The organism is Ruminococcus sp. AF20-12LB, from assembly GCF_003478985.1.
Classification (GTDB): domain Bacteria; phylum Bacillota; class Clostridia; order Lachnospirales; family Lachnospiraceae; genus Blautia_A.
Genome location: NZ_QUGH01000004.1, coordinates 56,490 through 114,160 on the forward strand (window position 1 = coordinate 56,490; position 57,671 = coordinate 114,160).

General features: G+C 43.8%; 44 protein-coding genes, 2 tRNA genes, 1 pseudogene and 1 riboswitch (2 of these 48 cut by a window edge). Of the genes and pseudogenes, 36 read left to right on the forward strand and 11 right to left on the reverse strand.

Features of this window, described 5'->3' with window-relative positions; translation table 11 throughout:
- Positions 1-579, reverse strand: the 5' portion of a protein-coding gene (locus tag DWX61_RS06380) for a branched-chain amino acid aminotransferase (protein WP_021651824.1). Its footprint begins 447 nt before the window's first position; 579 of the gene's 1,026 nt are visible here — the first part of the coding sequence; its start codon is at positions 577-579; its stop codon lies beyond the left edge, outside the window.
- A gap of 149 nt (positions 580-728) precedes the next feature.
- Between DWX61_RS06380 and DWX61_RS06385 the strand changes: the two genes are divergently transcribed.
- From DWX61_RS06385 to DWX61_RS06410, 6 genes are all read left to right on the forward strand, one after another.
- Entirely contained in the window at positions 729-1,964 is a 1,236-nt protein-coding gene (locus DWX61_RS06385) for a 5-bromo-4-chloroindolyl phosphate hydrolysis family protein (protein ID WP_118624362.1), read from the forward strand.
- A gap of 71 nt (positions 1,965-2,035) precedes the next feature.
- A complete protein-coding gene (locus tag DWX61_RS06390; protein WP_118624364.1) occupies positions 2,036-3,184 on the forward strand; it encodes a toxic anion resistance protein in 1,149 nt (382 codons plus the stop codon).
- Positions 3,185-3,268: 84 nt separating this feature from the next.
- Positions 3,269-4,333, forward strand: a complete 1,065-nt coding sequence (gene ispG, locus DWX61_RS06395; protein ID WP_118624366.1) for a flavodoxin-dependent (E)-4-hydroxy-3-methylbut-2-enyl-diphosphate synthase — start codon at positions 3,269-3,271, stop codon at positions 4,331-4,333.
- A complete protein-coding gene (locus DWX61_RS06400; RefSeq protein ID WP_118514703.1) occupies positions 4,333-8,826 on the forward strand; it encodes a PolC-type DNA polymerase III in 4,494 nt (1,497 codons plus the stop codon). The genes ispG and DWX61_RS06400 overlap by 1 nt, the downstream gene beginning before the upstream one ends.
- A gap of 98 nt (positions 8,827-8,924) precedes the next feature.
- Entirely contained in the window at positions 8,925-10,883 is a 1,959-nt protein-coding gene (locus DWX61_RS06405; RefSeq protein ID WP_118514701.1) for a fructose-1,6-bisphosphatase, read from the forward strand.
- 60 nt (positions 10,884-10,943) lie between these two features.
- Positions 10,944-11,702 carry a hypothetical protein gene (locus DWX61_RS06410; RefSeq protein ID WP_118514700.1) on the forward strand — a complete coding sequence of 253 codons (759 nt, stop codon included), beginning with the start codon at positions 10,944-10,946 and terminating at the stop codon, positions 11,700-11,702.
- A gap of 103 nt (positions 11,703-11,805) precedes the next feature.
- Here the strand turns inward: DWX61_RS06410 and DWX61_RS06415 are convergent, their stop codons facing one another.
- Positions 11,806-12,021: a helix-turn-helix domain-containing protein gene (locus tag DWX61_RS06415; RefSeq protein ID WP_015524345.1), complete on the reverse strand. Its 216-nt coding sequence runs from the start codon at positions 12,019-12,021 to the stop codon at positions 11,806-11,808.
- A 220-nt stretch (positions 12,022-12,241) separates the two neighbouring features.
- Here DWX61_RS06415 and DWX61_RS06420 point away from each other — a divergent pair, with 220 nt between their 5' ends.
- From DWX61_RS06420 to DWX61_RS06470, 11 genes are all read left to right on the forward strand, one after another.
- Positions 12,242-13,777, forward strand: a complete 1,536-nt coding sequence (locus tag DWX61_RS06420; protein WP_118624368.1) for a YifB family Mg chelatase-like AAA ATPase — start codon at positions 12,242-12,244, stop codon at positions 13,775-13,777.
- Between the two features lie 25 nt (positions 13,778-13,802).
- Positions 13,803-14,690 (forward strand): DNA-processing protein DprA, encoded by an 888-nt coding sequence (gene dprA, locus DWX61_RS06425; protein ID WP_118624575.1) that lies wholly within the window; start codon positions 13,803-13,805, stop codon positions 14,688-14,690.
- A 75-nt stretch (positions 14,691-14,765) separates the two neighbouring features.
- Positions 14,766-16,838: a type I DNA topoisomerase gene (topA, locus tag DWX61_RS06430; protein WP_118624370.1), complete on the forward strand. Its 2,073-nt coding sequence runs from the start codon at positions 14,766-14,768 to the stop codon at positions 16,836-16,838.
- Between the two features lie 146 nt (positions 16,839-16,984).
- The gene (gene codY / locus DWX61_RS06435; RefSeq protein WP_015524350.1) at positions 16,985-17,770 is read left to right on the forward strand and encodes a GTP-sensing pleiotropic transcriptional regulator CodY; all 786 of its coding nucleotides are present in this window, start codon (positions 16,985-16,987) and stop codon (positions 17,768-17,770) included.
- A 297-nt stretch (positions 17,771-18,067) separates the two neighbouring features.
- Positions 18,068-18,352: a co-chaperone GroES gene (gene groES, locus DWX61_RS06440; RefSeq protein ID WP_015524351.1), complete on the forward strand. Its 285-nt coding sequence runs from the start codon at positions 18,068-18,070 to the stop codon at positions 18,350-18,352.
- A gap of 47 nt (positions 18,353-18,399) precedes the next feature.
- The gene (gene groL / locus DWX61_RS06445; RefSeq protein WP_118624372.1) at positions 18,400-20,019 is read left to right on the forward strand and encodes a chaperonin GroEL; all 1,620 of its coding nucleotides are present in this window, start codon (positions 18,400-18,402) and stop codon (positions 20,017-20,019) included.
- A gap of 113 nt (positions 20,020-20,132) precedes the next feature.
- Entirely contained in the window at positions 20,133-20,636 is a 504-nt protein-coding gene (locus DWX61_RS06450) for a DUF6106 family protein (RefSeq protein ID WP_118514692.1), read from the forward strand.
- A 68-nt stretch (positions 20,637-20,704) separates the two neighbouring features.
- The gene (gene guaB / locus DWX61_RS06455; protein ID WP_118514690.1) at positions 20,705-22,159 is read left to right on the forward strand and encodes an IMP dehydrogenase; all 1,455 of its coding nucleotides are present in this window, start codon (positions 20,705-20,707) and stop codon (positions 22,157-22,159) included.
- A 112-nt stretch (positions 22,160-22,271) separates the two neighbouring features.
- Complete coding sequence (locus DWX61_RS06460) at positions 22,272-22,988, forward strand: peptidoglycan recognition protein family protein (RefSeq protein ID WP_270427505.1); 717 nt, start codon at positions 22,272-22,274, stop codon at positions 22,986-22,988.
- Positions 22,989-23,085: 97 nt separating this feature from the next.
- Positions 23,086-23,167: riboswitch (ZMP/ZTP riboswitch) on the forward strand.
- Positions 23,168-23,253: 86 nt separating this feature from the next.
- Positions 23,254-23,967: an IMP cyclohydrolase gene (locus DWX61_RS06465; protein ID WP_118624374.1), complete on the forward strand. Its 714-nt coding sequence runs from the start codon at positions 23,254-23,256 to the stop codon at positions 23,965-23,967.
- Between the two features lie 38 nt (positions 23,968-24,005).
- On the forward strand, positions 24,006-25,190 hold the full coding sequence (locus DWX61_RS06470; RefSeq protein ID WP_118624376.1) for a phosphoribosylaminoimidazolecarboxamide formyltransferase: 1,185 nt from the start codon (positions 24,006-24,008) through the stop codon (positions 25,188-25,190).
- Between the two features lie 205 nt (positions 25,191-25,395).
- On the opposite strand, the gene DWX61_RS06475 is transcribed toward DWX61_RS06470, so the two are convergent.
- Positions 25,396-25,468: transfer RNA gene (locus DWX61_RS06475), tRNA-Gly, on the reverse strand.
- Between the two features lie 166 nt (positions 25,469-25,634).
- Positions 25,635-26,324, reverse strand: coding sequence for a lysozyme family protein (locus tag DWX61_RS06480; RefSeq protein ID WP_118624378.1), 690 nt, complete (start codon positions 26,322-26,324; stop codon positions 25,635-25,637).
- Positions 26,325-26,486: 162 nt separating this feature from the next.
- Here DWX61_RS06480 and DWX61_RS06485 point away from each other — a divergent pair, with 162 nt between their 5' ends.
- Complete coding sequence (locus DWX61_RS06485; RefSeq protein ID WP_118624380.1) at positions 26,487-27,566, forward strand: 3D domain-containing protein; 1,080 nt, start codon at positions 26,487-26,489, stop codon at positions 27,564-27,566.
- 110 nt (positions 27,567-27,676) lie between these two features.
- Here the strand turns inward: DWX61_RS06485 and DWX61_RS06490 are convergent.
- Together DWX61_RS06490 and DWX61_RS06495 are read right to left on the reverse strand one after the other, a co-directional pair.
- Positions 27,677-27,749 (reverse strand) — tRNA-Phe (locus DWX61_RS06490).
- A gap of 130 nt (positions 27,750-27,879) precedes the next feature.
- Positions 27,880-29,064, reverse strand: a complete 1,185-nt coding sequence (locus DWX61_RS06495) for an iron-containing alcohol dehydrogenase (RefSeq protein ID WP_118624382.1) — start codon at positions 29,062-29,064, stop codon at positions 27,880-27,882.
- A 250-nt stretch (positions 29,065-29,314) separates the two neighbouring features.
- Between DWX61_RS06495 and DWX61_RS06500 the strand changes: the two genes are divergently transcribed.
- The 3 genes from DWX61_RS06500 (at position 29,315) to DWX61_RS06510 (ending at position 32,494) form a co-directional block, all read left to right on the forward strand.
- Positions 29,315-30,223 (forward strand): NAD(P)/FAD-dependent oxidoreductase, encoded by a 909-nt coding sequence (locus DWX61_RS06500; protein ID WP_118514678.1) that lies wholly within the window; start codon positions 29,315-29,317, stop codon positions 30,221-30,223.
- Between the two features lie 43 nt (positions 30,224-30,266).
- Positions 30,267-30,569, forward strand: a complete 303-nt coding sequence (gene trxA / locus DWX61_RS06505) for a thioredoxin (protein ID WP_417030033.1) — start codon at positions 30,267-30,269, stop codon at positions 30,567-30,569.
- A 101-nt stretch (positions 30,570-30,670) separates the two neighbouring features.
- Positions 30,671-32,494 (forward strand): DUF6020 family protein, encoded by a 1,824-nt coding sequence (locus DWX61_RS06510; protein ID WP_118624384.1) that lies wholly within the window; start codon positions 30,671-30,673, stop codon positions 32,492-32,494.
- On the opposite strand, the gene DWX61_RS06515 is transcribed toward DWX61_RS06510, so the two are convergent.
- Positions 32,491-33,171 carry a Crp/Fnr family transcriptional regulator gene (locus DWX61_RS06515; RefSeq protein WP_118514672.1) on the reverse strand — a complete coding sequence of 227 codons (681 nt, stop codon included), beginning with the start codon at positions 33,169-33,171 and terminating at the stop codon, positions 32,491-32,493. The genes DWX61_RS06510 and DWX61_RS06515 overlap by 4 nt on opposite strands.
- 318 nt (positions 33,172-33,489) lie before the next feature.
- Here DWX61_RS06515 and DWX61_RS06520 point away from each other — a divergent pair, with 318 nt between their 5' ends.
- From DWX61_RS06520 to trmL, 3 genes are all read left to right on the forward strand, one after another.
- Positions 33,490-35,175 (forward strand): B12-binding domain-containing radical SAM protein, encoded by a 1,686-nt coding sequence (locus tag DWX61_RS06520; protein ID WP_118514670.1) that lies wholly within the window; start codon positions 33,490-33,492, stop codon positions 35,173-35,175.
- 104 nt (positions 35,176-35,279) lie between these two features.
- The gene (locus DWX61_RS06525; protein WP_182433957.1) at positions 35,280-35,897 is read left to right on the forward strand and encodes an AIR synthase-related protein; all 618 of its coding nucleotides are present in this window, start codon (positions 35,280-35,282) and stop codon (positions 35,895-35,897) included.
- A gap of 72 nt (positions 35,898-35,969) precedes the next feature.
- Complete coding sequence (trmL, locus tag DWX61_RS06530) at positions 35,970-36,470, forward strand: tRNA (uridine(34)/cytosine(34)/5-carboxymethylaminomethyluridine(34)-2'-O)-methyltransferase TrmL (protein WP_118514668.1); 501 nt, start codon at positions 35,970-35,972, stop codon at positions 36,468-36,470.
- Positions 36,471-36,571: 101 nt separating this feature from the next.
- Here trmL and DWX61_RS06535 read toward each other — a convergent pair whose 3' ends face one another.
- Genes DWX61_RS06535 through DWX61_RS06545 form a run of 3 tightly spaced genes read right to left on the reverse strand, consistent with a single transcriptional unit; the run spans position 36,572 to position 41,077 of the window.
- Complete coding sequence (locus tag DWX61_RS06535) at positions 36,572-37,981, reverse strand: sensor histidine kinase (protein ID WP_118624386.1); 1,410 nt, start codon at positions 37,979-37,981, stop codon at positions 36,572-36,574.
- The gene (locus tag DWX61_RS06540; protein ID WP_015524367.1) at positions 37,978-38,679 is read right to left on the reverse strand and encodes a response regulator; all 702 of its coding nucleotides are present in this window, start codon (positions 38,677-38,679) and stop codon (positions 37,978-37,980) included. Before DWX61_RS06540 ends, DWX61_RS06535 begins: the two co-directional genes overlap by 4 nt.
- Positions 38,680-38,695: 16 nt before the next feature.
- A complete protein-coding gene (locus DWX61_RS06545; protein WP_118624388.1) occupies positions 38,696-41,077 on the reverse strand; it encodes an endonuclease MutS2 in 2,382 nt (793 codons plus the stop codon).
- A 307-nt stretch (positions 41,078-41,384) separates the two neighbouring features.
- Here DWX61_RS06545 and DWX61_RS06550 point away from each other — a divergent pair, with 307 nt between their 5' ends.
- The 3 genes from DWX61_RS06550 (at position 41,385) to DWX61_RS06560 (ending at position 45,204) form a co-directional block, all read left to right on the forward strand.
- Positions 41,385-42,332, forward strand: a complete 948-nt coding sequence (locus DWX61_RS06550; protein ID WP_092071451.1) for a 3'-5' exoribonuclease YhaM family protein — start codon at positions 41,385-41,387, stop codon at positions 42,330-42,332.
- Between the two features lie 3 nt (positions 42,333-42,335).
- Positions 42,336-43,703 carry a 23S rRNA (uracil(1939)-C(5))-methyltransferase RlmD gene (gene rlmD, locus DWX61_RS06555; RefSeq protein ID WP_118624390.1) on the forward strand — a complete coding sequence of 456 codons (1,368 nt, stop codon included), beginning with the start codon at positions 42,336-42,338 and terminating at the stop codon, positions 43,701-43,703.
- Between the two features lie 280 nt (positions 43,704-43,983).
- Complete coding sequence (locus DWX61_RS06560) at positions 43,984-45,204, forward strand: hypothetical protein (protein WP_118624392.1); 1,221 nt, start codon at positions 43,984-43,986, stop codon at positions 45,202-45,204.
- A gap of 58 nt (positions 45,205-45,262) precedes the next feature.
- Here the strand turns inward: DWX61_RS06560 and DWX61_RS06565 are convergent.
- Positions 45,263-46,261 (reverse strand): annotated as a pseudogene (locus DWX61_RS06565) (SNF2-related protein); the annotation flags it as partial.
- Here DWX61_RS06565 and DWX61_RS06570 point away from each other — a divergent pair.
- From DWX61_RS06570 to DWX61_RS06615, 9 genes are all read left to right on the forward strand, one after another.
- Positions 46,202-46,888 (forward strand): type I restriction endonuclease subunit R, EcoR124 family, encoded by a 687-nt coding sequence (locus DWX61_RS06570; RefSeq protein ID WP_330674906.1) that lies wholly within the window; start codon positions 46,202-46,204, stop codon positions 46,886-46,888. The pseudogene DWX61_RS06565 and the gene DWX61_RS06570 sit on opposite strands and share 60 nt — an antisense overlap.
- Positions 46,889-46,919: 31 nt before the next feature.
- Positions 46,920-49,406, forward strand: coding sequence for a DUF8426 domain-containing protein (locus DWX61_RS06575; RefSeq protein WP_118624394.1), 2,487 nt, complete (start codon positions 46,920-46,922; stop codon positions 49,404-49,406).
- Entirely contained in the window at positions 49,403-50,440 is a 1,038-nt protein-coding gene (gene mcrC, locus DWX61_RS06580; RefSeq protein WP_118624396.1) for a 5-methylcytosine-specific restriction endonuclease system specificity protein McrC, read from the forward strand. The genes DWX61_RS06575 and mcrC overlap by 4 nt, the downstream gene beginning before the upstream one ends.
- A gap of 14 nt (positions 50,441-50,454) precedes the next feature.
- Positions 50,455-51,501 carry a virulence RhuM family protein gene (locus DWX61_RS06585; RefSeq protein WP_118624398.1) on the forward strand — a complete coding sequence of 349 codons (1,047 nt, stop codon included), beginning with the start codon at positions 50,455-50,457 and terminating at the stop codon, positions 51,499-51,501.
- 681 nt (positions 51,502-52,182) lie between these two features.
- Positions 52,183-53,007: a hypothetical protein gene (locus DWX61_RS06590; RefSeq protein ID WP_118624400.1), complete on the forward strand. Its 825-nt coding sequence runs from the start codon at positions 52,183-52,185 to the stop codon at positions 53,005-53,007.
- Positions 53,008-53,096: 89 nt separating this feature from the next.
- The gene (locus tag DWX61_RS06595; RefSeq protein ID WP_118624403.1) at positions 53,097-54,392 is read left to right on the forward strand and encodes a hypothetical protein; all 1,296 of its coding nucleotides are present in this window, start codon (positions 53,097-53,099) and stop codon (positions 54,390-54,392) included.
- Between the two features lie 503 nt (positions 54,393-54,895).
- Positions 54,896-55,738 carry an AAA family ATPase gene (locus DWX61_RS06605; RefSeq protein ID WP_118624405.1) on the forward strand — a complete coding sequence of 281 codons (843 nt, stop codon included), beginning with the start codon at positions 54,896-54,898 and terminating at the stop codon, positions 55,736-55,738.
- 50 nt (positions 55,739-55,788) lie between these two features.
- Positions 55,789-57,270 (forward strand): DNA topoisomerase, encoded by a 1,482-nt coding sequence (locus tag DWX61_RS06610; RefSeq protein WP_118624407.1) that lies wholly within the window; start codon positions 55,789-55,791, stop codon positions 57,268-57,270.
- Positions 57,267-57,671: the 5' portion of a recombinase family protein gene (locus tag DWX61_RS06615; protein ID WP_118624409.1), read on the forward strand. The gene runs 1,518 nt beyond the window's last position; the window shows 405 of its 1,923 coding nt (coding positions 1-405); the start codon lies at positions 57,267-57,269; the stop codon falls past the right edge of the window. Before DWX61_RS06610 ends, DWX61_RS06615 begins: the two co-directional genes overlap by 4 nt.

Sequence of the window (57,671 nt, forward strand, 5' to 3'; positions counted from 1 at the left end):
AAGGCTCATTGCGTAGTTCAGGCCAGCCTTGATGTTGCCGGTTCCGCAAGGTGCGGCACGGTCATAGTCGCTGACACGGATCGTGATCGGTTTGGCGCCGCCTTTAAAGTACGGACCAACCGGTGTTGTAAGGATACGGAACTGATATTCGTCAGCAGGTTTAACACCGATCACGGCGTTGGAACCAAACATGTACGGGCGAAGATAAAGTGTTGCGCCGGAACCATATGGCGGAACCCATGCAGCATTTGCCTTAACAACCTGCTCAACAGCGTCGATAAATCTTTCCTTCGGGAATACCGGCATTTCAAGTCTTGCCGCAGATGCAGCGATACGCTCTGCGTTCAGGTCAGGACGGAAAGTAACGATATGTCCGTCTTCTGTTGTGTATGCCTTCAGACCCTCGAATACACTCTGAGAATACTGAAGCACACCAGCACACTCGTTGAGTACGATATTAGGGTCTGTGCTTAAAGTACCCTCATCCCATTTTCCATCTTTAAAATTAGACACGTATCTGTAGTCGGTTGGCATGTAAGCGAATCCGATGCTGGACCAGTCGATGTTCTTTTTTTCCATAACGATTCCTCCGTTTACAATTTTTACTTTTTACCATTGTAAAACTTTTACGTGATGACTTCAATAGTTTTTTGTTCCTTTTTTTCATTTGCTTGTAATTTTAATATGATTTCGATATAATAAAAATTATCTATGGACTGGAGGGAAAAATGGACAATCACGAATTTGAAGACCTTGGAAAAAAGATTCAGGATATTGTAGATAATGCAGTGAATTCAAACAGCTATCACGAATTAAGCCATACGATCAACCAGACAGTAAATAAGGCCATTGATTCCGGAAGCGAAGCGCTGAAAAATGCGATGAATTCCGTGTTTGATCCGGGTGCTGATCCGGAATTCCGTAAGAAAAGCTATACATATCAGAGTCCTTATTACGGAAGAAGCAGAAAAGCAAAGCAGCAGGCTGCAAGAAAACAGACGGAATTGCTCTACGGAAAGACTACCGGTGAGAATCTCAAAGGCATGATGATGGCAGTTTCCGGTGGGATACTTTTAAGTGGCATGGGGCTTGGAGCCATGGTGCTTCTGATCTGGATGGGCATTGGACACAGCGGTGCACTTGCAGCAGGTGTGCTTGGAGTGATGTGTGCAGGCGCAGCAGGTGGTGGTGCTCTTTTGGGAGCAGGAACAAGCCGCCTCGGAAGACTGGGACGTTTCCAGAAATATATCCGTGCGCTGGGAGATCACACCTACTGTAATTTTCAGAAGCTTGCCCAGGCAGCAGGAAAGAACGAGAAATTTGTAAAAAAAGATATCAGAAGAATGATCCAGAAGGGCTGGTTTCTGGAAGGTCATGTGGATGAGCAGGGAACCTGTCTGATCACCAGTAATGAGACCTATCAGCAATATCTGGAAACACAGAAGCAGTTGGAGCTTCGTGAACAGGAAGCGGATCCTAAGGTTCAGCTGGAGGATAATATGAGTCCGGAAGCCCAGGAAGTCCTGAGAAAAGGAAATGAATTTCTGGTAAAGATCCGTGAGAGCAATGACGCCATTCCCGGGAAAGAAATTTCTGAAAAGATTTCCAGGATGGAAATGATCGTTCAGAAAATTTTTGAGCGAGCAGGAGAGCATCCGGAGGTGATTCCGGATCTTAAGAAAATGATGGATTACTATCTGCCCATGACTGTGAAGCTTCTGGATGCTTATGAGGATATGGATGGACAGCCTGTACAAGGCGAGAATATCACGGCTTCCAAGAAAGAAATTGAAGAAACCATTGATACACTGAATATTGCTTTTGAGAAACTTCTGGATTCCATATTCCGGGATACCGCGTGGGATGTATCCACAGATATTTCTGTGCTGCATACGGTTCTGGCACAGGAGGGGCTGACAGAGGATGATTTCGAAAAAATGAAACAGAATGCGGAAATGAAATAAGTACAACGAGCAGATAAGAAGCTGGAATACAGACATCTGCCGGAAGGTACAGCTGATCAAGGAGAATGCTTATGGGAGAAGAATTTAAAGACTTTGAGGTAGAAGCACCGGTACTGACTCTGGAACCGGATCTCACGGAAGAAAAAGAAGAAATTACAAAAAAAGAACCGGAGAAACCCCAGGAGCCTGCAGTAGAGGAACCGGTGTTATCTCCCCAGGAACAGAAAATCGTAGAAGATTTTGCAGCAAAGATCGATATTGAAAATACAAACCAGATCCTGCAGTACGGAGCCGGCACTCAGAAGAAGATGGCAGATTTTTCTGATGCAGCGCTGGTAAATGTGAAGACACAGGATCTTGGGGAGGCAGGGGAGCTTCTTGCAAATGTGGTAGGAGAATTGAAGGATTTTGATGCCACAGAGGAAAAGGGGTTTTTCGGCTTTTTCAAAAAACAGACAGCGAAGGTGGAAACTCTGAAAAACCGTTACACAAAGGCCGAGGGAAATGTGACGAAGATCACGGAAGCTCTGGAGCAGCATCAGATGCGTCTGATGAAAGATTCTGCCGTGCTGGACAAAATGTATGAGCAGAACCTTGCATACTTTAAAGAACTTTCCATGTACATTCTTGCGGGTAAAAAGAAGCTTAAGGAAGTCAGGGAGGGAAAGCTTAATGAATTGCATCAGAAGGCAGCGGTAAGCGGACTCCAGGAAGATGCACAGGCTGCCAATGATCTGGAAAGCAAATGTGACCGCTTTGAAAAAAAACTTCATGATCTGGAGCTTACCAGAACCATTTCCATGCAGACTGCACCGCAGATCCGCATGATCCAGAACAATGATACGACGATGATCGAGAAGATCCAGACAACCATTGTAAATACCATTCCTCTCTGGAAAAGCCAGATGGTGCTGGCTCTGGGGATCGCGCACTCCACAGAAGCCGCACAGGCACAGCGGCAGGTTACGGATTTTACTAATGAACTTCTGAAGAAAAATGCGGAAACGCTTCACCTGGCATCTGTGGAAACTGCAAAGGAGTCCCAGCGAGGTATTGTAGATATTGAAACTCTGAAAAAAACCAATCAGGAACTGATCCAGACACTGGATGATGTGATGAAGATCCAGCAGGAAGGCCGTGAGAAACGTCAGGCAGCAGAGGCAGATATGAGACGTATGGAAAACGAACTGAAAACAAAGCTGCTGGAGATCCGACGTTAGGAGTAAGAGTAAAAAGATAGTTCGGAAAGGAAAGGCAGGGCGTTTGAAGACACCTGCCTTTCAGGATTCATAAAGGAGATTTTTATGTACAGAGATCATACAAAAGTAATAAAAATTGGAAATCGTGTTATCGGAGGAGGAAATCCGATCCTTATCCAGTCCATGACCAATACGAAAACTGAAGATGTGGAAGCAACGGTTGCGCAGATCCTTTCTCTGGAAAAAGCAGGCTGTGATATTATCCGCTGCGCAGTTCCTACTATGGAAGCCGCGGAGGCTTTATCCCAGATCAAAAAACAGATCCATATTCCGCTGGTTGCGGACATCCATTTTGATTATCGCCTTGCCATTGCAGCCATGGAGAACGGTGCGGACAAGATCCGTATCAATCCGGGAAATATCGGTTCCAAAGAGAGGATCCAGGCAGTTGTGGATACAGCAAAGGAACGGAATATCCCTATTCGTGTAGGAGTAAACAGCGGTTCCCTTGAAAAAGAACTGGTGGAAAAATATCACGGTGTCACAGCCGAAGGACTTGTGGAGAGTGCGCTTGATAAGGTGCGCATCATTGAAGAGATGGGATATGACAATCTTGTGATCAGCATCAAATCTTCTGATGTTCTCATGTGCGCCAGAGCCCATGAACTGATCGCAGAAAAAACACAGTATCCTCTTCATGTGGGAATTACAGAAGCAGGAACTCTGTATTCGGGAAATATCAAATCAGCTATCGGACTTGGGATCATCCTGTATCAGGGAATCGGAGATACCATCCGTGTTTCTCTGACAGGCGCGCCGCTGGAAGAAGTGAAATCAGCCAAAAGGATCCTGAAAACGCTGGGACTTCGCAAAGGAGGCGTGGAGGTTGTTTCCTGTCCGACCTGCGGAAGAACAAAAATCGATCTGATCGGTCTTGCAAACCAGGTAGAGACTATGGTACAGGATATTCCTCTTGATATTAAGGTTGCGGTTATGGGCTGTGTGGTAAATGGGCCGGGAGAGGCGAAGGAAGCAGATCTTGGAATTGCAGGAGGCGATGGTGTTGGTCTTCTGATCCGGCATGGAGAGGTTGTAAAAAAAGTACCGGAAACGGATCTTTTGGATACACTTCGTCAGGAACTTCTTATCTGGAATGAGCAGGAGTCATAATGGAGAAAGATTTTTTTGATGTATTTCCGCATCTTAAAGTGAAGAAAGAGCTGGAAGAACTTCTGGACATGGTATTTGTGACAAAGGTTTCCATGAACCCCGGAAGAACTCATCTGAGGGTTTATATCGAAAGCAGCCGCTGGATACACAAGAAGAATATTTTTGCGCTGGAGGATGAGATCGAACGGCAGTGTTTTCCGGGGATTCCCATGACTGTAACAGTTGTGGAAAAATTTCATCTTTCCGAGCAGTATACACCGGAGAACTTTCTGGAAAGCTACCGTTCCAGTATGGAGATGGAGTTGCGCAACTATAATATGTTGGAGTACAATTTGTTCCGTAGATCAAAAATCACTTTTACAGGAAAAGATACCTTGCGTATGGAGCTTCCGGATACGGTTATTTCCAGACAGAAAAGCGAAATACTTGTTGAATATTTTCATAAGGTTTTCTGTGAACGCTGCGGTATGGATCTGAAAGTGGAACTGGATTTTGTGGAAGTGAAAGAGAGTAAATACCGGAAAAATGCTGCACTTCAAATCAAACAGGAAGTGGAAAATGTCCTGAAGCATGCCAAACTCAGCGGTGATCAGGAGCGTGAACCGAAGCAGGAGGAGGCAGCCAAGGAAGAGACAAAGAAAAACTCAGGAGATAATAAGGGCGAAAAGACAAACGAGAAGAAATCTTTTGACAAAAAACAGCAGAAGGTTCAGAAGGGAGATTTCCGCGGCAGCTTCGGATTCCGCAGGGACAGCAATCCGGATGTGGTTTACGGCAGAGATTTTGATGGAGAAACGATTCCGCTGGAGAGCATTACCGGTGAGATGGGTGAGGTTATCATCCGATGTCAGGTTATGGATGTGGAAGCTCGTGAGATCCGAAATGAAAAAACGATCCTGATCTTCCCTGTGACCGATTTTACGGACAGTATTGTTGTGAAGATGTTTTTGCGTAACGAGCAGGTTCCGGAAGTGACAGAAAGTGTAAAAAAAGGCGCATTCCTGAAACTGAAGGGAGTTACCACCATTGACCGCTTTGACAGCGAGCTTACTATTGGAAATATTACAGGTATCAAGAAAATCGCCAATTTTACCAGCACAAGAATGGATACCAGTCCTCAGAAGCGTGTGGAGCTTCACTGTCACACCAAGATGAGCGATATGGATGGTGTCAGCGATGCAAAGGCATTGGTAAAACGTGCTTATGAGTGGGGACATAAGGCTATCGCTATCACTGATCATGGCGTGGTGCAGTCCTTCCCGGAGGCAAATCACTGCTTTGATGCCTGGGGCGGTTGTGTTCCAAAGGAGTCTGATTTTAAGGTGCTCTATGGAATGGAAGCGTATCTGGTAGATGATCTGAAGGGTATGGTCACCAATTCCAAAGGGCAGCGGCTGGATGGTGATTTTGTTGTTTTTGATATTGAGACTACGGGATTTTCAGCACTGACCTGCAGGATCATTGAGATTGGCGCGGTAAAAGTGGAAAAAGGACAGATCACAGATCGTTTTTCCACATTTGTAAACCCGGAAGTGCCCATTCCGTTCCGCATTGAGCAGCTGACAAGTATCAATGATTCCATGGTCCTGGATGCACCTGTGATAGAGGAAGTACTGCCGAAATTCCTGGAATTCTGTGAGGGCTGCGTGATGGTGGCCCATAATGCGGACTTTGATATGAGCTTTATTATTGAAAACTGTAAACGGCAGGGGATTTCGGATGATTTTACTTATGTGGATACTGTTGGTATGGCCAGATTCCTTCTTCCTGCCCTGAACCGTTTTAAACTGGATACGGTAGCCAAGGCAGTAGGTGTTTCTCTTGATCATCACCACAGAGCTGTGGATGATGCGGCATGTACCGCAGAGATTTTTGTGCGGTTTGTAAAGATGCTGGAAGAAAGAGATATTTTTGATGTGGATGAGATGAACAGTCAGGGTGCGGTTTCGCCGGATACCATCCGAAAGCTGCCCACATACCATGCTATTGTTTTTGCAAGAAATGAAACCGGAAGGATCAATCTGTACAAGCTGGTAAGTCAGTCCCATTTAAAGTACTATCACAGAAGACCAAGGGTTCCAAAAAGTGTGCTGGAAAAATACAGGGAAGGCCTTCTGGTGGGAAGTGCCTGCGAGGCAGGAGAACTTTATCAGGCACTTCTTCGCAATGCACCGGATCAGGAGATCGCCAGACTGGTAAATTTTTATGACTATCTGGAAATCCAGCCTCTTGGGAACAATGCGTTTATGCTTGCGGATGAAAAGCACGATATGATCAATTCTGAGGAAGACTTAAAAGAGATAAACAGGAAGATCGTAAAACTTGGAGAGCAGTTCAAAAAACCGGTGGTTGCCACCTGTGATGTGCATTTTATGGATCCCCAGGACGAGGTTTACCGACGGATCATCATGGCAGGAAACGGATTTTCTGATGCAGATAACCAGGCTCCGCTTTATCTTCGTACAACGGAGGAAATGCTGGAGGAATTTTCCTATCTGGGAAGTGAAAAGGCGGAAGAGGTGGTGATCACCAATACCAATAAGATCGCGGATATGATCGAGAAGATATCACCGATCCATCCGGATAAATTTCCACCGGTCATTGAGAACTCCGAGCAGGATCTTAAGGATATCTGTTTCACGAAGGCCCACGAAATGTACGGAGATCCGTTGCCGAAGATCGTGGAGGACCGTCTGGACAGGGAACTGAATTCTATTATCTCCAATGGTTATGCGGTAATGTATATCATTGCACAGAAGCTCGTGTGGAAGTCCAATGAGGACGGCTATCTGGTTGGATCCCGTGGTTCTGTAGGTTCTTCTCTGGCAGCGACCATGTCCGGTATCACGGAGGTAAACCCTCTGCCGCCTCATTATCTCTGTCCGAATCCAGACTGTAAATACAGTGATTTTGATTCCCCTGAGGTGAAAAAATACGCGGGTATGGCAGGATGTGATATGCCGGATAAGATCTGTCCGAAATGCGGCACCAGGATGAACAAGGAAGGTTTTGATATCCCTTTTGAGACATTCCTTGGTTTTAAAGGTGATAAGGAGCCGGATATCGACCTGAATTTCTCCGGTGAATATCAGGCCAATGCCCACCGGTATACAGAGGTTATCTTCGGAAAAGGGCAGACATTTAAGGCGGGTACCATTGGTACCCTTGCGGAAAAAACTGCATTTGGTTATGTGAAGAACTATTATGAGGAACGGGGGCAGCACAAGCGCTACTGTGAGATCAACCGTATCGTGAAGGGCTGTACCGGTGTCCGCCGTACCACTGGCCAGCATCCGGGAGGTATTATCGTACTGCCTATGGGTGAGGAGATTGAGAAATTTACACCTGTGCAGCACCCGGCCAATGATGTGAACAGTGATATCATCACCACACATTTTGATTACCATTCCATTGACGGAAATCTTCTGAAACTTGATATACTTGGACACGATGATCCGACCATGATCCGTATGCTGGAGGATCTGACCGGCATCAGTGCAAGAACAGTTCCGCTGGACCAGAGAGATGTCATGTCCCTGTTTGCGGGAACGCAGGCTCTGGGGATCAGCCCGGAGGATATCGGCGGCTGCAGGCTGGGATGCCTCGGAATCCCGGAGTTTGGTACAGACTTTGCCATGCAGATGTTGATCGATACCAAGCCGAAATATTTTTCCGACCTGGTACGTATTGCCGGACTTTCTCACGGTACGGATGTATGGCTTGGAAATGCTCAGGTATTGATCCAGAATGGTACAGCTACCATTTCCACAGCAATCTGTACGCGAGATGATATTATGATCTATCTCATCGGAAAAGGAGTGGAAAGTGGTTTGGCGTTTACCATCATGGAGAGTGTCCGTAAGGGAAAGGGTCTTCGTGAGGAATGGATCCAGACTATGAAAGAGCATGATGTTCCGGACTGGTATATCTGGTCCTGTAAGCTGATCAAGTACATGTTCCCGAAAGCCCATGCGGCAGCTTATGTTATGATGGCGTATCGTATCGCCTGGTATAAAGTGTTTCATCCACTGGCTTATTATGCAGCATTTTTCAGTATCCGTGCCACATCCTTTTCCTATGAACTGATGTGCATGGGAAAAGAACGTCTGGAATATTATATGGCGGAGATCCGGAAAAAAGGTGATGAAGCATCTAAGAAGGAACAGGATACACTGAAGGATATGAGGATCGTACAGGAAATGTATGCCAGAGGTTTTGATTTTGTACCAATCGATCTTTATAAGGCAAAGGCACACCGGTTCCAGATCATCGGAGATAAACTGATGCCTGCTCTGGATACCATAGAGGGTCTTGGAGATAAGGCAGCAGAGGCAGTTGTGGATGCTGCCGCAAAAGGCAGATTCCTTTCCAAGGATGATTTCCGTGACCGTACCAAGGTCAGCAAGACCGTTATCGATCTAATGGATGACATGGATCTTTTCGGAGATATCCCGCAGTCCAATCAGATGTCACTGTTTGATTTTACGGGTTGATATATGATACCGGAAGGGCTTACAATAAATAAAAAATACTGCCGTTTATCCTAAAGGCTGATCTGGCAGTGAGAACTCTCAGGAGGATACCAGATACTATGAAAAAAGAAGAATTAAGATACCTGCAGCGACTTGCGGAGTTGTATCCTACTATAGCAAAAGCTTCAACAGAGATCATCAATCTGCAGTCTATATTAAACCTTCCGAAAGGTACCGAGCATTTCATGTCGGACATCCATGGAGAATACGATGCGTTTTCTCATGTTCTTCGGAATGGATCAGGGGCTGTACGAAAAAAGATCGATGATGTATTCGGACATACCTTAAGCAACAGCGACAAACGTTCTCTTGCCACACTGATCTATTATCCGAAGGAAAAGATGGAAGTTGTAAAAAAGCAGGAAGAAGACATGGAGAACTGGTACAAGATCACACTTTATCGTCTGATCGAAGTATGCAAGACAACGGCATCCAAATATACCCGTTCCAAGGTCCGTAAGGCACTTCCTGCAGACTATGCCTATGTGATCGAGGAGCTGATCACAGAGAAAGCGGAAGTTCTGGACAAAGAAGCATATTACGATGCCATCGTCAATACGATCATTGAGATCGGCCGGGCAGAGAATTTTATCATTGCCCTGGCAGAACTGATCCAGCGTCTTGTTGTGGATCATCTTCATGTGCTGGGAGATATTTATGACAGAGGTCCGGGCCCGCATTTCATCATGGATCGTTTGATGAAATATCATTCGCTGGATATCCAGTGGGGGAATCATGATGTGGTCTGGATGGGAGCTGCTACAGGACAGAAAGCCTGCATTGCAACGGTGATCCGGAACAGCATCCGTTACCGAAATATGGATATTCTTGAGGATGGATATGGAATCAATCTTATGCCTCTGGCAACTTTTGCAATGGAGGCTTATAAGGATGATCCATGTACTGCTTTTGAGATGAAGGGAGATGCCAATAACTACAGTATTCTGGAAGAAGAGCTTGGACGGAAAATGCACAAGGCTATTGCCATTATCCAGTTTAAGCTGGAGGGACAGCTGATTCGCCGGCACAAAGAATTCCATATGGAAAATCGTTGTTTGCTTCATAGGATCGATCCGAAAAAGGGAACGATCACACTTCCGAACGGAAAAGAATATCCGCTGACCGATACAGCTTTTCCTACTATTGACTGGAAAAAACCATATGAACTTACCACAGAGGAAAAGGATGTAATGGAACGATTGGATTCCGCTTTCCGAAACTGTGAGAAACTGCAGAATCATGTCCGGCTTCTTCTGGACAAGGGAGGCCTTTATAAAACTTATAATGGGAATCTTCTGTTCCATGGAAGTATTCCGCTTAATGAGGATGGAAGTCTGAAAGAAGTCCAGATTTATGGAAAAACCTACAAAGGAAAAGAACTGTACGATGTTCTTGAGACTTATGTGCGCAGGGCGTTTTTTTCTGTAAATGAGGATGAAAAGCGTAAAGGCAGGGATATTATGTGGTATATCTGGGCAGCTCCGAATTCACCGCTGTTCGGAAAAGACAAGATGACCACCTTTGAACGTTATTTTGTTAAAGATAAGGAAACACATAAAGAAACTAAAAATGCCTACTATCATCTTCTGGAAAATGAGGAAATTGTAGATGATCTGCTCCGTGAGTTCAGACTGGACCCGGAAAAAGGTCACATCATCAACGGGCATGTGCCGGTTCACCAGAGTGAGGGAGAGAGTCCTGTAAAATGCAATGGCAAAGTTCTTGTGATCGACGGCGGTTTTTCCAGACCATATCAGAAAGTTACGGGAATTGCCGGTTATACACTGGTTTATAACTCCTACGGGCTGATCCTGTCTGCTCATGAGCCTTTTACTTCTGCGGAAGAAGCGGTAGCCAAGGAGCAGGATATTGTTTCCAACAGGGTGGCGGTTCATTACAATAACAAACGTACACTGGTAGGTGACACCGATACCGGAACTGCTCTGAAGGAAAGGATCAGTGAGCTGATCCAGCTTCTGGAAGCTTACAGAAAAGGTATCATCAAAGAGAAAAAATAAGCAGAATTGAGAAATACAAGAAGAGTTTCCTGTATGCTACAGTAAACAGAGGTGATGCAGATGAGAAAAAACAAAAAAAGAAAAAAACAGCTGAGAGCAGTTCTGATCCTGTTGATCATTCTGTTTATTCTGGCAGGACTGGGAGGGATGCTGTATGTTTCCCATAGGGATAAGGTGGAAAAAGAACAACGAAGAGAGGCCGCATTGGCTGCATTGGACAGTATTCCGGAGGTGACAGCAACACCAGTAGCAACAGCAACACCAGTTCCGACAGCGACACCGACACCGTCATTGACACCGGTTCCGACAATCCTTCCGGCATTTGAACCGGAAAATTATCAGGGAATCTGGTACAGCGAAGACGGGCTGACAACAATCAATATTTATGATATCAGTCTGAAATCCATTTCCTTTACCTATAAGAGAGTGAATGGAAAAGATCCTTCAATGACTGCAGAAGCGGATGTGACTGCGGAGGTAGCAGGAAATGCTACTCAGTTCCGTTTTAAGGATTCCGAAGGGAATAAGGCAAAGGGAGAGTTTGTTTTCGATAAAAGTGGTGAGCTTTATGTGAAGGTAAAAACATATGAACGGGGAGATGGATCTCTAACCTATCCGAAAACAGAGTCTATTATGACCCGGCAGGAGCCATCCCTGGAAGTATCCGAAAATTCCGAAGAAGATGCTTCCTATAATGAAAGCAACGAAAGTTCCTATGAACGGGAATCCTACAGCGAAAGCAGTGAAGATTCTTCTGATAAAAATACAGAAGAATATGAGATTCCCTACGGAGAAGAAGAAACCTATTATACGGAATAATCAAAAAATAAAAAACGGTAAAATAAAGAATCCCCGGATTTTGGCAATCAGGGAATCCCGATACAGGAATTCCCGAAACTGTTCCACATTTCCGGGGATCTCTTTATTTGATCATTTTTTTGCGGTCTGTGCGGCCGACGAGATAATCGATGCTGGTGTCGTAATAATTTGCCAGCCGGATAAGCATTTCGATAGGAATATTACGGGATCCCGTTTCATAATGGGAATAAGAACGCTGGCTGATATGAAGAATCTCACTTAATTCTCGCTGGGACAGATCCGCGTCTGTACGTAAATCCTGAATACGCTGAAATTTCATTGTGCTCACCTCTTCTTTCTATTGAAAGTATAAAACAGAACGAAATGCACCCTTGCAAAAGGGAGCAAAATGGACTATACTAAATTTATTATCTTCTAAAATTCAGAAAATGTCTATCTGAAAATTCCCTTGTTTTTAATCGAATGCGGATTGTAAATATCCGCCTGATATGAAAAGACGAAAAGATGGAAGATCGGGATTCGTTTTTTCGCAGAAAGGAATGTATTTGTTTGCGAGTGTTTTATCAGCAGCGATCTACGGAATGGAAGTACGTGAGATCCAGGTTGAGGCAGATGTCAGTGATGGTCTGCCTTCTTTTGCTATGGTAGGATTTCCCTCTGCCCAGGTGAGAGAGGCCCAGGAAAGAGTCCGGACTGCATTTAAGAACAACCGACTTTGTCTGCCACCAAAAAAAGTAACTGTAAATTTTGCACCTGCCGATATGAAAAAGGAGGGAGCTGGTTTTGATCTGCCTGTGGCGGCTGCAGTACTTGCGGCTGCCGGAATTCTGGAGCCGGATCTTCTGGAAGGAGTTATGATCGTAGGAGAGATCAGTCTGAATGGAGGAATCCATGGGGTTGCCGGAGTTTTGCCACGGGTGATCCGCGCAAGAGAGCTGGGCCTACGCTTTTGTGTTATTCCGGAGGAAAATATCCGGGAGGGGAATCTGGTGAAGGATATGCCGGTGTTTGGAGTAAAAAGTCTGAATGACATGATCCGATGTCTGAGAGACCCAAACACTTATACAAATGAGTATCAGGAAAAAGAGAAAACAGAAAATAAACCGGAAAAACCAAATGTTGATTTTGCGGACATCTGCGGGCAGGAAGGAGCCCGGCGCGCGGCCGAGATCGCAGTGAGCGGTTTTCATAATATTCTTTTTATCGGACCGCCAGGATCCGGAAAGACCATGCTGGCAAGACGTCTGCCTACTATTATGCCGGAGATGACATTTGAGGAAAGCCTGGAGATCACCAAGGTATACAGTGTGGCAGGACTTCTCACGGAAAAAGATCCGCTGATCCGGCAGAGGCCTTTTCGAAGTCCGCATCATACCAGTTCCCCTCAGGCTCTGGCAGGTGGCGGCAGGATACCGGGACCGGGGGAGATCACTCTTGCACACAGAGGTGTGCTTTTTCTGGATGAGATGCCGGAATTTTCCAGAAAAAGCCTGGAGATCCTGCGTCAGCCGCTGGAAGATAAAGAAATCCATTTGTCCAGAGCTGCCGGAACTTATATTTTTCCGGCCAGTTTTATGCTGGCGGCAGCAATGAATCCCTGTCCCTGCGGATTTTACCCGGATATGAACAGATGCCGTTGTACGTCGGGGGAGATCGCGCATTATCTTGGAAAGATCAGCCAGCCTCTTCTGGAGCGTATTGATATCTGCACAGAAGTTCCGGCAGTGAGTTTTTCAAAAATGAAAAAGAAAATTCCCGGGGAATCCTCTGCGCAAATAAGAAAGAGGGTGGAAGCAGTACAGGAGATTCAGAGAGAACGTTACAAAGAGGAAAAATTTTGCTTCAATGGGGAGCTTGACGGAAGAAAACTGGAAAAATACTGTGTAATGACGGGAGGGGCAGACAAACTTCTGGAGCAGGCATATGAGCAGTTTCAATTCAGTACCAGAGCATATCATAAGATACTGAAAACGGCCAGGACCATCGCAGATATGGAATCTTCCGAAAAGATAAAGGAAGAACATATCTGCGAAGCGTTGGCTTACCGGGCATATGACAAGAAATACTGGTCATAAAACAGAAAAAAGGAAGGTATTTTATATGGAAGAAATACAGCGAACAAGGATCCAATGTGCCAGTAAGGATAGCAGTCTTTATCCGGCAAGACTTCAGGAACTTTCTGGTATGCCAAAACAATTATATTATATTGGAAGATTTCCGGATGATGACAAACCTACAGCTGCAATCGTAGGAGCAAGACTGTGCAGTCCTTACGGACGGATACAGGCATTTAATTACGGAAAATTCTTAAGTGAACATGGGGTGCAGGTGATCAGCGGTATGGCGGCCGGCATTGATGCTGAGGGTCATAAAGGTGCTCTGGAAGGTGGTACCCCGACATTTGCGGTTCTGGGAAACGGTGTGGACATCTGTTATCCTTCATCCAGCAGAGGTATTTACCGGAGAATCCCAGAAAAAAACGGAGGGATCATCAGCGAATATGAACCAGGTACCAAAGGCAGGGCATATTATTTCCCGGCAAGGAACCGGATCATCAGCGGACTGGCAGATCTGGTGCTTGTGGTGGAAGCAAAAGAAAAGAGCGGCTCACTGATCACAGCTGCCTGTGCACTGGAACAGGGGAAGATGGTATATGCCATTCCGGGAGCAGTAAATGATGCTCTGAGCAGAGGCTGTCACAAGCTGATCTACGACGGAGCAGGAATTGCATACTCTCCGGAAATACTTCTGGATGAGTGGGGATTATCTGTGAAAAAAAAGACAAATTTGTCTGAAAAAAGCAAGTTAGGACTTGCAACGGATTTGGATTTGGTGTATAGTTGTCTCGATTTACGACCAAAAAATCTGGATCATATTATAAGAAGAACCGGTTTTTCACCGGGAAAAACAGCCGGGATCCTGGGACAGCTTATTTTGATGGGGCTTGTGAAGGAAACCGGGAGACAGTATTATATCAGACTTGAATAAATGCTTTTTTGCCCGGAGATTTGGCAGGAGCTTTTAAGCCGGACAGGAAGGCAGAATGAGATTAGGAGAGGTAAAATGGCCAAAAATCTGGTGATAGTAGAGTCACCTGCTAAAATGAAGACAGTAAAGAAATTTCTGGGGGCAAATTATACAGTAGAAGCGTCCAACGGTCATGTGAGGGATTTTCCAAAGAGCCAGTTTGGTATTGACGTGGACAATGATTTTGAACCGAAGTATATTACAATACGTGGAAAGGGTGAGCTTCTTGCAAAACTTCGCAAAGAAGCAAAAAAAGCAGATAAGATCTATCTTGCAACTGACCCTGACCGTGAGGGAGAAGCAATTTCCTGGCATTTGATGCAGGCTTTGAAGACAGATACTGCAAAGATGCACAGGATCACATTTAACGAGGTAACAAAAACAGCAGTTAAGGCTTCCATCAAGCAGGCCAGGGAACTGGACATGAACCTGGTAGATGCACAGCAGGCAAGGCGTATGCTGGATCGTATGGTAGGTTATACCATCAGTCCGCTGCTCTGGGCCAAGGTAAAAAGAGGCTTAAGTGCAGGCCGTGTACAGTCTGTGGCACTGCGTATCATCTGTGACAGAGAAGATGAGATCAATGCATTCATTCCTGAAGAATACTGGAGCCTGGAGGGTGAATTTCAGGTAAAGGGTGAGAAGAAGCCGTTGACAGCCAAGTTCTATGGAACGGATAAAAAACTTCCGATCAGAAACCGTCAGGAAATGGATGAGATTCTGAAAAGTCTGGAAGACTGTAAATATGAGATCACAGAAGTAAAAAAAGGTGAGAGGATCAAGAACGCTCCCCTTCCGTTTACCACAAGTACTCTGCAGCAGGAAGCTGCCAAGACATTGAATTTTTCTACGCAGAAGACTATGCGCCTGGCACAGCAGTTATATGAAGGTGTGGATGTAAAAGGCAGTGGTACGGTAGGTCTGATCTCCTATCTGCGTACAGATTCTACTCGAATTTCAGAGGAAGCAGATGCAGCAGCAAGAACTTATATTTCTGAGCAGTATGGTTTAGATTATGTTTCTCAGACAGAGAAGGCAATCAAAAACGGACAGAAGATACAGGATGCTCATGAGGCAATCCGTCCTACAGATATTGCGAGGACACCAGTTCTGGTGAAGGAATCCCTGACCAGGGATCAGTTCCGTTTATATCAGCTGATCTGGAGACGTTTTGCGGCAAGCAGAATGGCACCGGCACGTTATGAGACCACGTCTGTCAAGATCGGAGCAGGTGAGTATGTGTTTACGGTTGCGGCATCCAAGGTTGCCTTTGATGGTTTTATGTCTGTATACACAGAAGAGGGCGATGACAAAAAGGGCAATGTTTTAAGTCAAAGTCTGGAGAGGGGTATGGAGCTGAAGCTGAAAGAGCTGAAGCCGGAGCAGCATTTTACACAGCCGCCGGCACATTACACAGAGGCGTCACTTGTAAAGACCATGGAAGAGCTTGGAATCGGACGTCCAAGTACGTATGCGCCGACCATTACAACGATCATCAGCAGACGCTATGTATCCAAGGAACAGAAAAATCTTTACGTCACAGAGCTTGGAGAGGTTGTTAATAATATTATGAAACAGGCTTTTCCAAGTATTGTGGATGTAAACTTTACAGCAACTATGGAGGGGCTTTTGGACTGCGTGGAAGCAGGTACTGTACAGTGGAAAACGGTTGTACGTAACTTCTATCCGGATCTGAAGCATGATGTGGATGAGGCTGAAAAAGAGCTTGAGAAAGTTGATATACAGGATGAGGTTACGGATGTGATCTGCGACAACTGTGGCCGCAACATGGTGATCAAGTACGGTCCTCATGGAAGATTTCTTGCATGTCCCGGATTTCCGGACTGCCGTAATACAAAACCATATTATGAGAAGATCGGTGTTGCATGTCCGAAGTGCGGCGGCGAAATTGTCATGAAAAAAACGAAAAAAGGCAGAAAATATTACGGATGTGAGAATAATCCGGAATGTGATTTTATGTCCTGGCAGAAACCTTCTGCAAAGAAATGTCCGAAATGTGGTAATTATATGCTCGAAAAGGGAAATAAACTGGTTTGTAGCCAGGAAACCTGCGGATATGTGGAACAAAAACCAAAAGATGAAGATTGATCGAAAAAATGCTTTTCTATTAATTTTCAGAAAATCCCGTTAAAAATAAAAAAAATATAAAAATGTCTTGTAAATTTCCAGAATAACGTGTAATATTAGACTAGAAAAACGATTTCTTTCAAGGTACGAAAGTGAAAGGAGGAAAAATGAGCGTTCAGTTGCTAGATAAAACTAGAAAAATCAATAAGCTTCTGCATAACAGCAGCTCAAGCAAGGTAGTGTTTAACGACATTTGTCAGGTGCTCATGGAAACCTTAAGTTCCAATATCCTGGTACTCAGTAAGAAAGGTAAGGTTCTGGGAGTCAGTATCTGCCCGGGTGTGGATGAGATCACAGAGCTGATCGATGACAAGATCGGCGGACATATCGACCCGTTATTAAATGAGAGATTTCTTGGTGTTCTTTCCACAAAGGAGAATGTCAATCTCCAGACACTTGGCTTTGAGCATGTACCCGGAAATTATCAGGGAATCGTGAATCCGATCGATATTGCAGGTGAGAGACTGGGAACGTTATTCATGTACCGCAATGATCATCCCTATGATATTGAAGATATTATCGTCAGCGAGTATGGTACAACAGTTGTAGGCCTGGAAATGATGCGTGCGGTTCATGATGAGAACGCGGAAGAAGACAGAAAACAGCAGATCGTTAAATCGGCATTCAGTACACTGTCCTTCTCAGAGCTTGAGGCAATCATCCATATCTTTGATGAGCTGGATGGGGATGAGGGTATCCTGGTTGCCAGCAAGATCGCTGACCGTGTAGGTATCACCAGATCTGTGATCGTAAATGCATTGCGTAAATTCGAGAGTGCAGGTGTGATCGAATCCCGTTCATCCGGTATGAAGGGAACTTACATTAAAGTTCTTAATGAAGTGATCTTTGATGAGCTTGAGGAGATAAAAGCACAGAGAAGCAAGAAGGCATAATGTGATCAGCACTGTCAGATGCTTGATATAAGATAAAGAACGTGACAAAAGAGACTTCCCGTTATCGTGGGAGTCTCTTTTTTGTCTGTTTCATAAAATCAAAATAAATAATGAAATTAAGAAAACAAGAGAAAAAAAGAGTATTAAAGAGATAAAATTAGAATAATATAGAAAAACTATATCTTAAAAGGGTTGCGAAAATATGTGAAATTCACTAATATAGCCATAGTGATTAGCACTCGTAGAAAGTGAGTGCTAGCAGATGAAGATGGAACTTATAAAGGAGGAACATAGATCATGAAGTTAGTACCTTTAGGCGACAGAGTAGTATTAAAACAGGTTGAAGCAGAAGAGACAACAGCATCCGGGATCGTGCTTCCAGGACAGGCACAGGAGAAACCACAGCAGGCAGAGGTTATTGCAGTTGGACCTGGCGGAGTTGTAAACGGGAAAGAAGTAAAAATGGAAGTAGAAGTCGGAAATACTGTTATCTATTCCAAATATGCAGGAACAGAAGTAAAGATGGATGGAACTGATTATATTATTGTAAAGCAGGAAGATATCCTGGCAATCATTAAATAATATAAACATCTTATCGTATATCAATATAAATAGGAGGTCATTTTATCATGGCAAAAGAGATTAAATACGGCGCAGAAGCAAGAGCAGCACTTGAAGCTGGTGTAAATAAACTTGCAGATACAGTAAGAGTGACACTTGGACCGAAAGGAAGAAATGTAGTACTTGACAAATCTTTCGGTGCTCCGCTTATCACAAACGATGGTGTTTCCATTGCAAAAGAGATTGAGCTTGAGGACGGATTCGAGAATATGGGTGCCCAGATCATCAAAGAAGTTGCATCCAAGACAAACGATGTAGCTGGTGATGGTACTACAACAGCAACCGTACTTGCACAGGCAATGGTACATGAAGGAATGAAGAACCTGGCAGCAGGAGCTAACCCGATCATCCTCAGAAAAGGAATGAAAAAAGCAACAGATGTTGCAGTAGAAGCGATCAAGAACATGAGCCAGGCGATCAACGGAAAAGCTCAGATTGCTAATGTAGCTGCAATCTCTGCAAGTGATGAGCAGGTTGGACAGCTGGTTGCAGACGCTATGAAGAAGGTTTCCAAGGATGGTGTTATCACTGTTGAGGAGTCCAAGACCATGCATACAGAGCTTGACCTTGTAGAAGGTATGCAGTTTGACCGTGGATATATTTCCGCATACATGTCTACAGATATGGAGAAGATGGAGGCAACTCTTGATGATCCGTATATTCTGATCACAGATAAGAAGATCAGCAACATCCAGGAGATCCTTCCGCTTCTTGAGCAGGTTGTTCAGGCTGGTGCAAAGCTTCTCATCATTGCAGAGGATGTTGAGGGTGAGGCTCTCACAACTCTGATCGTTAACAAACTGAGAGGAACCTTCCAGGTAGTAGCTGTTAAAGCACCTGGCTATGGTGACAGAAGAAAAGAGATGCTTCAGGATATCGCGATCCTGACAGGTGGACAGGTGATCTCTGACGAACTCGGCCTTGATCTGAAAGAAGCTAAAATGGAGCAGCTTGGACGTGCAAAATCCGTTAAAGTTGCAAAAGAGAATACTGTTATCGTTGACGGCCTTGGTGATAAAGATTCCATCGCAAAACGTGTTGCTCAGATCCGTGCGCAGATCGAGGAGACAAAATCCGAGTTTGATAAAGAAAAACTTCAGGAAAGACTTGCAAAATTGGCAGGCGGCGTAGCTGTTATCCGTGTAGGTGCTGCTACTGAGACAGAGATGAAGGAAGCAAAACTTCGTCTGGAAGATGCTCTTGCAGCAACAAGAGCAGCTGTTGAGGAAGGTATCATCGCAGGTGGCGGATCCGCTTACATCCATGCATCCAAAGAAGTTGCAAAACTTGTTGCAACACTTGAGGGAGACGAGAAGACAGGTGCAGCTGTGATCATGAAAGCTCTTGAGGCTCCGCTGTTCCACATTGCCGCAAATGCAGGACTGGAAGGCTCTGTTATCATCAACAAGGTAAGAGAGTCTGAGGTAGGTACAGGCTTTGATGCCCTGAATGAGAAATATGTAAACATGGTTGAGAACGGAATCCTTGATCCTGCAAAGGTTACAAGAAGTGCACTTCAGAACGCAACAAGTGTTGCATCTACACTTCTTACAACAGAGGCTGTAGTTTCCACGATTAAAGAGGATACTCCTGCTCCGGCACCAAACCCGGGAATGGGAATGATGTAATTTCAATCAGGCAGGTAAATAATTTACAAAATGAGAGGGCCTGCGTCATGGACGCGGCTCTCTTTTTGTGTTATAATCAAAAGAAATCAGTAAATTACGAAAGGAAGAAGCAAATGAGTGACTTATATTCAGAACTTCTGGTAAAGAAGAAACAGACAGGGAAGGATCTTGTTGTAAAATACGGTCTTATTGCACTGACCGTGATCATGGTTCTGGGAGGTCTGGTGCTGAATGCACTTCTTCTGGTTCCGGCTATCGCTCTTGGTGTTGCATGTTATTTTGTGATTCCGAAAACAGACCTGGAATATGAATATCTGTTTGTTAACGGGGAACTGGATATTGATATGATCATGTCCAAGTCAAAGAGGAAAAGAGTAAAATCACTCCAGCTTGCGGAGGCTGATCTTGTGGCACCTCTGAAATCCCACAGAATGGATTATTACAACGGAAATCAGAAGATGAAAACCATAGACTTTTCCTCAGGGATTGAGGATCATAAGCGCTATGCCATGATCGTAAGAGACAGCGGAGAAACCTGCAAGGTGATCCTGGAGCTGGATGATGAACTTGCCAATACCATGAAAAATTCTGCACCGAGTAAAGTTTTTTTGGATTGACATGAATCTTGTTTTTTGTTACACTAGTTCACAAATTTAAAATATCTTACACAAAGGGAGGAAATGCAATGGGTACTATTATTGGTGAAGGCATTACGTTTGATGACGTCCTGCTGGTTCCGGCTTATTCTAAAGTAATTCCGAATCAGGTTGATGTTTCAACGTATTTAACCAAGAAAGTAAAGCTGAATATCCCCATGATGAGTGCGGGAATGGACACAGTTACAGAGCACAGAATGGCAATTGCTATGGCCAGACAGGGTGGTATCGGTATCATTCACAAGAATATGTCCATTGAGGCACAGGCAGAAGAGGTTGACAAAGTTAAACGTTCTGAGAACGGTGTTATCACCGATCCGTTTTATCTTTCAGCAGAGCATACACTGAAGGATGCCAATGATCTGATGGCGAAATACCGTATTTCCGGTGTTCCGATCACAGAAGGCAGAAAACTGGTAGGTATTATCACAAACCGTGATCTTAAATTTGAGACAGATTTCAGCAGAAAGATCAAGGAGTGCATGACTTCAGAAGGACTGATCACAGCTAAGGAAGGAATCACACTTGAGGATGCCAAGAAGATCCTTGCGAAATCCCGTAAGGAGAAATTACCCATTGTAGATGATGACTTTAATTTAAAAGGACTCATTACCATCAAGGATATCGAGAAACAGATCAAGTATCCGCTTGCAGCCAAGGATGCACAGGGAAGACTTCTCTGTGGTGCTGCGGTTGGTATCACAGCAAATGTGCTTGCACGTGTTGATGCGCTTGTGAAGGCTAATGTAGATGTGATCGTAATTGATTCTGCACATGGTCATTCAGAAAACATTTTAAAAGCAGTCCGCGAGATCAAGACAGTATATCCGGAACTTCAGGTAATCGCAGGTAATGTTGCAACAGGCGAAGCTACCAAGGCTCTGATCGAGGCCGGAGTAGATGCAGTCAAAGTTGGTATCGGACCGGGATCTATCTGTACAACACGTGTTGTTGCAGGTATTGGTGTTCCGCAGGTTACTGCAGTTATGGATTGTTATGAAGTGGCTAACAGCTACGGAATCCCGATCATTGCAGATGGCGGTATCAAATATTCCGGAGATATCACCAAGGCCATCGCAGCAGGTGCCAATGTCTGCATGATGGGAAGTATGTTCGCAGGATGCGATGAGAGCCCGGGAACATTCGAGCTTTACCAGGGAAGAAAATATAAAGTATATCGTGGAATGGGATCTATCGCAGCTATGGAGAATGGCAGCAAGGACCGTTATTTCCAGGAGAATGCCAAGAAGCTTGTGCCGGAGGGTGTTGAGGGTCGTGTTGCGTATAAAGGACACGTTGAGGATACCGTATTCCAGCTGATCGGTGGTTTAAGATCCGGTATGGGTTATTGTGGAGCAGAGAATATTGAGAAGCTTAAGACAACAGGCAGATTCATCAAGATTTCAGCTGCATCTCTTAAAGAGTCACATCCACATGACATCCACATCACAAAAGAGGCTCCAAACTACAGTGTAGATGAATAATAAAGGAAAAAAAGGTAAGACCGGTAAGAAGTCACCCAGGCCGTCCCATAGCGGGCGGCCTGTTTCCGTAAAGAAAACTTCCTCCGAGTCTTCCAGAAGAAAAAAGAAGTCTTTGAGAAAAAAGAATCCGATCAAGATCCTGCAAAGGGTTGTGCTGATATGTATCATTGTGATCGTTGCTTTTGCTGCGTGTGTGTTAGGATACGCATTTTTGGAGATGCGCATGGAACAGAGTGAAACTCAGTACGGACAGGAAGAAATATCCGGGAATGCCAGCGGAAATGGCGGGCCGGAACAATGGCAGGCAGAAGGAGCGCCTTTTATTGATGTGGAGCTTCTGACACCGAATTCCTATTCCAGACCACAGATTTCTATCGAACAGGTAAATTATATAGCCATTCATTATACGGCCAATCCGGGATCTACTGCCGTATCCAACCGGAATTATTTTGAAAATCTTGCGACAACACAGGACAACAAAGTCAGCAGTCATTTTGTGATAGGGTTGGAGGGAGAAGTGGTACAATGTATTCCTACCTCGGAAATATCCTATGCCACAAATTCCAGAAATGTAGATACCATATCCATTGAATGCTGCCATCCGGATGAAACAGGGCAGTTTAATACAGCAACCTATGATTCGACGGTAAAGCTGACAGCGTGGCTTTGTACACGCTTTGGGCTGACTTCGGATCAGGTGATCCGTCATTATGATGTTACAGGTAAAGACTGTCCGAAGTATTACGTGGAGAATCCCGATGCATGGATCCAGATGAAATCAGACATTGCCGCACAGATCCAGACAGATTATGCATTACAGGGGAAATAAAGTGTTATTGTTTATTTTGTGAGCAACAAGAAGTCTGGAAAAATAATTTCTGAAAATAGGGGCTTGAAAATTAAGAAGAAGTATTGTAGTATAACAGCAGAAGCTGCATGACTGGCGGAAAGTAGGATCACCTACAGGGAGTGCAGTGAAGTGAGAAGCCGACCGCCTGGGCAGCCTGATAAGGGGTGTCCAGGCGGTTTTTTGTTACCGTTCATATCCTGGGATAAGCCCTGGGCCTTACATTAGACAAGGAGGACTGTGAAAAATGACGACATTTTCACTTGAAAAAGAACTGAAAGAAAATTCCTATCCGGGAAGAGGAATTGTGATCGGACGTTCCGCTGACGGGAAACATGCAGTTACTGCATATTTTATTATGGGAAGAAGCGAGAACAGCAGAAACCGTATTTTTGTTGAGGATGGGGAAGGAATCCGTACACAGGCTTTTGATCCATCCAAGCTTACAGACCCGAGCCTGATCATCTATGCACCGGTACGTGTCCTTGGAAATAAGACCATTGTAACAAATGGTGATCAGACAGATACGATCTATGAGGGAATGGACAGACAGCTTACCTTTGAACAGTCTCTCCGCAGCAGAGAGTTTGAGCCGGATGCGCCGAACTATACACCTCGTATTTCAGGCGTTCTTCATGTTGAAAACGGTAAATTCAATTATGCGATGTCTATTTTAAAGAGCAATAACGGAAATCAGGATTCCTGTCTTCGTTATACATTCGCCTATGAGAATGCGGCAGCAGGACAGGGACGTTTTATCCATACTTATAAATGTGATGGAAATCCACTTCCAAGTTTCGAGGGAGAGCCGAAGCTGGTAGAGATCCCAAGCGATATTGATGAATTTGCGGATCTCCTCTGGAAGAGCCTGAACCAGGATAATAAAGTTTCTCTCTTTGTTCGTTTTATTGACATTGAGACAGGAAAATATGAATCCAGGATTGTAAACAAGAATAAATAAGAAAATAGGGATATCACAGAGAACGGAGGAGCTTTTTCATGAAAGAATTACAGTTAAAATATGGATGTAACCCAAATCAGAAACCATCAAAGATCTATATGGCAGATGGAAGTGAGCTTCCGATCCAGGTACTCTCCGGAAGACCAGGATACATCAACTTCCTGGATGCTTTTAATGGCTGGCAGCTGGTACGTGACCTTAAGAAAGTAACCGGACTTCCGGCAGCAACTTCATTTAAGCATGTATCTCCGGCAGGTGCTTCCATCGGACTTCCACTGAATGAGACACTGGCAAAGATCTATTGGGTAGACGATATGGACTGGAAGAATTTTTCTCCGCTTGCATGTGCATATGCAAGAGCAAGAGGTGCAGATCGTATGTCATCATTTGGTGATTTCATTTCTCTTTCTGATATCTGCGACAAAGATACCGCAATGCTCATCAAGAGAGAAGTTTCTGATGGTGTGATCGCACCTGGATATACAGAGGAGGCTCTTGAAATTCTGAAGCAGAAGAAAAAAGGCAATTACAATGTGATCCAGATTGATGAAAATTATGTTCCGGAACCTTTGGAGCATAAACAGGTATTTGGAGTTACTTTTGAGCAGGGCCGCCAGGAGCTGGCAATTGATGATGCGCTGATCTCCAATATTGTAACAGAGAATAAAGAGCTTACGGAAGAAGCCAAGAGAGATATGAAGGTTTCTTTGATCATCCTGAAATATACACAGTCCAATTCCGTATGCTTTGTTAAGGACGGACAGGCTATCGGCGTTGGTGCAGGACAGCAGTCCCGTGTACATTGTACACGCCTTGCAGGCCAGAAAGCAGATAACTGGTATCTCCGTCAGTGCCCGAAGGTACTGGAGCTTCCGTTTAAAGACACGATCACACGTGCGGAGAGAGATAATGCCATTGATGTTTACATTGGTGAGGAATATATGGATGTCCTTGCAGATGGTGCGTGGGAAAAGACATTCACAGAGAAGCCGGAAGTGTTCACAAAAGAAGAGAAGAGAGCATGGCTGGATGGTCTTACCGGCGTGACCCTGGGATCCGATGCATTCTTCCCGTTCAGTGATAATATTGAGCGCGCATATAAGAGCGGTGTAAAATATATTGCAGAGCCGGGCGGATCTGTCCGTGATGACGCAGTTATCGATACATGTAATAAGTATGGAATGGTGATGGCATTTACTGGAATCCGCCTTTTCCACCACTAAAAGATATATATCATGACCATGATAAGCGGCTGAAATAAAAGATAAAAAATATAAAGTCCCGAATCTGAATTTCTGGAAAAAAGAAATCAGATTCGGGACTTTTTGATTGAAGAAGGATAGTTTTCAACAGGCTGTGAATATCTATATGATTGAAATTAGGTATAAATCAGCAAAAAAAAGAACTCTGAAAAACAGAGTTCTGAAGAGCGATAGACGGGGCTCGAACCCGCGGTCTCGACCTTGGCAAGGTCGCGCGTTACCAACTACGCCACTATCGCATATGCCTTATCGCCTCAAGTATCTCCCTCAGCGACAAGACATATATTAGCATAGATTTTATATTCTGTCAAATGTTTTTTGGAATTTTTTTGAAATTATATACAACATATAAAGTTTATTCCAGACATCTGAAACAGACCTTGTATATGGCAATATTTCGGTGGCTTATGAGTTATTGTCTAAGTGGTAATAGCGCAAAACATGATCCGGATAGTATTGGTCACCATAGTCCCATGGACCTGCAGGATCGTGAAGGGGATCATCTTCATCACGTTGTGTGTTGCCGCTTGCTATCTGGGCAAAGGCCTGGGCACTTTGGGCCGTCCACACAGTCTGATCGTTCTCCTCCAGATAAGCAAAATAGGAATCGGCTCCGAAATTGTATGCCTGCAGAGCCAGACGGATTTTGGAAAGATCAGTCGGACCGGTACAGCCGGCTTTATCCAGAGCATATTTCAGTTCCTGGATGCCACAGGAAATAGAGTAAGAAGGATCTGTGATACCATTGGGCTGCTGAGGATATCTGGCATTGTAGGCTCCTTCTGAGGACTGCATGGGATCGGTACCCTGTCCGGAGCTTTCCTGCATCATCACAGCCAGGAGCAGGTCTACATAGTCGGACATATCATATTGTGCTGCTTCGCTGGAAACCTCATCGCGATAAGCTTCACAGGCTGCATTGATCTGATGGGTTTCCTCCTGCCTGCCGGAAAATCTGGGAAAACGCAGAAGGATACAGCCCACGATCAGCAGAAAAAGACATGTCAGAAAGATCTTTTGCCTGCGTACCTGCTGTACACGGAGTCTGTGGCGCTGTTTTTTAGTAAGGGTTGGTTTCTTGTGTTTTGTATTCATATATGTATTGTATCCGTTACGGATAGATTTGACCAGTTAAAAAATATGATCTTTTTGTTAAAAATTTCTGAAGACTGTCCTGTGAAATTGCAAAATATGATCTGATATGCTATGATAGTCGGGACAAACCGTAGAATGCCGGAAAAAAGGAGGCAAGATTTCATGCGAAAAAAGCTTCTGGCAGTTATTTTATGTGCTTCTATGCTTTTCCCTGCATCAGTATCTGCAGAGGTACTGGGATATGAAGCAACATTGGATACATATACACAGGAGAAAAAAACACCTCAGCAGTTTCAGATCGATGATGGGGCGGGAAATACAGTAAATGTTTTGGCGAAGAATGATACGCTTTATGTTACAGCGAAAAATACGTTAATCCGGTCCAATCCGGGAGACAGTGGTACAGAGCTGCGTTCTGTGATCCTGGGAACGAAGCTTGAAAGAGTTGCAGTCTGTGACAATGGCTGGAGCAAGGTGACCTTCCAAAAGAAAGGTGAGGACAAGATCATCGGTTATGTTTCGGACAGCGTGCTCAGTGATACAGAGATCGTAAATAAATTTACGGATACAGTTACAGCGGCACAGGACAGTGATATCTTGGATTATCCCGGAAAGAAAGACGGAGAGGTTGTAGGAGAGGTCCTTCAGGATGATGAGTTGAAAAGAACAGGTACGGTAGATGCTATCTGGAGCAGGATCGTTTACACAGATGACAGTGGTTCAGATCACGTCGGATATATTCCGACCAGCTGTCTGGAAGGTTATCAGGCTACGGAAGTGGCCAAGGCAGAGCAGGAAAAGAACACAAAAGCAGGATCCCTTACCAAGAGTTCCGGGGAGGGGATTTTTGCGGATGCAGTGGATGGTGTAACTTCCACAGGTGGTTCCGGAAGTACCGCAGCTGGCGTACAGATCGGAACGCCGGTATCAGTATCTTCTGACGCGACACTGAAACCACTGGGAACATTCCGGATCACGCATTATTGTCCGTGCAGCATCTGCTGCGGACCATGGGCGAATGGAATTACTTCCACAGGAGTAACGGCCACTACCAACCGTACGATCGCAGTGGATCCGAGTCAGATCCCATACGGTTCCAAAGTAGTGATCAATGGCCAGGTTTATGTTGCAGAGGACTGTGGAGGAGCAATCCGGACCAATTGTATCGACGTATATGTGGCAACACATTCCGAAGCAGAGCAGAAGGGTGTGTTTTATACAGAAGTATATTTGCTTCAGTGATCAGAAAAAGACTGCTGTAGATTCCATTCCATAAGGGATTTGCAGCAGTTTTTTTGTATAAAAAAACTCTGACCAGCAGAGGCTATTCTGCGATCAGAGTAAAAAAATAATGCCCAGAGCCGGAATCGAACCAGCGACACGAGGATTTTCAGTCCTCTGCTCTACCAACTGAGCTATCTGGGCATGTCTCTTTCGAGTACTTTGTTACTTTAACACATTTATGTAGAGAATGCAAGGGGAAAATAAAAAAAGCAGATGTTTTTCTGAAAAATCTGATTTTCAAAAAAACATCTGCAATATTATGGCTACAGATTTATCTGGCAGCAAGATAGATTTTTTCCATATCTTTCATGTTCAGCTGTTTGAATACACCGATGGTACGGGTGTCTTCAAAGCTGCATTTAAACGCCAGATCATGGATTTCTTTTTCTGTAAGATCAAGACCAAGCTCATGAAGGCTGGTAGGCATCTGGATGGAACGAAAATAATCTTCCATGGCTTCAATGCCGGCGAGGGCAGTTTTGTTGAAGTCAGTACTGCAGGGAATGTCAAATATATTGACTGCAAACTGGGCAAAGCGTTCCGGATTTGCATCATAAACGTAACGTGCCCAGCTTCCCCACAAAGCGGCAAGACCAGCTCCGTGAGCTACATCGTAGGTGCCGCCCAGTTCATGCTCCAGCTGGTGACAGGCCCAGTCACCACCGCCGGTTCCGCAGCCGGTAAGTCCATTGTGGGAAAGGCTGCCGGCCCACATGATCTCTGCCCGTGCAGTATAATTATCCGGCTCCTTCATCAGGATCCGGGAGTTATAGATCACAGTCTGCATCAGAGATTCGCTGATACTGTCAGTGATCTCCATGGTTTCGATATTTACAAAGTACCGTTCCATAGTATGCATCAGGATATCCACACAGCCGCTTTCGGTCTGATATTGCGGCAGGGTATAGGTGAGTCGAGGATTTAAAATAGCAAAACGTGGGCGGCACAGATCGTTGCGGGCACTACTCCGTTTCAGCCAGCCCTCTTCATTGGTGATCACACAGGATCCGCTCATTTCACTTCCGGAAGCTGCGATCGTCAGGATAACGCCTACGGGAAGACAGGCTTTTGGGGCTTCGGTGCGGAGAAAAAAGTTCCATACATCTGTATCCGGATTGGCAAGTCCATAGCCGATGGCCTTGCAGGAATCAATAACACTGCCACCGCCAACAGCCAAAAGAAAATCAACCTGTTCTTTGCGGCAAAGCTCAATACCCTCACGTACCTTAGAGAGACGGGGATTAGGAACCACACCGCCAAGAGTGACATAGGAGATACCAGCTTCATCCAGAGAAGATCGGATCTCATCGATCAGACCGGAGCTTACTGCACTGTGGCTGCCATAATGGATCAGTACTTTGCTGCAGTTCTGCTCTTTTAGAACAGTGCCGATCTTAAGGTGTGTATCTTTCCCGAAAATAACCCGGGTAGGGGTAAAATATTCAAAATTTCTCATAGAGATTAGGCTCCTTTTTATGATCCCGCAGGGGTATCATCTTGGTTCATTTAATTGGTTTAAAGACGTTATAATAATAGCATAGAAGAGAAACAGACGCAAATAAAAGCTATTGAAAAAAGGGTGTAATTTTTGGGGAATGTGGTATAATGACTTCTGTGAAGGAAAAGTGACCTGATCACAGAAACAGACCAATGCGAAGCGTATATTATAGAACAGATCCAAATGAAGAAGAAAGCAGGTGTCTGAAATGGAGAATATCATTATCATAGGAGCAGGTCCGGCCGGGATCTCGGCAGCACTTTATGCGGCAAGGGGAAATATGAATCCACTGATTATAAATACAGGGATCGGTTCACTGGAAAAAGCAGAGAAGATCGAGAATTATTACGGACTGGAGCAGCCATTGTCCGGCAGAGAGCTTTTTGAAAGAGGTCTTGCCCAGGCAAGAGCACTTGGAGTACGGATCCTGGATGCCCAGGTTGTGGGAATGGGTGGTTTTGATACTTTTGAGGTGAAAACTACCGCAGGAGATTTTGAGGCACGCAGCGTGATCCTGGCAACCGGAAGCAGGAGAGCTTCTGCCAGGATTCCGGGAGTAAAGGAATTTGAGGGAAAAGGTGTCAGCTACTGCGCAGTATGTGACGCATTTTTTTACAGAGGAAAAGAAGTGGCAGTGCTTGGAAGCAGTGATTTTGCTCTTCATGAAGCAGAAGAACTTTCTCATACCGCTTCCCGTGTGACGATCTTTACAGATGGAAAGAAACCGGAATTTTCAAGAGAAAATCAGCTTCCGGTTAATACCATGAAGATCCAGGCAATCGAAGGGGATGAACGTGTTTCAGGCATCCGCCTGAAAAGTGATGTGTCCATGCAGGAGGCAGGTGCCGGAGAAGATTCTTTTGTGCCGGCAGAGGGAGTCTTTGTAGCGCTTGGTACAGCCGGAAGCTCGGAGATGGCCCGCCAGATCGGCGCGGAGCTGAATGAAAAAGGAAATATCCGGGTCAATGAAGAGATGGAGACTACAGTTCCGGGGCTGTATGCAGCAGGTGATTGCACCGGTGGACTTCTCCAGGTGGCAAAAGCTGTTCATGACGGTGCCCAGGCAGGACTTTCCGCCTGTCGGTATGTGCGGAAGCTTTTGAAAGCGGAGGCATAAGCTGAAATTAAAAAAAACAAATACAGGATCAAGGAGGAATTTTATCATGGCAAAAGTTTTTACAACAGACAATTTTGAAACTGAGGTATTAAATGCAGAAAAGCCGGTACTGGTAGATTTTTGGGCAACCTGGTGCGGACCATGCAGACGCCAGGCTCCGGTCGTGGAAGAACTTGCAGAAGCCGGATATGAAGTTGGCAAGGTTGACGTAGACAAAGAGCCATCACTGGCACAGCAGTACAAGATCATGAGTATCCCTACACTGCTGGTATTCAAAGGAGGAAAAGAGACCGCACGTTTTGTGGGACTGACATCAAAGACAGAGCTTGAGGCAGCGCTTCAGTAACCAAAACAGAAAACAGAAAAAACAGATACAGCTCTGGGAACCGAAATGGTTTCCAGAGCATTGTTGGCTTACTGAAAATTTTAAACAAGGGTTAATAAAATATGGATGAGAAAATAATAAAAAAGAATGCAGTGCCTGTGATCGCGGCAATGATCACAGCGCTGGCCTTTTCTTTTACGGGCCTTCCAATGGATGGAAATACTTCTGCAAAAAAAATGAGCGATGTTTATAATGGATTGGGATGCATGAGCTTGCTTGCATGGATCCTGCTTCTTATTTTATACGTGAAAGGATGGGAGGGCTACCGGAAATACAGAAACTGGCAGGCACATGTTTTGGCAGTGATCTTTTCAGCGGGAATGCTTCTTGGAACTTCTTATTTTACAAATGGAAACTGGGATTTTCTGTTTGGCGCAAAGAAACAGATCCTGATCTCAGCCGGATGTTTTATAGGATTTTATATTATCTGTGATATGGGAATCACTTATTTCTGGAGGATTCCTGAGATGGAGTTTTTCCGAAAGGCCTGCGGGCGTATCCCGGCCAGAGAGGAAGAGGTAATGTGGTTCCGCCTGGCAAAGATATCTATGATCATTGGATGGACACCGTTTATCCTGGCATTTCTCCCAGGTTCGATCCCGGCAGATGGATTTCGGCAGCTGGATGTATTTTTGGGAGCTATGCCGCTGGACAATCATCATCCATGGGTCCTGACGATGATCATGGGTGGACTGCTGACACTTGGAAAAACTATCTGGTGTTATAATTTTGGAGTATTTCTGATCGTCATTGTGTTTACTTCTGTGGAAATCTGGTGTTACAGTGCGGTAGTCCGCTATCTGTACAGATGGAAGGCTCCAAAATGGATACTTTTTGGTACTGTTCTGCTGTTTGCATTTGTTCCCATATTTGGAAGCTATGCGCAGGCAGTGATCAAAGATGGCTTGTATACGGCAGTCATTACTTTGTATTTTGCAGTGTATATAGATATTTGTCATTCCTTTTCCAAGAGAAAGGCAGTATATTTATTTCTTCTGGGAATCAGTGTCTGTCTTACCCGAAATAATGGCATTCATCTGGTCCTGCCTTCTTTGATCCTTTTGTTTTTCTTCCTGGTAAAGGGAGCGAGGAAATATGCATTTATTGTGGCTGTCTGTGTTTTTGCCTGTTATCTGGGTGTAGAAAAGGGGGCAGCACCTGCCCTTGGCGTGGCACCTGGATCCCGATGTGAAATGCTTTCGGTACCGTTTCAGCAGACTGCCCGATATCTGAGAGAATATCCGGATGATGTAACCGCAAGTGAGAAGAAAGCGATCAACAGGATCCTGGATTATGATGTTCTTGCCGAGAAGTATAATCCGGAACTGTCGGATCCTGTGAAAATTACATTCAGGTTCAGAGATAATGATGATGATCCTAAATTGGATGGATACATGAAGGATTATTTTAAAGCCTGGTTTGCCATGTTCCGTCGTCATCCGGGAGTATATATCCAGGCGACATTGAATAATATTTACAGTTATAATGATCCGTTCCATATGGGAAGAGGACAGCAGGGCGTGTACCGGTTCTACATAGATAAACTGTATCAGAAGAAATCCGGGATCGATGTCAGTTATGTTGGACCAAAAAAAATCCAGTATATATTCCGGCTTTATGATGAATTATGGATGCGCGCACCTGGCCTGGGACTTATCCTAAGTGCAGGAACGTATACATGGCTTACCCTGTTACTGATAGGATATCTTCTTGTGAAGAAACAATGGAAAAAAATCCTGATCTTTGCCATACCGGTGCTGAATATACTGATATGTCTTGTTTCTCCTGTAAATGGGATGATCCGTTATATGTGGCCGGTAATGACTATTATGCCGATGCTGTTCTGGTGGATTCTGCAGCCGGCACCAAAAATAGCTTCAAATTAAAAAAGATTCATCATTTCATAAAGACGTCTTTTATCCAGAATGCGGATCGATCCCCGTGAGATCTGGATAGAGCCGTCTTTATTCATTTTTTTCAGGCTGCGGCTGACAGCTTCCCTGGCACTTCCGATGGAGCGGGCGATGGCTTCCTGCGTGAGAGCAAGCTCATCGGAACCGGTATCTGCAGCTTCATCCAGAAGAAAGGCTGCGATCCTCTGAGTCAGGGTCATAAAAAATGTCCGTTCGATTCCTGCAATCACATCTGAGAAATGTTCAGTTGTCCGTTTGTAGATGAAATTTTCCAGATAGATATTGTTTTTCATCAGCCGGGAAAAAGGAACTGCCGGAAGCAGAAGCAGATCACAGTCTGTTTCTGCATCGATCTGTACATCAAATGTAATGGCAGAAAGCATGCAGGAGGCGGAAAGAGTGCAGATATCACTGTCCCTTAAACGGTACAGGGTAGCCTCTTTTCCCTGAGCGGACAGTAGATAAACACGGAGAACTCCCTTCAGAAGAAAAAGAGTTCCCAGGCACTGGCGCTCTTCAGACTGTATGGCAGCACCTGCCGGGTAATGAAGCTCGCGAATGTTATCAAGAAGAAAATTCCGATCTTCTTCAGTCATATGTTCCCAGAAGGGAAACGCCTGAAAATAATTCAGACAGCTGTTTCGATCCATAAAAAGATTACTCCTTTATAAAAATATATAGTACTCATTTTAACGCTGTTTGGATGGAAATACAACAAAAACGGCATTTTTGCGGCAGGAGGGAAATCTCTGTTTGTTACTGTTCACTCCGTTCTCAGCAACACGCTTCGCGATGCACAGAATTTATGCTGATCGCATAAATTCGCGCGGTATGTCTCTAACCCCTGTTTTTCTATTTACATCCGGTGGAGGGAACGTTATAATCATAAAGCGAAAAGGATCAACAGAGAAATAATGAAAACTGCCGGGGAAAGAAATTATCCGGCAGAAGTTAGGAGAATGTAAAATTTGAAAATCTTACTTGCAGCATGCAATGCAAAATATATCCATTCCAATCTTGCGGTATATAACTTGAAATCCTGTTCCGGAGAATACAGCTCCAGGGTTGTGGTCAAAGAGTACACGATCAATCAGATCAGGGATGACATTTTAAAAGATATTTATCTGGAGCAGCCGGATGTGATCTGCTTTTCCTGCTATATCTGGAATATTTCCTTTGTCAGGGAACTAGTGCCGGATCTTAAGAAAATTCTTCCACAGGTGGAATTTTGGGCAGGAGGCCCGGAGGTATCCTACGATGCGGTGGAATTTCTGAAAAAGAATCCTGCGTTTTTTGGAGTGATGGTGGGAGAAGGAGAGGAAACCTTCCATGAACTGGCAGGTTATTATATAGAAAGAAAACCGGAAACTTTGAGCGAGATCCGTGGAGTGGCTTTTCGTGATGAAAACAAAGACAGGAATATTGTACACACGGGCTGGCGGGAATTGATGGATCTAAGTAAAGTTCCGTTTGCATACAGCAATCTTACAGAGTTTAAAAACCGCATTATTTATTATGAGAGCAGCAGGGGATGCCCCTTTTCCTGCAGCTATTGCCTTTCTTCCATAGATAAGAAGCTTCGGTTCCGTGATATTGAGCTTGTAAAAAAGGAATTGCAGTTTTTTATTGATAATAAAGTTCCTCAGGTCAAATTTGTGGATCGTACTTTCAACTGCAAGCATGACCATGCCATGGAGATCTGGAGGTATATTACGGAGCATGACAACGGGATCACCAATTTTCACTTTGAAATTTCAGCAGATCTTCTCCGTGCGGAGGAGCTGGCGCTGATGAAAACCATGCGTCCGGGTCTGATCCAGCTGGAGATTGGTGTACAGTCTACCAATCCTCAGACCATCAAAGCCATTCGGAGAACCATGGATTTTGAAAAGCTGAAAAGGATTGTAGAGCAGATCCACAGCTTTGGAAATATCCACCAGCATCTGGATCTGATCGCAGGACTTCCCTATGAGGGCTATGATAGCTTCCACAAGTCATTCTGCGATGTTTACACACTGCATCCGGAACAGTTTCAGCTTGGTTTTCTGAAGGTGCTGAAGGGATCACACATGATGGAAATGACAGGGGAATATCAGATTCTTTATAAGGATCGGGAACCCTATGAGGTACTTTCCACAGCCTGGCTGACCTACGAGGAGATTTTAAGGCTGAAAATGGTGGAAAGTATGGTGGAAGTGTATTATAATAGTGGGCAGTTCAAAAATACCCTTGTATTTCTGGAGAAGTATTTTGACGATCCTTTCCGGATGTATGAGGCACTTGGCAGATTTTATGAGAAAAAAGGATACTCGGAGATCTCTCATTCCAGAATGAGGCGCTATGAGATTCTTATGGAGTTTGCCGGAGAACAGAAAGAGATCCCGCCGGAAGCACTTTCCGATGTAATGCTCCTCGATCTGTATCTTCGAGAGAATTTAAAGAGCAGGCCATCCTTTGCTTCAGACCAGAAGCCGTACGAGCGGCTGATCTGGGATTACCGGAAAGCAAAAAAAATCCCGAAAACCGCCCATATCGAGGTGTTCCGGGATGGAAAGAGGCTTCTTTTTGATTATACAGACAGGGATCCTTTGACCAACAATGCACAATTAACGGATATTACAGATGAGGTGAATAATAATTATGGGAATGTTTGATCCGAAAAAAAGGAAAGTGATCACAGCGATCATCGCAGTTATTCTGGTACTGGCAATGGTAGTTCCGACTGTGCTTTCGCTTATCATTTATTAAGGCGGCAGTTATGAAACTTGGAAAAAAGGCACTGGAGGCGCTTCAGGCAGAGATAGACGGGCGGCTTATGCCGGGAGATGAGCTGATCGTGGCAGGCCCTGTGGCTGCAGAAGGAACTGCATGGATCACAAAGAATTATCATGACAGACTGCGGGATGTTTTTGCAGAACGGTTTCTAGAGGATGTTGTGAAGCTTCCGGAGGTTTACGGAATAGGAACAGAAAAAGAGAATAATAAGATCTGGAAAATGGCGGAAAAATCCGGAGCCAGTGCCCGATATCTGATGGGAGAAGGTGGCTTTCTTGCTGCCCTCTGGAAAATAGCGGAGGCATCCGGGGTAGGTCTTAGCGCAGATCTTCGGAGTGTGCCCATCCGACAGGAAACCATAGAGATCTGTGAGGTCTTTGATGTGAATCCGTACAAGCTCTTTTCCAGCGGAAGTATTCTTCTGGGAATCCGTGGAGGCGATGCGTTTGTGCAGCAGCTGCGGCGAGAGGGGATCATGGCAGCAGTGATCGGACAGACCGATTCCGGAAATGACAGGCTTCTTTACAGCGGCGGAAATGCCAGATATCTGGAACGGCCGGCAGAAGATGAAATCAAAAAGCTTGGCTTTTTGATTTCATGAGCAAGCAGCGAAGCGGATTGCGAATGCATATTTTGTATATTTAATGTTATGTAGAAAAGAGGAAAATAATAAATGGGAGTTTTGAATATTGTGCTCCATGAGCCGGAAATTCCGGCAAATACAGGAAATATCGGCAGAACCTGTGTGGCAACAGGAACCAGGCTGCATCTGATCGAACCGCTTGGTTTCCGCCTGAATGAAAAGGCCATCAAGCGTGCAGGTATGGATTATTGGGAACAACTGGATGTGACCAGATATCTGGACTATGAGGATTTTCTCAAAAAGAATCCGGGAGCAAAGATTTATTACGCAACTACCAAGGCACCTCAGACTTATACAGATGTGCAGTATGAGGATGACTGTTTCATTATGTTTGGCAAGGAGAGTGCGGGAATCCCGGAGGATATTCTGGTGAACAATCAGGAAACCTGCGTGCGGATCCCGATGATCGGAGATATCCGTTCCCTGAATTTAAGCAATTCAGTTGCCATTGTGCTTTATGAGGCGCTGCGACAGCATAATTTTACGCATATGAATCTGGAAGGCCATCTGAGAAATTACGACTGGAAATAAGCCTGCAAAGAGTAAATAAAAACCTCTGATCTGGAAATACTGTAGGAGATATTGAGAGATATTTCTTTTACAGCCTTCCGGATCAGAGGTTTTTTGATGTTTTATTTTGTTTTTTCCAGTGTAAAGATAAATTCTGTTCCAACACCTACGGTGCTGATCACATTGATGTTCTGCTTATGAGCGTTGATGATCTCTTTTACAATGGCAAGGCCAAGTCCGGTACCCTTGCGGTCTTTTCCACGGGAGGCATCGATCTTATAGAAACGGTCCCAGATCCTGGAAAGACTTTCCTTTGGAATTCCGGTTCCATGGTCTTTGACTGAGACAAAAACCTTGCCATGGTTGACGGTGGTTTCTAGTGTGATGGAAGAATTGTCACTACTGAATTTTACTGCATTGTCCAATAAATTGTACAGTACCTGCTGAATCTGTTCCATATCTGCACGGACAAAAAGCTCTTTTCCCGCAAGGAGGAGCTCCAGACGGATGTTTCGTTCCGAACAGGTTCCTTCAAAGGTGGCGGCTGTGGTACGGATCGTTTCATTGATATCAAAACGCCGCATATGCATCATACGCTTTTTGACATCCAGTTCGTTTAAGGTAAGGAGACTTCGGGTAAGCTTCTCCAGACGGGTGGATTCAAAAGCAATGACCCTTAGATAACGGTCCTGCATTTCCGGTGGGATGGTACCGTCCAGCATGGCTTCCACATAGCCTTTGATGGAGGTCAGAGGTGATCGGAAATCATGGGACACATTGGAAATGAACTGCCGTTGATACTCTCCGTTTTTGTTCAGCTTGTCTGCCATGTAATTCAGGGAGTGGGAAAGATATCCCATCTCATCTTCAGAATCTACGGGGATCGTGTAGGAAAGATTTCCGTTGGCAAATTCCAGGGCACCCTTTAAGATTTCTTTCAGAGGTTTATGGACCCTGTAAAAATAGATCAGAAGAAAACTGAAAAACAGTGCATAGATCACAATAAAGATCAGTACCATAACCTCTACGATATTGCTGCGGCTTTCGTAGAGGTTTTTCATAGGATAGTGGATTACCAGATAACCGATCACCAGATCTGTATCTTTTATGGGAACAACTGTGCTTAACTGTGCGGTTTTTAATGTCCCGTAAAACGTACCGGAAGAATAGCAAGTATCTTCGTAATCTTCCGGCCGGAAGCTCCTGACGGTGATAGCACCGGAATCAGAGGACTGCTGGTTTGTGTTTATCAGAACGGTCCCATCTGTATCCATAACCCAGAAATCTGTATTTTGAAAGGCTGCTGCTGAGGAAAGAGCCAGGATGAGGGATTCGTTTTTGGGGCTTTTTACAGCCTGACGAAGTTCATTTTTGGAAACCAGCTGGCTGGCAGTGCGGTAAAGAGACTCTCCGGTAGAGCGCTCCAGCCTTTTTTCTACCAGGTAGGAGCCGCCGGAGGAAAGCAGCAGAAAGCAGATTCCGCCCAGCATAAAGTACAGGATCAGCAGTTTAGTATAAAGATGCAGTTTCATGAATCCTTTACCTCAAATTTGTAACCGATTCCCCAGACTGTGGAAAGAGCCCAGTTTGGGTTATCCTTGATCTTTTCACGGAGACGTTTGATGTGAACGTCTACGGTTCTGGTATCACCAATGTATTCATAGCCCCAGATGTGATCCAGAAGCTGTTCTCTTGTGAAAACCTGATTGGGAGAAGCTGCCAGGAAATAGAGAAGCTCCAACTCCTTTGGCGGCATATCAATCTGGTGTCCCATATAAGTTACAGAATAGTTGGTTAGGTTGATCACCAGATCCGGATAGGAAACACATTTTTCCTTTGGCGCGGCAGACGGAGATTTTACATGAAATCTGCGCAGTACCGCACGGACACGTGCCACCAGCTCTTTGGAGTCAAAAGGCTTGATGATGTAATCATCCGCTCCAAGCTCCAGTCCCAGGACTTTGTCAAAGGTTTCTCCCTTGGCGGAAAGCATAATGATCGGTACATCGGAGGTGTGACGGATCTCACGGCATACCTGGTATCCGTCAATGCCCGGAAGCATGAGATCCAGAAGGATCAGATCCGGGTGAAAAATATGGAACTGCTTCAGGGCTTCCTCGCCGTCATTTACGATCTTAGTCTCAAAGCATTCTTTTGTAAGATAGAGAGCAACCAGCTCTGCAATGTTGTTGTCATCGTCAACAATGAGGATTTTCTGTTTTGTAGCCATGGTTTCAGCTCCTTTTTTATTTCTTGAATTCTACAATGGTCACGCCGGCATCGCCTTCTCCGAATTCGCCGAGACGGAAGGAAGCTACGTGCTTCTGGCGCTTCAGGTAATTGTGGACACCTTTGCGGAGGGCACCGGTACCTTTTCCGTGAACGATACGGACGGATTTCATGTGTGCGATATAGGCGTCATCCAGATATTTATCCAGCTCTGCAACTGCCTCATCTACGGTTTTTCCAAGAAGATTGATCTCTGTGGAAATGCTGGCTGCCTTGGACATACGGATCTTTCCGGCACCGGTGCGTTGCATGGACGGAGTGGTGATCACCGGTTCGTCCACAAGCTCCAGATCGGAGATATGAACCTTGGAACGGATGATACCCATCTGCACAAAGAGATATCCTTTGGAATCCGGATGACTGGAAACTGTTCCCTTGAGATTCAAGCTGAGCACCTTTACGGTATCGCCAAGAGAAAGATCGGATGGTTTCAGCTGTTTTTTTGGCTTTTGCTTCTGCTGTTTGGAAGACATTCCGGTTTCGGCTTTTGACATACGTTTTTTCAGGTTCTGGCGCTCTTTTTCCACGGAAGCGGTATCTACGTGATCCTTCTGGAATTTATGGAAAAGCTTCATGGTCTGATCTGCGTATTCCTTGGTATCGCGGAGGATCGCATGTGCCTGTTCATTGGCTTCTCTGAGAATCCGCTCTTTACGTTCATCCAGCTTTTCTTCTTTTTCCTGAAGGGATTTTTTCAGATCTTCTACCTGTTCTTTATAACGGGCAATTTCAGCACGCTCGTTTTCGATGGTGACACGGCTCTGCTCCAGGGATGTCAGAACATCTTCAAAAGATTCATCCTGCTCGCTAATCTGTTCCTTTGCTTTGTCGATGATGAAATCCGGAAGCCCCAGCTTGGAAGAAATGGCAAATGCGTTACTTTTTCCCGGAACACCGATCAGAAGGCGGTAGGTCGGACGTAAGGTTTCTACATCGAATTCACAGCAGGCATTTTCCACACCTGGAGTGGAGAGGGCATAGATCTTCAGTTCGCTGTAATGGGTGGTTGCCATGGTACGGATACCCTGCTCGTGAAGATGTGACAGGATCGCAATGGCAAGAGCGGCACCCTCTGTAGGGTCAGTACCTGCACCAAGCTCATCGAAGAGGACCAGGGAATCCTGATCTGCGGATTTCAGGAAGGAAACCACGTTTGTCATATGAGAGGAGAAGGTACTTAAGGACTGTTCAATGCTCTGCTCATCTCCGATATCAGCATAAACCTCGCGGAAAAGTGCAAGTTCGGAACGATCGAGCGCCGGGATATGGAGACCTGACTGTCCCATCATGGTAAGAAGACCTACGGTTTTCAGAGAAACAGTTTTACCACCGGTGTTTGGTCCGGTGACAACCAGGAGGTCAAAATCATCCCCGAGACGGATGTCAATAGGAACGGCTTTTTTCTTATCGATCAGTGGATGACGGGCTTGGCGAAGCCGGATCCGGCCTTCTGTGTTGAAAATAGGTTCACTGGCGTTCATGTCCATGGCAAGTGCAGCACGGGCAAAAATAAAGTCCAGCTGCACCATGATGGAAAGATCTGCGTGAATAGCCTCCAGCTCAGCAGCTACCTGCTGGCTTAAGGATGCAAGGATCACTTCGATCTCTTTCTGCTCTTTCAGCTCCAGCTCGCGGATGTCGTTGTTTAGCTTGACAACAGCCATGGGCTCAATGAAAAGGGTGGAGCCAGTGGCGGACTGGTCGTGGATCATACCGGGAACCTGCCCTTTATATTCAGCTTTTACTGGGATACAGTAGCGACCGTCACGCATGGTGATAACGGAATCCTGAAGATAATTCCTAGCACTTCCTGCAACCAGAGAAGAAAGCTGGGTGTGTATCCGGTCGTTGGTGGCTTTGATGCTGCGGCGGATCTGACGAAGTGTACTGCTGGCATCGTCACTTATCTCATCCTCAGAAAGGATACAGCGGCGAATCTCTGTACTGAGGGGCGTCAGAGGCTCCAGTGACGCAAACATTCCATCAAGGGAATCAGTCATTCCGTCATCACGATCACTTCTGGAATAGGCCTTTACACGACCGGTATTCTCGAGAAGACTGCAGACAGAAAGCAGCTCCGGTGCATTCAGAGCGCTTCCCACAGTAAGACGTTTTAATGTGCCGCGGATGTCCTTGACGCTGCCGAAGGAAATGCCGCCTTTTTTGAACAGGCGTGCAAGGGCATCGTGTGTCTGCAGCTGCATGGACCGGATTTCCTCAATGTCTGTGGAAGGGGTAAGCTTTCGACAGAGATCTTTTCCCATGGGGGAGGATGCCTTGTCTGTGAGCAGATCTATGATTTTATAGTATTCAAGTGCTTTGTATGCTTTTTTGTTCATTGTTGCTATAGTTACTCCTTTTTGTTACTTCTGTTGATTCTGTGCTTTTCTGCGTAACACAGGATATGCAAAAAAACACTTCGTTTCCTATTTTACATGATTTCCATAGCAAAGGAAAGTAAAATGTGTTATGATACTGAATAAAGCCCGGAAGTAAGTGGAAATTGTGCAGAAATGCCAGAAAGCCCGGACCGGGATGCGGCCAAAGATCATAAAGAAAGTCTGGCTATGAATGCAAAGTGTGAAGCGGATGTGTTCGTGAGTATGTCTGCTTTGAAAGTAAAAAGAACAGAAAGGCAAGAATTTTATGCGTTTTTTAAATGAATTACATGAGGGAGACAGAGTAAACGGGATCTATCTCTGCAAACAGAAACAGGCAGCTACAACGAAGAATGGCAAGCCCTATGAGAATCTGATCCTTCAGGATAAAACAGGTGTGATCGATGGTAAGATCTGGGATCCCAATTCTCTGGGAATTGATGAGTTTGATGCGTTGGATTACATTGAGATCATGGGAGATGTGACAAGCTTTGCAGGCGCCATGCAGCTGAATATCAAGAGAGCACGCAAGGCAGGAGAAGGGGAGTATGATCCGGCAGATTATCTTCCTACCAGTGAGAACAGTGTGGATGATATGCAGAGCCAGCTGCGAGAGCTTATCAACAGTGTGAAGAATCCCTATCTTTCCCAGCTTCTGAAGAAGCTTTTTGTAGAAGATCAGGAATTTATGAAGATATTTGAGGGACATTCTGCAGCCAAGACCGTACATCACGGCTTTATCGGCGGACTGATGGAACACACTCTTGGAGTGACACGTCTCTGTGATTACATGGCAAATGCATATCCGGTTTTAAACCGTGATCTTCTGATCACAACCGCACTTCTTCATGATGTGGGCAAAACGAAGGAGCTTTCTGCTTTTCCGATGAATGATTATACAGATGAGGGACAGCTTCTGGGACATATTGTGATCGGGGCACAGATGGTACATGATCTTGCAAAAGAGATCCCGGATTTTCCGGAGAAGCTTGAAAATCAGGTGATCCACTGTATTCTTGCACATCATGGTGAGCTGGAGTACGGTTCTCCCAAGAAACCGGCACTTGCGGAGGCAGTTGCCCTGAATCTGGCAGACAATACAGATGCAAGGATGGAGACACTGACAGAAATTTTCCACGCAGACAAAGGCAAAAAAGAATGGCTTGGTTTCAACCGGCTTTTTGAGTCCAATTTAAGAAGAACAGGAGATATTTAATACATGGAATTCCGTAAAAACGATATACTCACTTTAGATATAGAGGATTGCGGAGTTGACGGTGAAGGTATCGGGAAAGCCGATGGCTTCACCGTTTTTGTGAAAGACGCCGTGATCGGAGACCGGATCAAAGCCAAGATCATCAAGGCAAAAAAGAACTATGGCTATGGCCGCCTGATGGAGGTGATCACGCCGTCTCCATACCGTGTGAAGCCTGCCTGCTCCATTGCCCGCCAGTGCGGAGGATGCCAGCTTCAGGCATTATCCTACGAGCAGCAGCTGAAATTTAAAGAGAAAAAGGTTCGTGGACATCTGGAAAGAATCGGAGGTTTTCAGAATCTTGATATGGAACCGATCATGGGGATGGAAGACCCCTATCATTATCGAAACAAGGCACAGTTTCCGGTAGGAAAAAATAAAGACGGAAAGATCATCACAGGCTTTTATGCAGGAAGAACCCACTCCATCATTGATAACCGGGAATGTATTCTGGGAGTGAAACAGAATAAAGAGGTTTTGGACCGTGTGATCGGACACATGGAAAAATATCATGTACAGCCTTACGATGAGACTACGGGAAAAGGTCTTGTACGTCATATTATGATTCGTTATGGCTTCCATACAGATGAGATGATGGTCTGTCTGATCTTAAACGGAGATAAGATCCCTGCAGAAAAGGCTCTGGTGGAATCACTCTGTGAAATTCCGGAAATGACCAGCATTACCATCAATGTTAATAAAAAACGGAATAATGTGATCCTGGGTGATCAGCTTCGTCTCCTTTGGGGACAGTCCTATATAACGGACAGCATCGGAGATATTTCCTATCAGATTTCTCCCCTGTCCTTTTTCCAGATCAATCCCATCCAGACCGAAAAACTGTATGGAAAGGCTCTGGAATATGCCGGCCTTACGGGAAATGAAACTGTATGGGATCTGTACTGCGGGATCGGAACTATCTCCCTGTTCCTGGCCCAGAAAGCAAAATTCGTCCGCGGTGTGGAGATCGTACCACAGGCCATTGACAATGCAAGAGAGAATGCGAAGCTCAATGGCATTGAGAATGTAGAGTTTTTTGTCGGAAAAGCAGAGGAAGTGCTACCGAGAGAGTATGAGAAGAATGGCGTTTATGCAGACGTTATCGTGGTAGACCCGCCACGGAAGGGCTGTGATGAGGTGCTTCTGGATACAATCCTTAAAATGAAGCCGGAGAGGGTTGTGTATGTGAGCTGTGACAGTGCGACACTGGCGAGGGATCTGAAGGTGCTGTGTGCGGAGGATTATGAACTGATGCGGGTTTCTACTACTGATATGTTTCCGCAGGGAGTCCACATTGAGACGGTCTGTTTGCTGTCAAAGAAAGATAAATAAGTGCTGAAAAGTGGCGTATTTCCGGGCTTTTTGCGAGGTGAGCATCATCAGAGGAGCCTTGTGAAAAGCTTGGTTTTCTTGTATGGAAACATATCTACTGAAAAAACGGTCAAAGGGTTTAGGCTGTGGAGTAGATGTCGTGGGTTGTGGCACTAGGATAGATGTTATCAAAGGTGCAAACTCAATTTGAGTGAGTGATTTAGATGTTGTCTAATCCGGCAACTCGACTGTTGGCAATATAGCAGGCAGTGGATTAGATGTTATGGAAGGAGGTACACCAATGGGGGATTCTGTATGGATTTGGCCTTCAGCGGATATGGATTTTTGGAAAATCAATAATGAAGAGACATCCGTAATTATTAAGTGGAGTAGAAATTGTTTTGAAGATTATAAGGCGCTCTCATACCATTTCTATGAGTGTGGATATAAAACATTTGCAGATGTGATTGAAAGTGGGCACGATAATGTTAAATCGGATATGTGGTTTCTAACAGGTATATTTTTGTTACGTCATAGTCTTGAACTTGGCTTGAAATCTTTACTATGTCGAGTATTACCTCGAAAGAGAGATATTCAAGATTCTTTCGAAGACTGCTGTCATGATGTATCTATGTTGTTAAAAAAATACATAGATACAGGTAGAGAAAGCTTTTTGACTAATGAAGAGACAGAATGGTTGACCACTTATTTAGATTCGTTGGAGGAAGTCGATAAAAAATCGGATATGTTCAGATTTCCATTTGAAGATGACTTTCTTTCAAAATACAGAGATAAGTTTTTGGACAATGTGGATGTTGCCAATAATTTGTTACAAGCATTTGCGTTAGTAAAGAAATGTATTGAGAAAGGAATTGTTTTTGAAGAGGATGAATTTGACCACAACTTAAAACCTGAATTCTTTGTTTTTGCTTCACATGGATTTGGAAATTGCTATTTGTGGCAAAGAATTTCAGATGAAGGCTTCCACGTCAAGGTCACTGGATATACCGAAGTGATTGATTATATCTATAAAAATCATCAGATATCAAACAAAGTTAAATTATATCCGCTTATTTTTATGTTCCGAAATACTATAGAGTTATGTTTGAAGAGATTATTTTATAGTAGGGTAGAGGATGGTGTACCGTTAAAAGTATTCAACTCGAAACGAAAAAGCCATTATATAAAAAAAGATTTATGGAAAAATGTAAAATCGGTAATTGTTAAATATGCGAATGATTCTGGTGAAGATTTGGCAATTGTAGATATCGTTGAGAAGCTACTCGATGAAATAAATTCATTAGATAAAAACGGAGATAATTTCCGATATCCTACATCATACAGTTTGGAGTATCGAATTGATAACAAAAAAATGGATTTGAGTAATGTGTATGTGTATCTAAAAGCAATAATAAACTTTCTTGAAGGGTGCGATTCTATGCTTGATGCAATTGCAGATTATGAAAGTGAAATGAAGGCAGAATACGAATCCGAAATGATGGCAAATATGGATTGGTATTAGAATCTTTGATATTCGCGAAAATTACAAAGCCTATTATAGAAACAATAGGAGGGTTAAAATAAATGGAATACATAGGAATATCGCCATTGTTCCAATCAGTGATATCCTTGCTGGATTTTATCTCCCGGACGTCAAAGCGCTTCTTGATTCGCTGTAGGTCGTGCTTGAACCAGTAAGCTACCAGGAGTGGTTTGCCATTGGCGGCTTCGATAAGATCCTCTAAGGCATCCAGCTTCCGATCATGGAACTCGATGATATTGCCGTCATCATCATAAATGGCACCGTTGGCCAGCTGGGAGAGTTTACCGGTAAGAGAAGCCGCATTAGCAGCCGTGATTTCTCCTTCCGGGAGCTCCAATATAAAGTCTGCCTTCAGATCCTCGTAGCGTTTTTCTTCCTCCTCGGATAGTTGCACTTCGTATTGTGATGTAATCAGCTCCGGCATCTGCAGGTGATCAGTGGATTTCATGGAAATCGTGATATCCGATATTCTCCGGTAGATGGCATCCTCCGCATAAGCCATGGGCTTGTAAGAGTAGATGATCTCGCCGTTTCGCTTGTCCGGGATAAAGTAGTTGTTGCGGTAGTGGGTGATGAAGCGTCCTAAACGTTCTCCAAAATCCAGAAGCTTGAATTCGGCCCACAGATCCATAAGACCATTGGAAGAAGGTGTGCCGGTAAGACCGATGATTCGTTTAACTTTAGGTCTGACCTTCATCAGAGATTGAAATCGCTTCGACTTGTGATTCTTGAAGAAGGAAAGCTCATCAATGACGACCATATCGTAATCAAAATCAAAGCCACTGGAATCTATCAGCCAGCCAAGGTCCTCACGGTTAATGATGGTGATGTCGGCTCCGGTCAAAAGTGCAGCGCATCGTTCCTTCGGTGTCCCCACGCAGACAGCGTAGGTCAGATGCTGTAGGTGCTCCCATTTTGCAATTTCCGCAGGCCAGGTATCATGGGCTACCCTTAAAGGCGCGACCACTAGGATGCGGTGTGCCTCGAAGCTGTCAAACAGCAGGTCTGCGATGGCAGTCAGGGAAATGATCGTCTTGCGATTTCTGAAAGAGATCTTCAGGATTACCTTGGAAAGTATCAGGACTTAAGAGATGAATGGAAGCAAAAAAAAGAAAATGGCGAGAGCACTGATATTATCGATGATATTGTTTTTGAAGTTGAGCTTATTAAGCAGATCGAGATCAATATCGACTATATTCTGATGCTTGTAAAAAAATATCATGACACTCACTGCGAAGATAAGGAAGTGCTGATAACAATCCATAAAGCAATTGATGCCAGCCCAGAGCTTCGTAGTAAAAAACAACTGATTGAAAACTTTATTGCAGGGATCAATGATGTCGATGATGTAATGACCGAATGGAACGGCTATGTTGCTGAACAGCGTGAAGCAGATTTGGAAGCTATCATTAAAGATGAAAAGCTCAAGCCGGAAGAAACCCGTAAGTTCTTAGAGAATTCTTTCCGAGAGGGAGAAGTTAAAACTGTCGGCACAGATATTGATACAATTATGCCACCGGTCAGCCGCTTTGGGGGTGGTAATCGTGCAAAAAAGAAGCAGACGGTTATTGATAAGCTAAAAACTTTCTTTGAAAAATATTTTGGAGTTGGCGGTCCGGTAAAGTTCATAAATACAGAGGATGGGAATCAGTCAGACATATAGAGTGTTGTATTCGACAGGAGGTGTGACGTAGATGCAATATGATTGGATAGATTTTTACACAGAGTTTGCAACGAAACTCATGCCTTTCAAAGCTGACAGAAAGGCACTAATTCAGAAACTATATGCGGTGTATAACATGGCAGGAATGAGCGTTCCTAAGCTTGAAAGTGGCGATGAGATTATTGACATCGACCCATTTACTATCTTTGGAACCTTTAATAAGGGAATAACAAATGCTAATAGAATTGCTATTCTTAATGGGATAGCATCAGAGTTTGGGATTGCTACAAATGTTCCGAGCAATTTTGATGGAATTCCGGTTCTCAATAATCTGAAAGCAACATTCTATGGATTTAAAGATGATAGAAAAGCAGGTGATATTGATAATCTGTGGAGATTGTTTGAAACTGCTCTTGTACTTGCCGATAATGACACAGCAGATAACCGCCGGAAATTTTCTGACGTTTATGATATGGTACATGATCAGCTTTGCATTCGCTGGAATATTACGATGGGCCTGTATTGGATTCGTCCTTATTCATTTATCAACCTGGATTCCAGAAATCGCTGGTTTATAGCTAATGCTCAGAATATGCCGGGTGAATTTGTTGTGGCCGCTGAGAAGAAGTTGAAGAAAGTTCCATATGCAGCAGATTATCTTGAAATAAAGGATCTGTGTAAAAAAGTTCTGGATGCGGGTCAATATGATTACAAGAGCTTCCCGGATTTATCCTATACAGCATGGATTGTCTCTGAGAAAGTAAATCAAGAGAAGTCTGTTGAAAAAGGCAAAAAGACTTCCAAAGCAGAATTTCTCAAATGGTTTATGCCATTATTACAGGCGCTGCGTGATCTGGGAGGATCTGCGACACCAGCAGAGGCAAGAAAGAAAATCATAGAAAACGAGCACTTGTCGGACGAGGTAGTAAATGAAACCAGAGGCAAAACACAAGTTAACAAATTTGAAAATGAAGTTGCTTTTGCAAGAAATTATCTCGTCGGAGCGGGCTATATCGATAAGAGCGTTAGAGGCGTGTGGACACTTACCGAGGCAGGAAAGACAGTGGAATTAACAGCGGAGATGGCATCAGATATTTTCAAAAAAGGCGTCTCTGATGCAAAGAGCAATAAAACGAATGATAGCGATGCTCTTGCAGACAACGATATCGATACCGTTCGTTATTGGCTCTATGCTCCGGGGCAAGGTGCTGATAAATGGGAAGAGTGCTATAAGAATGGCTATATGCTGTTGGGCTGGGGAGAAATTGGAGATCTTGGAGTATTCAGCTCTAAAGATGAAATGAAACAGCAGATGAAGCAGGAATATGGCGATAGTAGCTCTTATAAGAATTCAGCTCATGCTACATGGCAGTTCGTCCATGATATAAGGGTTGGTGATGTTGTATTTGTGAAGAAAGGCAACAATGGCATTCTTGGTAAAGGAATCGTTGAGTCTGACTACGAATACGATGCTGATCGTGCAGATGAGTATTCAAATGTCAGAAAAGTTAACTGGACCAATAAGGGTAATTGGACAATTAACCATCAGGCACCGCAGAAAACTTTGACTGATATTACTCCATATAGTGATTTTGTGCAGGAAATCAAAGACTTATTTGAAGACGATGATATAGTTGACGACGAGCAGGAAGTTACCTATCCAGAGTACACAGCGGAGAATTTCCTAGATGATGTCTATATGTCTGAAGAAGACTATTCCAGATTAGTTGGCTTGCTTAGAAATAAGAAAAACATTATTTTGCAGGGCGCTCCAGGGGTGGGAAAAACTTATGCTGCTAAGCGCTTGGCATATTCCATGATGGGTGTAAAAGATGTAGAGCGTGTGATGATGGTGCAGTTCCATCAGAGTTATTCCTATGAAGATTTCATTATGGGTTTTCGTCCATCTGCTACAGGATTTGAACTGAAGAAAGGTGCATTCTATAACTTCTGTAAGAAGGCTGAGATAGACAGTGATAACGAGTATTTCTTTATTATAGATGAAATCAATCGTGGAAATCTGAGTAAGATTTTCGGTGAGCTGTTTATGCTGATTGAAAATGATAAACGAGGAAATGCGCTGCAGCTTCTGTATTCGGATGAAAAGTTTGCAGTTCCGAAGAATGTCTATATTATTGGTATGATGAATACTGCAGACAGAAGTCTTGCTATGCTGGATTATGCACTTCGTAGAAGGTTTGCTTTCTTTGATATCAAGCCAGGTTTTGAGACTCCGGGGTTCCGTGAGTATCGTATGGCATTAGATAATGAGAAGTTCAACAAACTGATCAGTTGCGTCGAGAGTTTAAATAGAGAGATTTCTGTCGACGAATCTCTGGGCGAAGGGTTCTGCATTGGTCACAGCTACTTCTGCAATTTACAGCCTGATACAATTGACGATAGTTGGCTTTATGGTGTTGTAGAATATGAGTTGATACCTTTGTTGAAAGAATATTGGTTTGATGAACCTGTGAAGGTGAAAGATTGGAGCGAAAATCTAAGGAGTACGATTAAGTGATACCGATTCAAAACATCTATTATATGCTGTCCTATGCATTTCAAATATTGAATGAGCAAGGTTATAAGAATATAGCCACAGAACAATTTAATAATACTGCTGAGCTGATGGCGGCTATCTTGGAAAAAGGTATCGCAATTCAGCTAAAGCGAGGACTGGGTAAAGAATATATTCCGCAGACGGAGGCGCTCTCTTCTCTGCGAGGAAAGATTGATATTGCAGAGTCCATCAAGACACAGTCAATGCTACGGAAACAGCTAATCTGTACATATGATGAGTTTTCGGTTAACAGTATCATGAATCGGATCATCAAATCTACAATTGAGATCCTCCTGCGCTCGAATATATCGAAACAGCGAAAGAAAAATCTTAGAAAATTAATGCTGTATTTCAGTGAGGTGGATTTTATTGATTTGTATACGGTAAATTGGAATGTTCAGTACAATCGAAACAATCAGACCTATCGTATGCTGATCTCGATATGTTATTTAGTAGTAAAGGGTCTGTTGCAGACTCAATCAGATGGAAGCACCAAACTGATGGATTTTCTGGATGAGCAGCGTATGTGTCGATTGTATGAAAAGTTCATTCTGGAATACTACAGGAGAGAGTTTAAAAATCAGATTACGGCAAATGCATCACGGATTCCGTGGCAATTGGACAACGACGAGAATTCTATGCTGCCAGTGATGCAAAGTGATATTATGCTCCAGCGTGATGATAGAGTTCTTATCATTGATGCAAAGTACTATGAGCATAGTATGCAGGTACAGTTTAACAAGCATACACTTCACTCGGCTAACCTTTATCAGATTTTTACTTATGTGAAGAATAAGGAATACGAATTGAGAGAGAAGGACCATACGGTTTCAGGAATGCTTTTGTATGCGAAGACTGATGAAGAAATATATCCGAATAATGTATATCAGATGAGTGGTAACCAGATCACAGTCAGGACTCTGGATTTGAATTTACCATTTATAGAAATAGCAGAGCAGCTAGATACAATAGCAAAATTGCATTTCAGTTTATAAAGGAGGCATCCTATTTGAAAAAGAAAAAAGACGAAATAACTATCCGTTCCAGTGCAGCAGAATACTTAACCTATGTTGCCTCTGTGGGTGATCAGCAGGACAGCATTGAGATGCGCTACGAGGATGAGAATATATGGCTGACACAGAAGATGACGGCCACATTGTATGGCGTGGATGTTCGTACAATCAATGAGCATATTAAAAAGATTTATTCTGACTCAGAGCTTGAGGAAGATTCAACTATCCGGAATTTCCGGATAGTTCAAACCGAAGGTTCACGTCAGGTGACTCGTGATACAAAGCATTATAATCTTCAAATGATTATTGCGGTTGGATTCAAAGTGAATAATGAGCGAGCGGTGCAGTTTCGCAAGTGGGCCAATGGCATTGTGAAGGACTACACCATCAAAGGCTGGGTCATGGACGATGAGCGTCTGAAAAATGGTGGATCTGTGCTCACAGTGGAATACTTCGACCGTTTGCTTGAGCAGATTCGTGAAATCCGTCTTTCTGAACGTAGATTTTACCAGAAGATAACGGATATCTATGCTACAGCTCTTGATTATGACCGAACAGCGAAAACAACAAAGCAGTTCTTTGCAAAAGTGCAGAACAAGATGCACTATGCAGTTCACGGACATACAGCAGCGGAGTTGATTTATGAGAGGGCCGATGCTGATAAGCCACATATGGGATTAACCACTTGGGCAGCAGCACCGGAAGGCAAGATTGTAAAAAGTGATGTGAGCGTTGCGAAGAATTATCTTTCGGAGAAGGAAATGCGGTCACTGGAGCGTATTGTATCCGCTTATCTGGATTTGGCAGAGGATCGTGCGGAACGTCACATTCCGATGACGATGGAGGATTGGGCAAAGCGTTTGGATTTATTCTTGATGGCCGACGACAGAGAGGTTCTTCAGGATGCAGGCAAAATCACTGCTGAGATTGCTAAGGCAAAAGCTGAAACTGAATTTGAAAAATATCGTATTATTCAGGATAGACTGTTTATGTCTGACTTTGATAAGTACATGCTGGAACTGGAAGAGAATGTGAAGAAGTAGCAGCATCGCCATTAAAATTTTCAGCTTGCCAAGGTCGAGTGCATGGGAGGTGGGGCATCAGTCAGGGCTAAAAATAGCCGTTGACCTGTTCTATGTACGAAGAACAGACAAGGTGGAGACGATGGCGGTTCTCTGTTAAATTTGACTTTTATGTTGGAATCACTATAATAGTAGAAACGAATAAAAAAGTTGAATTTTTTCCGTGGACGGGCGAGGTTCAGACTGTGATATGGATAACGAAATGTATCAATACTTTTTGGCTACAGAATATGTTGATATGTTTCCGCAAACAAACGGAGATATTTTGCTACAGTCTATATTAGTCTGGACCGGTTCCCGAAAACTGACATCAATCTGGACGTATCGTGCCACGTTGAGATGTTCTGCTTAATGTCTAGGAAAGAGAAATAAATAGCGAAAAGTAGCGTATTTACGGGCTTTTTTGAGATTAGGCAATAGCTCAGGAGAGTCCGTATTGCTTATATTGGAACATATCTACTGTAAAAACGGTCAGAGGGTTTAGGCAGTGGATTAGATGTCGTGGGTTGTGGCATTAGGATAGATGTTATCTAGGGTGCAAACTCAATTTGAGTGAGTGATTTAGATATTGTCTAATCCGTCAACTCGACTGTTGGCAATATAGCAGGCAGTGGATTAGATGTTAAGGAAGGAGGAGTTTTCATGGAAGATATTTTTACAGGTGATATTTTTGAAAAAATTGAACCGCCGCACGGTGTATCTTTCAAGATTGTGGGGACTGCATTACTTACAAATCAAGATATTTATTTTGTAGCTAAGTGGCATGAGATTTTTGAACGCTATACTACAGCTAGACTTTTTGTAAGAAAAGCTTTAGAGGATAACTGGGAGTACTGGTTTAATAGGGTCGATGACGAGAAGGTTCAGCATGCAATTGAAAATAAATTCAAGGCTGAATTATATGAAACAGCCTTATTAAGCTATAACATTTTGGTTGACCTTACATGGGCATGGACTTATGTTTCTGCAGAATATCTTTTATACACATTTGACGAAGAAGGAAATGTTACAAATGCGAAAGATGTATGTGGAATGCATCCAATTGAAGAAGCATATGAATTACTTCGAAAAACTGAAAACGGTGTATCTACTCCACATGCTGAAGGGAATCCATTCCATTATTTAAAGGTAATGAGACCGGAATTTTCCGATGCTGTAGATACTATAGTTGAATTTTGGAAAGTGTTCTCAAATAGCCCAATTAGAAATCTCTATAATTTTGTGAAGCATAAAGGAAAACCATTGTATGAGGAGGTTGAAAAACCACGCGGTGGAAAAGTTATGTCAATTCTTATTGGAAATGAGGAATATCCTTCTGATATTAGAGATGTCCAAAAAATGATAAGCGTGGAGGAAGGATTAAAAGAATTAATAGACTTCGACAACAATTTATTGTTTCCATATGTTGAGAAGCTGCTTAGTCAATTAAAAGTCGCAGTTGACCCTTCACCTATGGCATTTTTATGATTTTATGTGGTGATAAGTAAGAAAATTGAATGCTTTAATTCGCGAAAATTACAAAGCCTATTATAGAAATAATAGGAGGTTCAAAACATATGGAATACATAGGAATAGGTATTGTCATAGCTGTAGCAATAGTAGCAGGCATTATCATTTATACAAAATTTACGAAGTGTGAAGATATTCCATCAGGCGATTTGGTATCAGTGCCATCAACAGTCACCAGTGGGAAAGATGAGCTTGCTGAGATTCATCAGGAAAATGAACTCATTATTCAGATGGAGATGCTTCCAGCCGAAGCTATAGATGATGAAACTAAGCTGGTAGAAATTACAGATAGCAAAGTTCTGGCTCATGTTAATAATCTGGTTCCGGGATTAGCTCAGGCCGGGAATGCAGTCAATAATGCTGCGCAGGCTGTTCAAGCAGCGAATGGCGAAGTGTTATATCGTGCGGTTATTCCTGCTGGCGCCAAACTGACAAATTCTAAAGCAATGGAGGGTGCTGTTCGCGGTATCTATCATGGTGCTGATGGAATTAAAGGTCATGCCAATCTTGTGGCTGTAGAAGCACAAAAAGGAACTGCGGTTGTTGCAAATACTGCAGCAGCGGCAATGGGTGTTGCGTCAATGGTTGTTGGTCAGTATTACATGACTCAGATAAATGCTGAGCTGGGTGAAATCAGTAATGGCATTTCTCAGATACAGGATTTTCAGGATAATGAGTATCGCAGTAGAGTGTTTTCACTCGTGGCTCATGTAAAGAAGATTGCTGATTTCCAAACTGAAATATTAGAAAATGATGAATTGCGTCTTTCGAAGATTGCGCAGCTTGATAGTTTAGAAGAAGAATGTACACAGCTTCTTGGACAAGCCAATCTTACACTCGCAGGTTTCGCAAAGAAGACTGGTCTGGATTATGAATCCTACGAGAAGGCATTAGGTAATGCACAGAACTGGTTTATGTATCAGAAGTCATTATTAGATGTACTTTACAAGATATCAGATTTGAGATATACATTGCACTTGGGTGCTGTATCAAGAGAACAGTGCGTGGCGTTATTGCCAACCTACACAAAGCAAGTAAGCAATACGCAAGAAAGACTTACAGCATGGCATGATGGAACGACTCAGCGCCTAGGCATCGAAACTGACGAAATTCGCAGAAAAAGAGCTGGATTTGATAGCGTGATTCATTTCATACCCGGACTGTTTAATGATGATTTTAATTTCCGTTCAATAGAAAAGAAAACAGCAAAAATGATTACTGCGCAGGCATCTGGCCATGAATCATTACATGTTGTGGATACATCAGAGCTATATGCAGAAGATGTTCAACTAATTTCAAAAGATGGAAAGATTTATTATCTTCCTGAAAGAAAAGACAACTAATAAAAATAACCCTCTCAACCATCATGGCTGGGAGGGTTTCGTGCGTTTATGATTATCTTTCTACGTCGACCTTAAGCCCGGATTTTAATTCAACGGTGCAATGGTCGTCCCATATTGTGATTTGCTTAAGCCAGCGGTTTACAAGGGCTTCATCGAATACTGTAAGGTCGGAAGGTTGGTCTTTGATGAAATCCTGCAATTCTGTGATTCGCTGTAGCTGTTCATCACGTTGTACCGTATCCATTGAAGCTTGCTAGCGCTTTTCTCTGAGTGCAAAAATCTGGTCGGCAATCTCATCGTAGGCTTCTTTGTTGTTGGCTTTTTTAACAAGCCCCTGCTGAAGTTCCATAAGCTTCTCATGGAAAACACAGCTCAGTGGGCTTCAAAGTAACAATGATAAACTAAAATTCTTAAGATTATTACAGCTTGAAACTGAGCAGAAGGGTTTACAAGAAATAGAAAATGAGGTTTTAGGTCACTTATCTACCGCATTTAGGATTACTTTGGATGATGCGGACAAATTATTAGGAAAACTTGATCACGCATTAAGAAAGTGGACAACATCTGTGAGAAATACTTCTCGAATTTATGTGGAAGATGTATATGAAGCATTATCTATAGATGATTATATTTCTCCGTATAATCATGAACTAATGCCTGCTGAGCCATTTTTTGATAGCCGCAAGGATTTTGTAGAAGAGATTGAAAAAGAATTATTGTTTGGAAATGAAAAAGTTCTTTTCCTTTCAGGGATACCGGGAACCGGAAAAACAAATATAGTCAGTAAGCTATGCAATAAGAGAGACAGTATTATAAAAATTAAGTATTATGCTTATGAACCTATTCAGCTAGATAAAGAATACTTGCCGATAGATGTTTCGGAAAGGGTAAAAAAGGAACATTTCTGGAATGAGATGTTTAGCCAATTAAAACAGTGCTTAAAAGGTTCTTTACATAAATACAATGTGCCATTACAAAATTGCTTTATGTCGTTGGAAGAGATGAAAAAGCAGTTTTTTGAAATAGCGTCCGCGTATGCAAGAGATACTGGATGCACATTTGTTATTGCAATAGACGGAATAGATCATGCAGCACATGCAGGAATTGTTTCAGAAACATTTTTGGCTACATTACCTAGACCAGAATATATTCCGGACAATATAAAATTGTTGATATCCGGACAACCTCAAGAGTTTTATCTGAATTATCCATTATGGTTAAAGAGAAAAAATGATAGTGTAAGGAAAACTTCATTGATGATGAGGAGGATGAGCTTGAGAACGATTACGAAGAAGATTACGACGATGAGGAAGAGGAAGAAGCTGATTCGGATGAAGAATTTATGAAAAACACAGATGCTGAGGAAACAGATACAGAGAATGAGGAGGAATAAAAGATGCAGTTAGTGATCGCAGAGAAGCCGAGCGTGGCACAGAGCATTGCAGGTGTGCTTGGCGCAACAGAACGTAAGGACGGATACATGGAGGGCAATGATTATATTGTGTCATGGTGTGTGGGACATCTGATCGAACTTGCACAGCCGGAAAGCTATGATGAAGCCTTGCAGAAATGGACATACGAGAGCCTTCCGATCATCCCGGATACATGGCAGCATGAGGTTAAGAGTGATACAAAAGCGCAGTATAAGGTGTTGTATCAGCTCATGCACGATAACAGGGTGGACTCCGTAGTGTGTGCCACCGATGCCGGACGTGAGGGGGAACTGATCTTCCGCCTGACCTATAACATGGCAGGCTGTGACAAGCCGATGCAGCGTTTATGGATTTCTTCTATGGAGGAAAGTGGCATTAAAGAAGGATTTTCAAATCTCAGACCGGGAAGTGAATATGACCACCTGTATGAATCCGCACTGTGCAGGCAGGAAGCAGACTGGCTTGTCGGTATCAACGGCACAAGGCTTTTAACCGTATTATATGGCGGAAAGGCATTGAAGGTGGGGAGGGTGCAGATACCCACCCTTGCCATGCTGGTAGAGCGTGAAACAAAGATTATGAATTTCAAGAAAGAAGCCTACTATGTGGCTCATATCCTGGGCAACGGTCTGGATGCAGCATCGGAGTATATCCGTGACAAAGCAGAAGCGGAAAAAATCGCAGGAGCCTGTGCAAACGGACAGGCTCTTATGACCGCCGTGGTTAAGGAAGAAAAGTGGATTGCACCGCCCAAGCTCTATGACCTTACCACGTTACAGAGGGACGCCAATCGCTTATTTGGTTTTACTGCAAAGCAGACTTTGGAATATACGCAGAGCCTTTATGAGAAAAAGCTGGTGACATATCCGAGAACGGACAGCCAGTACCTTTCCGATGACATGGAGGGGACAGCGAGAAATGTGATCGAAGCGATTTTCAATTCGCTGTTGTTTGAGCAGAATATCATGTTCAACCCGGATGTGAAAAAGGTTCTGAACAGCAAGAAAGTAACAGACCACCACGCCATTATCCCGACAATGGAAATCATAAAACAGGACTTAAAGGTGATACCGGAGAGTGAAATGAAGATACTTTCCCTTTGCGCCAACCGCCTGCTCTGCGCAACTGCCGAGAAACATATTTACAATTCCACCAAAGCAGAACTTACCTGTAATGGCATAGTTTTCAAGGTTTCCGGGAAAGAAATCTGGAAAAATGGATGGAAGGATTTCGAGGACTTTTTCAAAAGTTCCTATAAGACCACGGAAGATAAGAAAGATTCCGATGATACAAAGAAACTGCCGGAACTTACCGAGGGCATGACAATAACGGTTGAAGATATCAGAGTATCGGAACATTTCACACAGCCACCAAAACACTTTACAGATGTGATATTTTGTGAGCGTAAGGAGTGGATAGGAATTGAAGAAAGGAGTTCAGCATGAAAAGAAAAAAAGATAAAAGCAATGGCATTACTGCTTTGTATGAAAGACTGTCTCGTGATGATGATAATGCTGGAGAGAGTAACAGTATAGTTCATCAAAAGCAAATGCTTGAAGATTATGCTATGAAACATGGTTTTACGAATCTTGTTCATTTTACCGATGATGGTTGGAGTGGAGCGACCTTTGACAGACCTTCATGGAACAGACTTGTTGAAGGTGTTAAAAACGGAGAAATCACTGCCTGTATCTGCAAGGATATGTCCAGAATTGGCAGAGATCATCTGCAAGTAGGTTTTTTCACTGACATTCTGTTTAGAGAAAAGGAAGTTCGATTTATAGCAATCAATAATGGTATTGACAGTGACCGTCAAGAAACCAGTGAGTTTGCCCCTTTTCTGAAT

Excerpts from the sequence above, each read along its gene's own strand:
- DWX61_RS06485 (WP_118624380.1), top strand. The coding sequence starts at position 26,487 with ATGCGAAAAAAGCTTCTGGCAGTTATTTTATGTGCTTCTATGCTTTTC.
- groES (WP_015524351.1), top strand. The coding sequence starts at position 18,068 with ATGAAGTTAGTACCTTTAGGCGACAGAGTAGTATTAAAACAGGTTGAA.
- codY (WP_015524350.1), top strand. The coding sequence starts at position 16,985 with ATGAGCGTTCAGTTGCTAGATAAAACTAGAAAAATCAATAAGCTTCTG.
- DWX61_RS06470 (WP_118624376.1), top strand. The coding sequence starts at position 24,006 with ATGAAAGAATTACAGTTAAAATATGGATGTAACCCAAATCAGAAACCA.
- DWX61_RS06550 (WP_092071451.1), top strand. The coding sequence starts at position 41,385 with ATGCGTTTTTTAAATGAATTACATGAGGGAGACAGAGTAAACGGGATC.
- DWX61_RS06480 (WP_118624378.1), bottom strand. The coding sequence starts at position 26,324 with ATGAATACAAAACACAAGAAACCAACCCTTACTAAAAAACAGCGCCAC.
- groL (WP_118624372.1), top strand. The coding sequence starts at position 18,400 with ATGGCAAAAGAGATTAAATACGGCGCAGAAGCAAGAGCAGCACTTGAA.
- trmL (WP_118514668.1), top strand. The coding sequence starts at position 35,970 with ATGGGAGTTTTGAATATTGTGCTCCATGAGCCGGAAATTCCGGCAAAT.
- DWX61_RS06610 (WP_118624407.1), top strand. The coding sequence starts at position 55,789 with ATGCAGTTAGTGATCGCAGAGAAGCCGAGCGTGGCACAGAGCATTGCA.
- DWX61_RS06420 (WP_118624368.1), top strand. The coding sequence starts at position 12,242 with ATGTATTTGTTTGCGAGTGTTTTATCAGCAGCGATCTACGGAATGGAA.
- dprA (WP_118624575.1), top strand. The coding sequence starts at position 13,803 with ATGGAAGAAATACAGCGAACAAGGATCCAATGTGCCAGTAAGGATAGC.
- DWX61_RS06400 (WP_118514703.1), top strand. The coding sequence starts at position 4,333 with ATGGAGAAAGATTTTTTTGATGTATTTCCGCATCTTAAAGTGAAGAAA.
- DWX61_RS06405 (WP_118514701.1), top strand. The coding sequence starts at position 8,925 with ATGAAAAAAGAAGAATTAAGATACCTGCAGCGACTTGCGGAGTTGTAT.
- DWX61_RS06410 (WP_118514700.1), top strand. The coding sequence starts at position 10,944 with ATGAGAAAAAACAAAAAAAGAAAAAAACAGCTGAGAGCAGTTCTGATC.
- DWX61_RS06590 (WP_118624400.1), top strand. The coding sequence starts at position 52,183 with ATGGAAGATATTTTTACAGGTGATATTTTTGAAAAAATTGAACCGCCG.
- ispG (WP_118624366.1), top strand. The coding sequence starts at position 3,269 with ATGTACAGAGATCATACAAAAGTAATAAAAATTGGAAATCGTGTTATC.
- DWX61_RS06390 (WP_118624364.1), top strand. The coding sequence starts at position 2,036 with ATGGGAGAAGAATTTAAAGACTTTGAGGTAGAAGCACCGGTACTGACT.
- DWX61_RS06540 (WP_015524367.1), bottom strand. The coding sequence starts at position 38,679 with ATGGCTACAAAACAGAAAATCCTCATTGTTGACGATGACAACAACATT.
- DWX61_RS06415 (WP_015524345.1), bottom strand. The coding sequence starts at position 12,021 with ATGAAATTTCAGCGTATTCAGGATTTACGTACAGACGCGGATCTGTCC.
- DWX61_RS06545 (WP_118624388.1), bottom strand. The coding sequence starts at position 41,077 with ATGAACAAAAAAGCATACAAAGCACTTGAATACTATAAAATCATAGAT.
- DWX61_RS06450 (WP_118514692.1), top strand. The coding sequence starts at position 20,133 with ATGAGTGACTTATATTCAGAACTTCTGGTAAAGAAGAAACAGACAGGG.
- DWX61_RS06525 (WP_182433957.1), top strand. The coding sequence starts at position 35,280 with ATGAAACTTGGAAAAAAGGCACTGGAGGCGCTTCAGGCAGAGATAGAC.
- DWX61_RS06500 (WP_118514678.1), top strand. The coding sequence starts at position 29,315 with ATGGAGAATATCATTATCATAGGAGCAGGTCCGGCCGGGATCTCGGCA.
- DWX61_RS06385 (WP_118624362.1), top strand. The coding sequence starts at position 729 with ATGGACAATCACGAATTTGAAGACCTTGGAAAAAAGATTCAGGATATT.
- DWX61_RS06560 (WP_118624392.1), top strand. The coding sequence starts at position 43,984 with ATGGGGGATTCTGTATGGATTTGGCCTTCAGCGGATATGGATTTTTGG.
- DWX61_RS06575 (WP_118624394.1), top strand. The coding sequence starts at position 46,920 with ATGCAATATGATTGGATAGATTTTTACACAGAGTTTGCAACGAAACTC.
- DWX61_RS06495 (WP_118624382.1), bottom strand. The coding sequence starts at position 29,064 with ATGAGAAATTTTGAATATTTTACCCCTACCCGGGTTATTTTCGGGAAA.
- rlmD (WP_118624390.1), top strand. The coding sequence starts at position 42,336 with ATGGAATTCCGTAAAAACGATATACTCACTTTAGATATAGAGGATTGC.
- topA (WP_118624370.1), top strand. The coding sequence starts at position 14,766 with ATGGCCAAAAATCTGGTGATAGTAGAGTCACCTGCTAAAATGAAGACA.
- DWX61_RS06535 (WP_118624386.1), bottom strand. The coding sequence starts at position 37,981 with ATGAAACTGCATCTTTATACTAAACTGCTGATCCTGTACTTTATGCTG.
- DWX61_RS06515 (WP_118514672.1), bottom strand. The coding sequence starts at position 33,171 with ATGGATCGAAACAGCTGTCTGAATTATTTTCAGGCGTTTCCCTTCTGG.
- DWX61_RS06510 (WP_118624384.1), top strand. The coding sequence starts at position 30,671 with ATGGATGAGAAAATAATAAAAAAGAATGCAGTGCCTGTGATCGCGGCA.
- guaB (WP_118514690.1), top strand. The coding sequence starts at position 20,705 with ATGGGTACTATTATTGGTGAAGGCATTACGTTTGATGACGTCCTGCTG.
- DWX61_RS06595 (WP_118624403.1), top strand. The coding sequence starts at position 53,097 with ATGGAATACATAGGAATAGGTATTGTCATAGCTGTAGCAATAGTAGCA.
- DWX61_RS06465 (WP_118624374.1), top strand. The coding sequence starts at position 23,254 with ATGACGACATTTTCACTTGAAAAAGAACTGAAAGAAAATTCCTATCCG.